The 57,671-nt window shown below is 43.5% G+C and carries 54 protein-coding genes (2 of these 54 cut by a window edge); 24 read left to right on the top strand and 30 right to left on the bottom strand.

Annotated elements, in window-relative coordinates; all coding sequences use genetic code 11:
• A protein-coding gene (locus tag H6F42_RS00650) for a TVP38/TMEM64 family protein (protein ID WP_190397417.1) crosses the window boundary here: on the bottom strand, positions 1-428 show its 5' portion. 313 nt of this gene lie to the left of the window's left edge; only the first 428 of its 741 coding nucleotides appear in the window; the start codon lies at positions 426-428; its stop codon lies off the left edge, out of view.
• 233 nt (positions 429-661) lie between these two features.
• Here H6F42_RS00650 and H6F42_RS00655 point away from each other — a divergent pair, with 233 nt between their 5' ends.
• The 5 genes from H6F42_RS00655 (at position 662) to H6F42_RS00675 (ending at position 6,612) form a co-directional block, all read left to right on the top strand.
• Positions 662-1,090: an Npun_F0494 family protein gene (locus H6F42_RS00655; RefSeq protein WP_190397418.1), complete on the top strand. Its 429-nt coding sequence runs from the start codon at positions 662-664 to the stop codon at positions 1,088-1,090.
• 195 nt (positions 1,091-1,285) lie between these two features.
• Positions 1,286-2,968: a hypothetical protein gene (locus H6F42_RS00660; RefSeq protein ID WP_190397419.1), complete on the top strand. Its 1,683-nt coding sequence runs from the start codon at positions 1,286-1,288 to the stop codon at positions 2,966-2,968.
• Positions 2,969-3,404: 436 nt separating this feature from the next.
• Positions 3,405-4,751 (top strand): PhoH family protein, encoded by a 1,347-nt coding sequence (locus tag H6F42_RS00665; RefSeq protein ID WP_190397420.1) that lies wholly within the window; start codon positions 3,405-3,407, stop codon positions 4,749-4,751.
• A gap of 281 nt (positions 4,752-5,032) precedes the next feature.
• Positions 5,033-6,001 carry an arsenosugar biosynthesis arsenite methyltransferase ArsM gene (arsM, locus tag H6F42_RS00670; RefSeq protein ID WP_190397421.1) on the top strand — a complete coding sequence of 323 codons (969 nt, stop codon included), beginning with the start codon at positions 5,033-5,035 and terminating at the stop codon, positions 5,999-6,001.
• The gene (locus H6F42_RS00675; RefSeq protein ID WP_199288855.1) at positions 6,001-6,612 is read left to right on the top strand and encodes a TVP38/TMEM64 family protein; all 612 of its coding nucleotides are present in this window, start codon (positions 6,001-6,003) and stop codon (positions 6,610-6,612) included. Before arsM ends, H6F42_RS00675 begins: the two co-directional genes overlap by 1 nt.
• 246 nt (positions 6,613-6,858) lie before the next feature.
• On the opposite strand, the gene glnA is transcribed toward H6F42_RS00675, so the two are convergent.
• The 6 genes from glnA to H6F42_RS00705 all read right to left on the bottom strand — a co-directional run bounded on the left by glnA (position 6,859) and on the right by H6F42_RS00705 (position 12,782).
• Complete coding sequence (gene glnA, locus H6F42_RS00680) at positions 6,859-8,280, bottom strand: type I glutamate--ammonia ligase (protein ID WP_190397423.1); 1,422 nt, start codon at positions 8,278-8,280, stop codon at positions 6,859-6,861.
• 189 nt (positions 8,281-8,469) lie between these two features.
• The gene (locus H6F42_RS00685; RefSeq protein WP_190397424.1) at positions 8,470-9,129 is read right to left on the bottom strand and encodes a hypothetical protein; all 660 of its coding nucleotides are present in this window, start codon (positions 9,127-9,129) and stop codon (positions 8,470-8,472) included.
• Between the two features lie 82 nt (positions 9,130-9,211).
• The gene (locus tag H6F42_RS00690) at positions 9,212-9,847 is read right to left on the bottom strand and encodes a Uma2 family endonuclease (RefSeq protein ID WP_190397425.1); all 636 of its coding nucleotides are present in this window, start codon (positions 9,845-9,847) and stop codon (positions 9,212-9,214) included.
• 452 nt (positions 9,848-10,299) lie between these two features.
• On the bottom strand, positions 10,300-10,650 hold the full coding sequence (locus H6F42_RS00695; RefSeq protein WP_190397426.1) for a DUF1257 domain-containing protein: 351 nt from the start codon (positions 10,648-10,650) through the stop codon (positions 10,300-10,302).
• A 188-nt stretch (positions 10,651-10,838) separates the two neighbouring features.
• Positions 10,839-12,362, bottom strand: a complete 1,524-nt coding sequence (locus tag H6F42_RS00700) for an AAA family ATPase (RefSeq protein WP_190397427.1) — start codon at positions 12,360-12,362, stop codon at positions 10,839-10,841.
• Positions 12,363-12,464: 102 nt separating this feature from the next.
• The gene (locus tag H6F42_RS00705) at positions 12,465-12,782 is read right to left on the bottom strand and encodes a hypothetical protein (RefSeq protein ID WP_190397428.1); all 318 of its coding nucleotides are present in this window, start codon (positions 12,780-12,782) and stop codon (positions 12,465-12,467) included.
• Positions 12,783-13,156: 374 nt separating this feature from the next.
• On the opposite strand from H6F42_RS00705, the gene H6F42_RS00710 reads away from it, so the two are divergent.
• The 4 genes from H6F42_RS00710 (at position 13,157) to obgE (ending at position 17,282) form a co-directional block, all read left to right on the top strand.
• Positions 13,157-14,359, top strand: coding sequence for an ATP phosphoribosyltransferase regulatory subunit (locus tag H6F42_RS00710; RefSeq protein WP_190397429.1), 1,203 nt, complete (start codon positions 13,157-13,159; stop codon positions 14,357-14,359).
• A 292-nt stretch (positions 14,360-14,651) separates the two neighbouring features.
• Positions 14,652-15,095: an SH3 domain-containing protein gene (locus H6F42_RS00715; RefSeq protein WP_190397430.1), complete on the top strand. Its 444-nt coding sequence runs from the start codon at positions 14,652-14,654 to the stop codon at positions 15,093-15,095.
• A gap of 6 nt (positions 15,096-15,101) precedes the next feature.
• The gene (locus H6F42_RS00720; protein WP_190397431.1) at positions 15,102-16,061 is read left to right on the top strand and encodes a cation diffusion facilitator family transporter; all 960 of its coding nucleotides are present in this window, start codon (positions 15,102-15,104) and stop codon (positions 16,059-16,061) included.
• A 225-nt stretch (positions 16,062-16,286) separates the two neighbouring features.
• Positions 16,287-17,282: a GTPase ObgE gene (gene obgE / locus H6F42_RS00725; protein WP_190397710.1), complete on the top strand. Its 996-nt coding sequence runs from the start codon at positions 16,287-16,289 to the stop codon at positions 17,280-17,282.
• Between the two features lie 27 nt (positions 17,283-17,309).
• Here the strand turns inward: obgE and H6F42_RS00730 are convergent, their stop codons facing one another.
• Positions 17,310-17,639, bottom strand: a complete 330-nt coding sequence (locus H6F42_RS00730; protein ID WP_190397432.1) for a DUF4359 domain-containing protein — start codon at positions 17,637-17,639, stop codon at positions 17,310-17,312.
• Between the two features lie 59 nt (positions 17,640-17,698).
• A complete protein-coding gene (locus tag H6F42_RS00735) occupies positions 17,699-18,526 on the bottom strand; it encodes a 3'(2'),5'-bisphosphate nucleotidase CysQ (RefSeq protein ID WP_242018285.1) in 828 nt (275 codons plus the stop codon).
• Positions 18,527-18,670: 144 nt separating this feature from the next.
• Here H6F42_RS00735 and H6F42_RS00740 point away from each other — a divergent pair, with 144 nt between their 5' ends.
• From H6F42_RS00740 to H6F42_RS00750, 3 genes are all read left to right on the top strand, one after another.
• The gene (locus tag H6F42_RS00740) at positions 18,671-19,795 is read left to right on the top strand and encodes a type III polyketide synthase (protein ID WP_190397434.1); all 1,125 of its coding nucleotides are present in this window, start codon (positions 18,671-18,673) and stop codon (positions 19,793-19,795) included.
• Positions 19,796-19,874: 79 nt separating this feature from the next.
• Positions 19,875-20,615: a methyltransferase domain-containing protein gene (locus H6F42_RS00745; protein WP_190397435.1), complete on the top strand. Its 741-nt coding sequence runs from the start codon at positions 19,875-19,877 to the stop codon at positions 20,613-20,615.
• Positions 20,608-21,783: an NAD(P)/FAD-dependent oxidoreductase gene (locus H6F42_RS00750; protein ID WP_242018286.1), complete on the top strand. Its 1,176-nt coding sequence runs from the start codon at positions 20,608-20,610 to the stop codon at positions 21,781-21,783. The genes H6F42_RS00745 and H6F42_RS00750 overlap by 8 nt, the downstream gene beginning before the upstream one ends.
• A gap of 56 nt (positions 21,784-21,839) precedes the next feature.
• Here H6F42_RS00750 and H6F42_RS00755 read toward each other — a convergent pair whose 3' ends face one another.
• A complete protein-coding gene (locus H6F42_RS00755) occupies positions 21,840-24,872 on the bottom strand; it encodes a tetratricopeptide repeat protein (protein WP_190397436.1) in 3,033 nt (1,010 codons plus the stop codon).
• Positions 24,873-25,055: 183 nt separating this feature from the next.
• On the opposite strand from H6F42_RS00755, the gene psaM reads away from it, so the two are divergent.
• Together psaM and H6F42_RS00765 are read left to right on the top strand one after the other, a co-directional pair.
• Complete coding sequence (psaM, locus tag H6F42_RS00760) at positions 25,056-25,154, top strand: photosystem I reaction center subunit XII (protein ID WP_190397437.1); 99 nt, start codon at positions 25,056-25,058, stop codon at positions 25,152-25,154.
• Positions 25,155-25,192: 38 nt separating this feature from the next.
• Entirely contained in the window at positions 25,193-25,777 is a 585-nt protein-coding gene (locus tag H6F42_RS00765; protein ID WP_190397438.1) for a hypothetical protein, read from the top strand.
• A 46-nt stretch (positions 25,778-25,823) separates the two neighbouring features.
• Here the strand turns inward: H6F42_RS00765 and H6F42_RS00770 are convergent, their stop codons facing one another.
• The gene (locus H6F42_RS00770) at positions 25,824-28,718 is read right to left on the bottom strand and encodes an AAA family ATPase (protein WP_190397439.1); all 2,895 of its coding nucleotides are present in this window, start codon (positions 28,716-28,718) and stop codon (positions 25,824-25,826) included.
• Between the two features lie 424 nt (positions 28,719-29,142).
• Here H6F42_RS00770 and H6F42_RS00775 point away from each other — a divergent pair, with 424 nt between their 5' ends.
• Both H6F42_RS00775 and H6F42_RS00780 read left to right on the top strand, forming a co-directional pair.
• On the top strand, positions 29,143-30,498 hold the full coding sequence (locus H6F42_RS00775; protein ID WP_190397440.1) for a TldD/PmbA family protein: 1,356 nt from the start codon (positions 29,143-29,145) through the stop codon (positions 30,496-30,498).
• 67 nt (positions 30,499-30,565) lie between these two features.
• A complete protein-coding gene (locus tag H6F42_RS00780) occupies positions 30,566-31,681 on the top strand; it encodes an aminoglycoside phosphotransferase family protein (RefSeq protein WP_190397441.1) in 1,116 nt (371 codons plus the stop codon).
• Positions 31,682-31,693: 12 nt separating this feature from the next.
• On the opposite strand, the gene H6F42_RS00785 is transcribed toward H6F42_RS00780, so the two are convergent.
• The 5 genes from H6F42_RS00785 to H6F42_RS00805 all read right to left on the bottom strand — a co-directional run bounded on the left by H6F42_RS00785 (position 31,694) and on the right by H6F42_RS00805 (position 38,755).
• Positions 31,694-33,697, bottom strand: coding sequence for a flavin-dependent dehydrogenase (locus tag H6F42_RS00785; protein ID WP_190397442.1), 2,004 nt, complete (start codon positions 33,695-33,697; stop codon positions 31,694-31,696).
• Positions 33,698-33,796: 99 nt separating this feature from the next.
• Positions 33,797-34,399 carry an RloB family protein gene (locus tag H6F42_RS00790; RefSeq protein ID WP_190397443.1) on the bottom strand — a complete coding sequence of 201 codons (603 nt, stop codon included), beginning with the start codon at positions 34,397-34,399 and terminating at the stop codon, positions 33,797-33,799.
• Between the two features lie 8 nt (positions 34,400-34,407).
• Complete coding sequence (locus tag H6F42_RS00795) at positions 34,408-35,808, bottom strand: ATP/GTP-binding protein (RefSeq protein ID WP_190397444.1); 1,401 nt, start codon at positions 35,806-35,808, stop codon at positions 34,408-34,410.
• A 127-nt stretch (positions 35,809-35,935) separates the two neighbouring features.
• Positions 35,936-37,267, bottom strand: a complete 1,332-nt coding sequence (locus H6F42_RS00800) for a pitrilysin family protein (RefSeq protein WP_190397445.1) — start codon at positions 37,265-37,267, stop codon at positions 35,936-35,938.
• A 459-nt stretch (positions 37,268-37,726) separates the two neighbouring features.
• Complete coding sequence (locus H6F42_RS00805; protein WP_190397446.1) at positions 37,727-38,755, bottom strand: hypothetical protein; 1,029 nt, start codon at positions 38,753-38,755, stop codon at positions 37,727-37,729.
• Between the two features lie 222 nt (positions 38,756-38,977).
• On the opposite strand from H6F42_RS00805, the gene H6F42_RS00810 reads away from it, so the two are divergent.
• On the top strand, positions 38,978-39,616 hold the full coding sequence (locus tag H6F42_RS00810) for a Uma2 family endonuclease (RefSeq protein ID WP_190397447.1): 639 nt from the start codon (positions 38,978-38,980) through the stop codon (positions 39,614-39,616).
• 220 nt (positions 39,617-39,836) lie between these two features.
• Here the strand turns inward: H6F42_RS00810 and frr are convergent, their stop codons facing one another.
• The 4 genes from frr to H6F42_RS22235 form a co-directional block, all read right to left on the bottom strand.
• Positions 39,837-40,385, bottom strand: a complete 549-nt coding sequence (frr, locus tag H6F42_RS00815) for a ribosome recycling factor (RefSeq protein WP_190397448.1) — start codon at positions 40,383-40,385, stop codon at positions 39,837-39,839.
• The gene (pyrH, locus tag H6F42_RS00820; RefSeq protein WP_190397449.1) at positions 40,372-41,124 is read right to left on the bottom strand and encodes a UMP kinase; all 753 of its coding nucleotides are present in this window, start codon (positions 41,122-41,124) and stop codon (positions 40,372-40,374) included. The genes frr and pyrH overlap by 14 nt, the downstream gene beginning before the upstream one ends.
• A gap of 142 nt (positions 41,125-41,266) precedes the next feature.
• A complete protein-coding gene (locus H6F42_RS00825) occupies positions 41,267-42,163 on the bottom strand; it encodes a pentapeptide repeat-containing protein (protein WP_190397450.1) in 897 nt (298 codons plus the stop codon).
• Positions 42,164-42,237: 74 nt separating this feature from the next.
• Positions 42,238-43,440, bottom strand: a complete 1,203-nt coding sequence (locus H6F42_RS22235) for a pentapeptide repeat-containing protein (protein WP_190397451.1) — start codon at positions 43,438-43,440, stop codon at positions 42,238-42,240.
• Between the two features lie 578 nt (positions 43,441-44,018).
• Between H6F42_RS22235 and cobA the strand changes: the two genes are divergently transcribed.
• Positions 44,019-44,774, top strand: a complete 756-nt coding sequence (gene cobA / locus H6F42_RS00835; RefSeq protein WP_190397712.1) for a uroporphyrinogen-III C-methyltransferase — start codon at positions 44,019-44,021, stop codon at positions 44,772-44,774.
• A gap of 48 nt (positions 44,775-44,822) precedes the next feature.
• On the opposite strand, the gene H6F42_RS00840 is transcribed toward cobA, so the two are convergent.
• Together H6F42_RS00840 and H6F42_RS00845 are read right to left on the bottom strand one after the other, a co-directional pair.
• Positions 44,823-45,161 (bottom strand): XisI protein, encoded by a 339-nt coding sequence (locus H6F42_RS00840; RefSeq protein ID WP_190397452.1) that lies wholly within the window; start codon positions 45,159-45,161, stop codon positions 44,823-44,825.
• Positions 45,149-45,568 carry a XisH family protein gene (locus tag H6F42_RS00845; RefSeq protein WP_190397453.1) on the bottom strand — a complete coding sequence of 140 codons (420 nt, stop codon included), beginning with the start codon at positions 45,566-45,568 and terminating at the stop codon, positions 45,149-45,151. Before H6F42_RS00845 ends, H6F42_RS00840 begins: the two co-directional genes overlap by 13 nt.
• Positions 45,569-45,707: 139 nt before the next feature.
• On the opposite strand from H6F42_RS00845, the gene H6F42_RS00850 reads away from it, so the two are divergent.
• Positions 45,708-46,088, top strand: a complete 381-nt coding sequence (locus H6F42_RS00850; protein ID WP_190397454.1) for a HepT-like ribonuclease domain-containing protein — start codon at positions 45,708-45,710, stop codon at positions 46,086-46,088.
• Positions 46,089-46,122: 34 nt separating this feature from the next.
• Here H6F42_RS00850 and H6F42_RS00855 read toward each other — a convergent pair whose 3' ends face one another.
• Positions 46,123-46,929: a DUF429 domain-containing protein gene (locus H6F42_RS00855; protein ID WP_190397455.1), complete on the bottom strand. Its 807-nt coding sequence runs from the start codon at positions 46,927-46,929 to the stop codon at positions 46,123-46,125.
• A 128-nt stretch (positions 46,930-47,057) separates the two neighbouring features.
• Here H6F42_RS00855 and H6F42_RS00860 point away from each other — a divergent pair, with 128 nt between their 5' ends.
• Positions 47,058-47,513 carry a DUF29 domain-containing protein gene (locus tag H6F42_RS00860; protein WP_190397456.1) on the top strand — a complete coding sequence of 152 codons (456 nt, stop codon included), beginning with the start codon at positions 47,058-47,060 and terminating at the stop codon, positions 47,511-47,513.
• Between the two features lie 106 nt (positions 47,514-47,619).
• Here H6F42_RS00860 and H6F42_RS00865 read toward each other — a convergent pair whose 3' ends face one another.
• Positions 47,620-49,413 carry a serine/threonine-protein kinase gene (locus H6F42_RS00865; protein ID WP_190397457.1) on the bottom strand — a complete coding sequence of 598 codons (1,794 nt, stop codon included), beginning with the start codon at positions 49,411-49,413 and terminating at the stop codon, positions 47,620-47,622.
• 243 nt (positions 49,414-49,656) lie between these two features.
• Between H6F42_RS00865 and H6F42_RS00870 the strand changes: the two genes are divergently transcribed.
• A complete protein-coding gene (locus tag H6F42_RS00870) occupies positions 49,657-50,058 on the top strand; it encodes a DUF4346 domain-containing protein (RefSeq protein ID WP_190397458.1) in 402 nt (133 codons plus the stop codon).
• An 88-nt stretch (positions 50,059-50,146) separates the two neighbouring features.
• A complete protein-coding gene (gene prmA, locus H6F42_RS00875) occupies positions 50,147-51,070 on the top strand; it encodes a 50S ribosomal protein L11 methyltransferase (protein ID WP_190397459.1) in 924 nt (307 codons plus the stop codon).
• A gap of 34 nt (positions 51,071-51,104) precedes the next feature.
• Here the strand turns inward: prmA and H6F42_RS00880 are convergent, their stop codons facing one another.
• From H6F42_RS00880 to H6F42_RS00895, 4 genes are all read right to left on the bottom strand, one after another.
• Positions 51,105-51,587: a CGLD27 family protein gene (locus H6F42_RS00880; RefSeq protein WP_190397460.1), complete on the bottom strand. Its 483-nt coding sequence runs from the start codon at positions 51,585-51,587 to the stop codon at positions 51,105-51,107.
• Between the two features lie 192 nt (positions 51,588-51,779).
• Positions 51,780-53,516 (bottom strand): sulfate permease, encoded by a 1,737-nt coding sequence (gene sulP / locus H6F42_RS00885; RefSeq protein ID WP_190397461.1) that lies wholly within the window; start codon positions 53,514-53,516, stop codon positions 51,780-51,782.
• Between the two features lie 5 nt (positions 53,517-53,521).
• Positions 53,522-54,502, bottom strand: a complete 981-nt coding sequence (locus H6F42_RS00890) for an N-acetylmuramoyl-L-alanine amidase-like domain-containing protein (protein WP_190397462.1) — start codon at positions 54,500-54,502, stop codon at positions 53,522-53,524.
• Between the two features lie 82 nt (positions 54,503-54,584).
• Positions 54,585-54,833, bottom strand: coding sequence for a Ycf34 family protein (locus H6F42_RS00895; protein ID WP_190397463.1), 249 nt, complete (start codon positions 54,831-54,833; stop codon positions 54,585-54,587).
• Between the two features lie 147 nt (positions 54,834-54,980).
• Between H6F42_RS00895 and H6F42_RS00900 the strand changes: the two genes are divergently transcribed.
• Entirely contained in the window at positions 54,981-55,199 is a 219-nt protein-coding gene (locus H6F42_RS00900; protein WP_190397464.1) for an NAD(P)H-quinone oxidoreductase subunit O, read from the top strand.
• A gap of 211 nt (positions 55,200-55,410) precedes the next feature.
• Positions 55,411-55,761, top strand: a complete 351-nt coding sequence (locus tag H6F42_RS00905; protein WP_190397465.1) for a hypothetical protein — start codon at positions 55,411-55,413, stop codon at positions 55,759-55,761.
• A 69-nt stretch (positions 55,762-55,830) separates the two neighbouring features.
• On the opposite strand, the gene H6F42_RS00910 is transcribed toward H6F42_RS00905, so the two are convergent.
• Positions 55,831-56,433 (bottom strand): heme-binding protein, encoded by a 603-nt coding sequence (locus H6F42_RS00910; RefSeq protein ID WP_190397466.1) that lies wholly within the window; start codon positions 56,431-56,433, stop codon positions 55,831-55,833.
• A 53-nt stretch (positions 56,434-56,486) separates the two neighbouring features.
• A protein-coding gene (gene dnaA, locus H6F42_RS00915; protein WP_190397467.1) for a chromosomal replication initiator protein DnaA crosses the window boundary here: on the bottom strand, positions 56,487-57,671 show its 3' portion. Its footprint extends 282 nt past the window's final position; only the last 1,185 of its 1,467 coding nucleotides appear in the window; its start codon lies beyond the right edge, outside the window; the stop codon is at positions 56,487-56,489.

Below are 57,671 nucleotides of genomic sequence, written 5' to 3' on the forward strand. Positions count from 1 at the left end.
AATACAATCTTAAAACCATCGATCGCTACAGCCGCATCGATCGCCCGAAAGGTGAGGCTATTTTTGATCTTTTCGCTAAACCAACCTCGCGCAAAATAGCGACCAATGAGAAAGGCAAAGGTTGCGCCCAAGGTTGCCGCAATAAATACATAGATGGAACCCCAAAGCACGCCATATAAAGCGCCTCCTCCTAAAGTCAGGATCGAGCCGGGGATAAATAAAACTGTCGCTAAGTTGTAAATGAGGATAAAAGCGATCGCCCCCACTGCACCGAGTGTCTTAATCCAGAGCAAGGTATTTTGGGTGATGCTCCTCAGACTGATATTGATATTAAGCTGCTGAAAAACGGCTTCCAAAAGGACAATAGCGATTAATAAAAATATTGCTTTTAGCCAAAATTTGGGCTGATTCAGCCGCGATCGCATCATACTAATCGCTCCATTTGGTTAGGGCAGAACATTACAATCTTAGCTTTTTAGAATCTGAGCCTTTATTTCTTTGTCCTAACGTTAAAATATATGAAGTAGTAAGTATCTGGGCAAAATTAAAAAAACAAAACCAAAAACTGTGACGCACGCGCAGCGTGCGCCACAGTTTTTGGGGTTTTATATTTAATTTTGCCTAGCTACTTAGATAATTTTGATAACAACTTTAAAAGCCCATGTCTACAGAAATACTTAATCCTCAATTAAATACGCCAAAACCCGAATTTGCTGAATATGAAGCCCAAATATTGCAAAGAGCCGAAATAGCCTTGCGATGTGCGCCATTTACGGTGAAGCTATTCGCAGATATGGCAAAGCTAGGAGTCAATCTACGGGCGATCGCTGGCAATGAGGGCATAAAAAATCAATATCTAACAAGCTCCAGCAGTTTGATTATCACTGAAAATGCTTTGCTATGGCTGATTCAAGTTGGAGTCTTGCGCCGTGAAGTGGATGGTCAAGGCATCACAGATAGCTTTCGCCTTACGCCCATGGGACATCTTTTATTAGATAGGTGGCAAAACGATTTGAGATTTCCGATCGCCAGCTTTAGCGATCGCTTGCAAAATTTTTGGGCGCAAATTCAAATATCCAGATTTCTTTAAGTAGCTGGTCATCATAAAAAACAAAGCTAAAGCCATTGGCACACGCGCAGCGTGCACCAATGGCTTTAGGCTTTTGTGGCGCTTTATGTAACAAATTTTCTTAAAGAAATCTGGAACTTAAAGCTTTAAATACAGTCTGCTATTAAGAGTTTTGCCTCTAGCAAATCAATCAGTAAATTAAGCTAGGACTAAATCATGATGCCTATTTCTTCTAAAAAATCTTCTCAAAAACTTTCTAAAAAACTTAGCAATCTTCTGGGCAATACACTGGGCAATACCTTAGGGAATACTTTTTATAAAACTTCCATATCTCTCCTTGCAGCAACCCTAGCGACAGCACCATTCCTCTCAACCCTAGAAGCGCTCGCTGCCCCATCTGCCCCACAGGTAATTGCTCAGCTACCTCAAGATTGGCAGTCAGGGGTGAAGCTTTTACGTTTACTCGACAATTCTGGCAATCTTTCTAGTATTGGTATTTTATTTGACTTAGCTAACAAGCCTGCCACTTCCTACGCTAACGTTGTCTATCAACTTTATGTAAAGCGCTCTGGGGAATGGCGCGAAGTCTATACCACCTCTGGCGCACGTCTCCTATCTAAGAACGCAGGTCGATATTTTGTACCCGTTGAAGTAATTCCCCTCAACCAGCTCAGCGAAAAAATTTCTCTTGATGATATTTACAACGGTGACCTTAAGGCTATTACTAGCGTCCGCTATGACATTCCCAATGGGGCAAAGGATGCCAGATTTGTCCTTGAGGAAGTTAAATCTTTTAGCTCGATTGTTGCCGTAAGTGCTTCTGAAGTAATTGCTGGACGTATTTCTTCAATATCTTCTAACAACACTACAGTCAACACTTCCACAAATACGGTCAGCAATACCTATAACAATAATTCCCGCAATAATTCCAATAATGGCGACTTTTCTGATCGCGACTTAGGGATTTCGTCGGGTTCGCAAACCGTATCTCAAAACAACAATACCAACACGACCCAAACAACCGTTGTCCGAACCACCCAAGAAGTTAAGCCTCTGAAACCCATCATCGTCACTAAAAAAGACTATGACGATGAAGATGACGATTACGAAGATAGCCGTCGTTCCGAAGACAGAGATCGTAAAGATCGCAAGGATCGGGAAGGTGTGGAGCTATCTAAAAAAAATCCCCATCGCGGACATTTTAGCTTAGCAGTTTTGCAGTCTCAGCCTCGCTTGTCTCAAGTCATCGCTCGCGTCTCCATCAAATCTAAGCGTCCCAAAGGATTTATCAAAGAGCGCTTTGTGGGTGACTATCGATTTAATATTAACCAACGGGCTACTTTTATTCGTGGTTTGAATCCTGGCGATCGCCTGATCGTGCGTTTGTTTGACTTAAATAATCGTCCCTTAGGCTACAGCGAAGTTCAGTTGCTTAAGGATTTTGCGACCGTTAACTTGATCCTGCCTAGCGATCCATCCGCCTACGGCACATTGAGAACTGTTTCGGGCATTGATTCACAGCGCATTGGACAAATTGATCGCAATGTCAGACTCTATGACTATTACACTCAGATCCAAACTACTAATGTTGTCAGCCAAACAGTGGCTCGCTTCTTGACTACTTCCCAAGGTATTCCCGTGAATTTATTTAATGTTGCAGGTTTACCCCAATCTCCCAGCCAAAGTAGCTACACCAATGCTTTTGCCAAGGGTGAGCAATCATTAATTAATCGCGCAATTGATGTATTTACAAGAGACATGCCCCCTGTAATGCAAGTCCTTCCCGGGAAGTTATCACCGATTTTACCGATCAATGACTCCAATTCGACCATTGATGTGGTTCGGAAGATCATTGATTTCAAAGACTTGAAACCCAGTAACATCTCCACCTTTTTCTAATACGCATATCCTAAAACGCAGTGCCGTTCGTGTAACGAACGGCACTGCAAATAAAAGTGGCGTACGGCTATATAGCTGTTGCCATTCTTGTTACAGCGCTTTGCGCTTACTTGAAACCCAGAAATATTTTTGAAAGCGCCGCGAAGCGGCGCTTTCAAAAATATTTCTGTACTACTCAGAGCCTCAATAGGCTGTAACCAGAATAGGGTTTGATTTGTCCTCATGCAAGTGACCATAGCTATCCAAAAAGCATCAAATGAGTGCAATGCGTTCCTTTGATGCTTTTTGTGCAGATTTCTTAAGCATTGTAGCGATCGCTACAAATAGAGTCAGGAAGGTGTCAAGATTGGAATACTTAAGGATATTTCTAGAAAATTCAATATCCAGCAAGTTTTTTACAAAAAATATGAATTCATAATCATGAATTCTGAATGCTATGAAAAAAATTTTTGTAATTGATACTAACGTCCTACTCTACGACCCAACTTCGATCATGCACTTTGCGGATAATGAAGTTGTCCTGCCCATGACCATCATCGAAGAACTCGATCGCTTCAAAAAGCAGCCCGAAATGATCGGACGGAATGCGCGGCAAGTTTCGCGCACCCTCGATAATTTACGAACTCAAGGCAATATTATCAAGGGGATTTCGTTGGAAAATGAGGGACTATTACGAGTAGCTCTATGCGATCGCGACACCCTCAAAACTCTCCCAATCGAACTTGAAGGCGATCGCAATGACAATGCAATTTTGGCAGTAGCCCTTGAGCTAAAAAATAATTGTCATTGCCGCGTGATCATGGTCAGCAAAGACACCAACTTACGCATCAAGGCTGATGCCCTTGGACTAGAGGCTCAAGATTATGAAACCGATAAAGTCGATGTTTCCGATCTGTATACGGGTATTGCCGAGCTAAGCGTCGATGGCGATCGGATTAACCAACTTTTCAAAAATGAGGCGATTCAAGTCGAGGCAAACTTGTCTCCCAATCAAGCGGTGATGCTTGTGGATCAAGCAAATCCATCGCACACAGCTTTAGCGATCACCAATGGTATCCGCAACGGTCAATCTAGCAAATTGATTGCCATCAATAAAATTGTCAATTCTGGCATCTTAGGCATCAACGCCCGCAATCGCGAACAAAAATTTGCCCTCGATCTCTTGCTAAATGACGAAATTCCATTAGTTACACTGGTGGGCAAAGCTGGTACAGGCAAGACTTTATTAGCGATCGCGGTTGGACTCCACAAAGTAAGCGATGAGCGCACTTACACGCGCCTCCTAATTTCCCGCCCCGTCATTCCGATGGGCAAAGACATCGGCTTCTTACCAGGAGACATCAAAGAAAAGCTCACTCCTTGGATGCAGCCCATTTACGATAATTTCGACCTAATTTTTGGAACGCAAGCTCCCAAAGAAAAACGCAGTATTCACGCTCACACCCGCCGAGGTCACGAAGATTTACTAGAGCGCGGACTTCTCCAAATTGAACCCTTGACTTACATAAGGGGTCGCACAATTCCCCAGCAATTCCTCATCGTTGACGAAGCCCAAAATCTTACCCCCCACGAAGTCAAGACTATTTTGACCCGCGCAGGCGAAGGTACAAAGATCGTCCTCACTGGCGATCCTGAACAAATTGATAATCCCTTCATTGATGCCGCCAGCAACGGACTCACCTATGTAGTGGAGCGTTTCAAAAACGATCCTCTCGCAGGACATATTACGCTTAGCAAAGGCGAGCGTTCCAAATTAGCCGAACGTTCCACAGAATTGTTATAGCTGTAGCTGTAGTCTCTTGCATTAGGACAAACTAAAACCCAAGAAGTGAGTTGCGGCGCTTCGCGCCGCAACTCACTTCTTGGGTTTTGTGTCCTAACAAAATTGGCTATAGCTATAAAAGTGCAAACCAAGAGATTTAAAAAGGTTGCAAAGAAACCTTTTTAAATCTCTTGGTTTGCACAGTAAGGGCGGCGCGAAACGCCGCCCTTACGCTCTTTTACATTGCTATAATGTCCTTTCCATGAGAAAAAGACAAATCTCCATCGCTTACCCCTAACTCCATGAGCTACCTCCAAACCACTGCCGAATTTTATACAGAAGCCGCCAAATCTCCACAAGTTGGCTTGTGCTGCATCAGCACACCACCGATGCAATTTCCCGATCTCAAAATCCCTGAAATCATGCAGCAGATGAACTACGGCTGCGGCACAACCATTCAGCCAACAGAATTGCGTGGTAATCCTACGGTTTTATACATCGGTGTGGGAGGAGGACTAGAAGCTCTGCAATTTGCCTATTTCACCCGTCGCCAAGGGAGTGTCATCGCCATTGATCCCGTAGTAGCCATGAGAGAAGTCGCTCAGCAAAACTTAGAACTAGCCACACAAGAAAATCCTTGGTTCGATCGCGAATTTGTAAAAATACTCGCAGGTGACGCTTTTGCTTTACCCGTTGCCGATGCCTCCGTCGATATCGTCGCCCAAAATTGCCTATTCAACATCTTTGAATCACAGGATTTACAAATAGCCCTAAAAGAAGTCTATCGAGTCCTAAAACCGAGAGGCAGATTACTAATGAGCGATCCCATAGCCGCTCGCCCGATTTCAGCCCATCTCCAAGCCGATGAACGTTTACGCGCCATGTGTCTCTCGGGCGCGATGACCTACGATGAATATATTCAACATCTCATTGATACGGGCTTTGGACAAGTAGAAGTTCGCGCCCGTCGCCCCTATCGTCTTTTAGATACCCATAGCTTTGCTTTAGATACCCCGTTAATGCTAGAAAGCCTCGACACAGTTGCTTTTAAAGTTCCAATTCCTAATGATGGCGCTTGTGTCTTTACAGGTAAGACCGCCATTTACAACGGCTCAGAATCCCAATTAGACGATCGCGCAGGACATATTTTGCAACGAGGCAATCCGACCTCCGTTTGCGACAAAACCGCCGCTAAACTTGCCACTAAGTTCCCTCACGAAGTAGTAATTACTGATTCCACTTGGCACTATAACGGAGGCGGATGCTGCTGATGTTAGAGATCCTATTAGAAGCCTTAAAATGGATTGAAAGTCTCGGATATATCGGCGGACTTGCCTTTGTGGGGATTTATATTGTTTCCACAGTGGCTTTCATTCCCGGATCTGTCCTTACCCTTGGATCTGGTGTCGTTTTTGGCGTAGTTTGGGGTTCATTTTATGTATTTATTGGAGCTACGCTAGGAGCGATCGCCGCCTTTCTAGTTGGGCGCTATCTAGCTCGCGATTGGATTGGCAAAAAAATCGAAGGTAATCAGAAATTTGTAGCGATCGATCGCGCTGTAGCCCATGAGGGTTTCAAGATCGTCTTACTAACGCGCCTATCGCCAATTTTTCCATTCAATCTTCTCAATTATGCGTTTGGCATCACAGGCGTGAGCCTCAAAGATTATGCACTAGCCTCCGTAGGCATGTTTCCGGGAACTGTAATGTATGTATATATCGGTTCCCTTGCTGGAGATATAGCCCGAATTGGCAATAATAATCAACCTTCTGATCCTCTAATTCAATGGACAATTCGGATTATCGGATTTATAGCAACTTTAGCTGTAACCATCTATGTAACCCGCATTGCCCGAAAAGCCTTAGCAGAAATAGAACAATAAAAAGAGCGCAATGCGCTCTTTTTATTGTTCTATTTGCAATATCAAAATAAAGGAAGAATATGACGGCGTAAAGCGCCGCCATATTCTAAAAAACTTGCAATATCAAAACCAAGGGAAAATATGACGGCGTAAAGCGCCGCCATATTCTAAAAAGTTTGCAATATCGAAACCAAGGAAGAGTAGGGCGGCGCAAAGCACCGCCCTACTCTAAAAAAATGGCATAGCCATTTTTTTAATTTGTTAAGTTTAGCAATCGTAATAGAGACTGAACTCGTAGGGATGAGGACGAATTTCAGTAGGGAGAACTTCATTATTCAACTTGTAGGTAATCCAAGTATTGATGAAGTCTTCCGTAAATACACCACCCTCCGTCAAGAAGGCATGGTCAGCTTTCAGGTTAGCCAAAGCTTCACGCAAAGAAGCGGGAGTGGAAGGAATCTTAGAAAGCTCTTCAGGAGAAAGTTCATAGATATCCACATCCCAAGATTCCCCTGGATGAATTTGATTCTTAATACCATCAAGCCCAGCCATCAGCATCGCCGCAAAAGCGAGATATGGGTTACAGGTCGCATCGGGACAACGGAACTCTAGGCGCTTAGCTTTTGGATTAGTACCCGAAAGGGGAATCCGAATCGAAGCAGAACGATTTCCTTGAGAATAAGCCAAGTTTACAGGTGCTTCAAATCCGGGAACAAGCCGCTTATAAGAGTTGGTGGATGGATTGGTTAAAGCCAGTAATGCAGGGGCGTGCTTCAGCAAACCACCAATGTAGTAAAGCGCCATGTCGCTCAAGCCTGCATACTTATCGCCAGCAAATAGCGGCTGACCTTCCTTCCAGATCGATTGGTGAGTATGCATACCCGACCCATTGTCCCCAAACAAAGGCTTAGGCATGAAGGTAACAGTCTTACCATAGCGATTGGCGACATTTCTAATCACATATTTATATGTCATCAAATAGTCAGCCGCACGAATTAAAGTATCAAATCGAAAACCTAGCTCAGCCTGTCCTCCAGTAGCAACTTCGTGGTGATGTTTTTCGATAGGCACACCACAATCTGCCATAGTCAACAACATTTCTGTACGGATATCTTGGAATGAATCCGAAGGTGAAACAGGAAAATATCCCTGCTTACCGCGAATCTTATAGCCAAGGTTGCCGCCATACTCTTCCCGCCCCGTATTCCAATGACCTTCGCTAGAGTCCACCTTATAATAGCCAGTGTTAATTTCCTGACCATAGGTAACACTATCAAACATAAAAAACTCAGCTTCGGGACCAAAGAAAGCGGTGTCACCGATACCCGTTGATTGCAGATAATCGACAGCTTTTTGCGCGATCGCACGGGGACATCGGCTATAGAGATTACCAGTGCGAGGATCTTTGATCGTACAGATCATGCTGAGGGTTGGCACTTCCATAAAAGGATCAATCCATGCAGTAGCAGGATCAGGAACCATTGCCATGTCTGATTCGTTGATTGCCTTCCAACCACGAATACTGGAGCCATCGAAAGGAACGCCATCGACAAAGGAACTTTCATCGATTTGGTTGTAATAAAAAGAGCAGTGTTGCCAAATTCCGGGAGTATCGATGAACTTCAGGTCGATCATTTTAATGCTCTGCTCTTGGATCATTTGCAGAACGTCTTGTGGGGACTGAGTCATGTTTTATCCTTGAAATACTTTAAAAATCCAATGATGATCTGATTTATACCAAATTAATCAATGGCTGAACCATTTATTAATTTAAAAATCCTTACTAGATTTAGTTTTTAATCGATGAAAGTGTTGTCACACTTTCTAAGTGAATAGATAGGTGCAGCGCAAAGCCCCGCACCTATCTATTCACTTAGTTTAGTTCATCACTTCTGCTTGATCTTTTTCTACTTCAAATTCAGGTACTGGCAAAACCAAGCGATCGCCACACATTGAGCGTAGCTTATCCACAAATATTGATGTCTCGGCGAATAAGGTCATACTTTCATAAGCAGAAAGATAAGCTTCTGAAAATTGAGTCTTAATTGGCTCTGGATAAGTTTGAGCAGGTTCGGTGGTTCCCGATATAGAAGTTGTGCGACTGGGATATTTATGGGCTTTTGGGGGAGATTCTTGATTAATCTTCATCCCTGCAATAGTTGATCGTTTTGGGAAGGGGATAGGTGAGCTTACTTTTTCTGGAGGCACAAAAGGAGCTATTTCCGTAATACCTGCTTCTCTAACAGAGGTACGGGGTGGTGTGTAGAAAATTCGATCTTCATAAATTACCGCTACATCACCGCATACTAAACGCTCAAATTCACGGTTATAACGATAATTAGCTTCTCCCTTACGTTCCCAAAGATATAAAATCTGGCTGACCGATACGGCTTTATATCTTCCTTGAAAGAGCGACTCGATTACGGCTTGTCTTACCCATTCAGGTTTAAATCGACCCCAAGCCCGTGTTAAATCATTAATGGTATAACCACCAAGATCAAAACTGTAGTGCTGCAAGAGGGCGATCGCTATTTCCATTAGGGCGACAAATTCTTAAATTATGTATCACTATCTTACATTTAAAATCGATAAATGTGAAGAATTTCATTACCTAAAAATATCAGATCTGCTGAGAAAACCAAATTGCGGCTTCCGTATTAGTTTTTGTATTCAGTAATTCCATCGTTTGCTCTAATAAAGCGATCGCTAAATTAGGCAAAACTTGAGAAACTTCACATTGTTGATAAACTCCCGCTTCTTCTAATCGAAACGCGAATAATCGGGAAGCCTTAACATCGATTACCCAATATTCAGCGATACCCAATTCCGCATACATTCTTTTCTTTTCATCTAAATCGATCGCCAAAGTCGTATCGGAAATCTCACCCACGAGATCAGGCGATCGGCACTGCTCCAAATCAATAAATCGCGATTGCCCAGCTTTCCAAGTTGGCACGTCATCGCCAACATAAACCACAATATCGGGAGCCACAGCCCGCTTGCCATTTTTTTCCATCTGGCAACCACCAAATGTACTCAATTTGATATCAGGAAACTTGGTTGCACATACAAGCAAAATCATTGCAACCAAATCGCCAAATTTAGAGTGATTAATCCCTTCTGCGCCCATTTCCACCCACAATTTTTGGTTGTCAAAAAATAATTTGTAGCGATCGCGATCGTCCTCTCGCAATGTCACATAATCATCCCAAGTGGCTAGCTGCCATTTCTGCTCAGGTTTTATTGCCACAATCATGATTTAAATCCTCCATGTTAAGGTTTTGCGATTTCTATCAGCACGGCTTTGCCGTGCTGATAGATCGGTTTCTTATTCTAAGACGAAGTCCTTATATCAATGCATAAAAGTGTTGGCACACTTTTACGATGAATTAAAATCCAAATCCAGTACAGGTTTTAAAAACACAAACTGGCAATGCCATTTGGTGTTTTGGTATTACAGAAATATTTTTGAAAGCGGCGCTTTCAAAAATATTTCTGTTGCCATTCTTGTAAAGACACAAACCCAGAAAACGAGTTACGGGGCTTTGCCTCGCAACCCGCTTCTTGGGTTTTGATTTCTCCTAATGCAAGTCACAGCCATATTTGTGGGTTTTAAGAAAGCGCTAAGCGCAGTATTAAAATGAAAAAACAGGCTAGTCAAAGATATGACTAGCCTGTTAATTGCATAGTTAAACAAGATCGAATACCCTACTGCACAACAAGCTTAACGTTGGCATTGGCTAGCCCAGGACGCTTAACTTCAGTCAGAGCCTTGTTAACAGCATACTTTTGGTTGATCGAGTTGATTAGCTCGGTCTGGTTATGCTTTTTGGCAACACCCCAGAGATCGGCAATCAGATCAAAAGAACCATCAGAGTTACGAGACCAGCCTAGATCATAGTCACCTTCAAGACTCGCTACAATGTCGGCACGGATGCGTTGGCTGTTGTAGCCACGAACATCAGCTTCAGTATTAACGGTAATACCCAGATCGCGCAAAGACGACTTGAGGACTTCGGCATCAGTAATTTTTGTGCGAAGAGTGCTGAAATGAGACATAATAGTGTAGCTCCTGTAAATAATTGTTAATTCAGGTGTGAACTCAACTGTTAACTCAAACGGGAGACATAAGAGATCTGGTAGTTCTTACCTCTTATGTTAGCTGCTAGCCTAAAGATCTTTTGATAAGAGATTCTTTAGAATCTAGCCTTAACTCTGCTGCCTGCAAAACAGCAGAAATAAGCTTTTTAAAACTCCATACGCTGATATTCAGCGACTGAAGTAGCGGCGGGTCTAGCCCGCATCCTTGCCCAGTCACGCAGAGCAGCAACCTGCTCAGTCATCGTGCGCGAGAGGGGAGTTGTAGACTTCACAGCCGAAATGATATCTAGCTGTGTAAACTCCCGATCTTGGGCAAAAGCTTCATACATAGCGGCAATTACCGCCTGTTCGATTTCCGCCCCCGAAAAACCATCGCTTACTTTCGATAGTTGTTCAAAATCGAATCTGTCTAATTTTTCGACATCTGGACGACGCTTGCACAGATGGATTTTAAAAATATCTCTGCGTTCTTCACCATTAGGCAAATCTACAAAGAATAGTTCATCAAAACGCCCCTTGCGTAAAAACTCCCCTGGTAACTTTTCGATACGGTTTGCGGTAGCCATTACGAATACAGGTGATTTTTTCTCCTGCATCCATGTGAGAAATGTGCCAAAAATCCGTGAAGATGTACCACCATCAGAATCAGCCGAACCTGCTCCCCCAGCAAAAGCCTTATCAAGCTCATCGATGAACAAGATCATCGGTGAAATTGACTCAGCAACCTTGAGGGCATTGCGAAGATTTGCTTCGGATTTGCCTACGGTAGAACCATCGTAGACTCGTCCCATATCCAGACGGATCAGTGGTAATGACCAAAGGCGAGCCGTAGTTTTGGCAATTAAGGATTTTCCACAGCCTGGAACACCCAGAATGAGCATCCCTTTGGGTTGAGGCAATCCATAATTTCTGGCTCTTTGACTAAAGGCATTTGATCGCTGTTGTAACCAATGCTTTAGTTCTTCGAGACCACCTACTGCATCTAAGTCTTCTTCTTCTTCGATGTATTCGAGGATGCCGTTGCGACGGATAAGTTGCTGCTTTTCGGAGAGGACAATATCGACCTCTTCTTCGGTGAGCTTGCCATTTGTAACTTGGGCTTTGCGATAGACTTTTTCCGCTTCATCTTGGGTTAGCCCCAAGGTGGCTCGAACAAGCTTTTCGCGAGTTTCCGATGATATTTTCTTGGTGCGAACTTGTCCGAGTTGTTGGTCAAGGACTTCCTCGATCGCCTTCATATCAGGCAGAGGAAAATCAAGAACTACGATTTCTTTTTCAAGTTCAACAGGAATAACTTGGATCGGCGACATCAAAATGATTGTTTTTTGAGTGCCTTTAAAGTTAGCAACCGCATCCCGCAAACAACGAACGATTACTGGGTGATCAAAGAATGGGTGAGCATCTTTAAATATGTAAATAGCAGGATCTTTTTGATCAGCGCGAGTAATCCATTTCAGAGCAGCCTCTGCGGACTCAGTGTTGTGCTGTGCTGAACCTGTCGTTTGACCATATTCAACAATTCCTTGCGTCACTGTCCATGTGAACAGGCGACGGACTGGCTTAAGTTGAGAGATGGTAGCGATCGCCCTTTCTGCTCTTTCTTCCTCGGGGGTGTTGAGGTAGACCAAGGGATATTGGGCTTGAATTAAAATGCTAAGTTGCTCTTGCATATAGTAATACAGAGGTTTAATCCTCTATCCTCACCTTGTCTACAGAAAGTCTACGGGAAAATATCTTGAGAATTATCTTGAAGCTTAGCTGGGCTTAACTCCCTAGTTAATGGAAACTAGCTCTTCATCTGGGCTGTCAGCTTTGCCAACAGTGACAGGTAAAGTGAGATTGCGGTTGCCCCCGATTGCTAGTAGTTCACCATTACGGATCACAACTGTTTGAGAACAGCTCGGACAGTTATAGGTTTGGTGGGTATGTCCGATACCAGAGGACTCGACGATATCAGCGTGAGCTAGATAAAAGCTAATCGCCTTTTCTGCTAAGTCTGACATGGAGTCGCCATCAATAGCTGAACGAATCTTAAGCTGTTGATGTAGTCGTTCGGGGAGATAGAAAGTTACCTTTTGCTTGTCTTGCATAGTGGTTAAAAACTGTGAATACCCGGGTATGCAACTAACGTTACAGGCATATTTTTGTGCTGTCAAGCCACTATGCCTACATGACAGCAATAACTTAATATTTTGTTACATTAGGCTATTGCAAAGCAAGAGTTAGCCAGTACAAATCAAAACCCCAAAAGCGAGTGGCGGCGCGAAGCGCCGCCACTCGCTTTTGGGGTTTTATGTCCTAAGCAAAACCTATATTTCTATATTGCAAAAAAGATATTTATCTAAATCATTCTGATGTAAAAATCTCTAAGTAGCTACTCCCTTGCCACCCAAGGATTAGCTACTTATAAATTGTTTCGGCAAGCATTCGCGATAGGATAAAAGACGAAGACTGAGAGAACTGTATGGTGCATCAACTGCCGACTGGCGCAAAAGACTTACTTCCCCTAGACGTTGCTCAAAAGCGTTGGATCGAGAGCCGCATTCAACAAGTTTTTCAGTCATGGGGCTATCAACGCATCATTACCCCAACTGTTGAACATTTGCGATCGCTGACCGCAGGCGGAGCCGTCGATCCTGAATCCGTGATCCAACTTCATAGCAACAGCATCGATATTTTAGGATTACGTCCCGAATTTACCGCCTCGATCGCCCGTGCCTATGCTGCCCGTTTGGGTAGCCATGTGGCAACCTGTCCGCAGCGACTTTATTACAATGCCAATGTATTTCGCCGCAGAGCTAATAACACCTCAGAGGAATCCTTTCAAGCGGGCGTAGAATTGCTGGGCGCATCAGGACTATTAGCCGATGGCGAAATTTTATTACTCTTAGCCGAGAGCCTTGATCGCGTAGAACTACCAGATTGGCAAATCATCCTCGGTGATGCTCGACTGACTGGCGCATTGCTAGATCTATTACCAGAACAATATCGCGCCAAGGTACGCCAAAGCCTCGCTAAGCTCGATCGCATTGCCCTTACGGAAATGGACTTACCTGAAGATGTCAAAGGCTATGCTCTTGAATTGGTGGATCTGCGCGGTAAGCCCAAGGATGTATTGAGTCGTCTTTCGACCAGCAAATGGACATCGGGACTGACAGGCGAAATTAGTTACCTCAAGTCCTTGATTGATCTCTGGGAAAGTACTAATCAAAGTGCCAGCGATCGCCTAATTCTCGATCTTAGCTTTATGCAAACCTTCGACTACTACACAGGGATCGTCTTTGAGGTTGCCTCCAATAACTATGTCGTGGCTCAGGGTGGACGCTATGATCACCTGCTTGGGGTTTATCATCCTCAAAATGTCAGCTATCCCAGTATCGGCTTTTGCATTAATCTCGAAGACTTGCAACAGGCCCTGCAAAAGCAGTTACCCCAAACTCTCACCACGTCAAGCTGGTTAGTTGTCGCTAAAACTCCTGATGCGATGCAAGCCGCCTTTGCCCATGCCGCGAAGTTGCGTCAAGATCCGCAAACAGAGGCGATCGAGCTAGAGCTTGAGTTTCGTGATGCTGATGTTGTGCGTGACCATGCGCGATCGCGTGGTATTCCGCAGATTGCATGGGTAAGTAGCGATGGGGCGATCGCTTCCGAAACAATTGCTACTTAAATAAATAAAAAAGAGAGGTGCTGCTAAGCAGCACCTCTCTTTTTTATTTCAGAAAGGAGGTGGCGGCGCTTTGCGCCGCCACCTCCTTTCTGGTTTTGTGTCCTAACAAGACTGGTGACAGCTATATTTAAAAAATACTGGTCAAATTTGGAGAACTTAAGGTAATCTATTCAACCAATCATCGAATTTGCGTAGTTAGAGATTTCCTAAATAAATATCACTGGGTGATATTTATTTAGGAAATCTCTAACCCATTTTGCTAGTGATTTTTGATAGAGATAGGTGTGACTGAATGAGATTTCCAGAAACTGCAAAATCGAGTACAAGTTTAGCTTTTAGCCTAGGACTAATTGCGGCGATCGTCGTGACAGGCTGGTACTACATCATTTTGCCCTTTCAGAAACATCCCCAAAGACCCATATTCTCTAATGATCTAAAGTCAGTTCCTGCACCAGCACCACCGATCGCCGCTATTAAAGTCGCACCTATGCCCCAGCCCACGGTCAAGGCAAAGCCCAAAACTAACGATGCTAAATATCAAGGTAAAGTTAACGCCAGTATTGGTTTAGTGTTTCGTGCCGATCCAAGCCAAGCTTCTAAGAGTGTTGGTGGTGCTGACTTCAACAACAAAGTTTCTGTGCTTAGAGAAGCTCCTGATCGCGAATGGGTATATGTTCGCAATGAAAACACAAAGGAAGAAGGTTGGGTCAGGACTGGCAATATTACTAAGGAATAAGCCTCAATGCCGCATCAGCATTCCCACAAACACCATGATCATTCGGGGCATAACCACTCCCATCACGGACATAATCATTCCGCCCCTTCTAACTATAGCCAAGCCTTCATCATTGGCTTTGTTCTGAATGCTGGGTTTGTCATGGTGGAGTTTGGCTTTGGGTTTTTCTCTAATTCTGTATCCCTAATTGCCGATGCCGCTCATAATCTCAGTGATGTATTGGGGCTAGTCATTTCATGGGTAGCGATTTTGGTATCTCGGCGGCAACCCTCTAGTCGCTATACCTATGGCTGGCGCAAGTCATCAATTTTGGCTACTTTCCTCAATGCCATTTTTCTATTAGTCACCACAGGAGGGATTGTGTGGGAAGCGATTCAGCGATTGTTGCAACCCTCAAGCAAGGTTGAAGGCGGCGTGATTATGGCGGTGGCAGCGATCGGGATTGTGATTAATGCGGCTACGGCTCTATTGTTTGTCTCTGGAAGTAAAGGCGACATGAATATCAGGGCTGTATTTCTGCATATGGCTGCCGATGCCTTAGTTTCGCTTGGAGTCGTCTTAGCGGGGATCGCCATTATATTTACAAAATGGTTTTGGCTTGATCCCGTTTTTAGTTTAGTTATTAGCGCTCTGATTATTTTTAGTACTTGGGAGCTTTTAAAGGATTCCTTTAATTTAGCGATCGATGGTGTGCCTAATGAAATTGATGAACGATTGGTGCGGACTTATCTATCGGAACTGGAGGGGGTAACAGGAGTCCATGATTTGCACATTTGGAATATGAGTACTGTGGAAACGGCTCTAACTGCACATTTGGTGATGCCCACAGGAAATAGCGATGAATTTCTCGCGCAAATCAGTCGGGAGTTACATCAGCATTTTGCGATCGACCATAGCACTTTACAAATTGAGACAGGCGATCGCGATCATCCTTGTTCGCTAGAAACTAAATGCCAAGCTCCATAAAACAACAAATATTAGGTGACGTGAAGCGTCGCCTAATATTGTTATGAATACCTTTAGCATTGCATAATAGATATAAAACTAAATAAAGATAACGCTGCAAGTAAATTGCGTTATCTCCTGTAGCGCTTGGCGCTTACTTAAAAAAACAAGATAGTTTTGAAAGGCTTGCAAAGCAAGCCTTTCAAAACTATCTTGAACTCCTCAGAGCAATTAATCGGATTAGCAATGCATTTTATCGATCGCGTTACGATACAAGTAAAGTCTGGAAATGGTGGAGATGGGCTAGTTGCCTTTCGCCGTGAGAAATATGTGCCTGCGGGTGGTCCTGCGGGTGGGAATGGTGGTCATGGCGGCTCGGTGATTTTACAGGCTACCACCGATCTGCAAACCCTTCTAGACTTTCGCTTCGAGAATATTTTTAAGGCTGAAGATGGCGAACGTGGCGGTCCTAGCAATATGACAGGCAAAAAGGGCAGCGATCGCATTATCAAAGTGCCACTGGGTACGGTGGTCATGAATGAGACAACAGGTGAGGTTTTAGGAGATCTTACGGAAGTTGACCAAACTTTGATCGTGGCAAGAGGCGGTAAAGGCGGCTTAGGTAATAAATACTTTTTAAGCAATCAAAATCGCGCCCCTGACTACGCCTTACCCGGATTACCGGGGGAAGAACTGACGCTTTATTTAGAGTTAAAACTCATTGCGGAAGTGGGGATCATTGGAATGCCCAATGCTGGTAAATCGACTTTGATTTCAGTAGTGTCGGCGGCGCGTCCTAAAATTGCTGATTATCCCTTTACTACCCTTGTGCCAAATCTAGGGGTCGTATCCAAGCCATCGGGTGATGGCATTGTCTTTGCGGATATTCCTGGACTTATCGAAGGTGCATCCGATGGGATCGGTTTAGGGCATGACTTTTTACGCCATGTGGAACGGACTAAGCTCTTAATTCATCTCATCGATGTAACTCAAGATGATCCCCTCACCGCCTATCACACAATTCAAGAAGAGTTAGCCGCCTATGGTCATGGTTTAGCTGATAAGCCCCAGATTTTGGCGTTAAATAAAATTGATGCGATGTTGCCTGAAGATGTGGAAGAAATCGCAGCCCAATTTGATATGCCGATCCTCTCAATTTCGGCTGCCTCGAAAAAAGGACTAGATAAGCTTTTGCAGTTGGTCTGGAAGCAATTAGAGCAATTCGATCTCGAAAACCCATAAGTAAAGCGGTGCATCGCACCGCTTTACTTATTTGAGCATAAAGAAATTACCAAAGGCAGCGATCGTAGTTATTTTTTGATTGGGTAGATCGGTTTCGTAAAGACTGAACAATACAAAATTTTGCTGTTTTGTGGAATTTTCCACAATTGACTTGATTACGCCTTTGCCTTGAGAAATCACAAATTTACAGGATTGCTGAGCCGCGATCGGAATATTATCACCAGCACAAATAGATGTTTTACCTGTTTCCGCAAACTGCTCCGTGGCGTAGGTGACATAGCGTTCTTTGCTGGGATTGGTGATCGCCATGACCCCAACAACCACAGCCGCACCAATTAAAATTGCTTGTAATTTCATACGCCCTTTTTAACGAAATAATTAGTGGTGCGCGGCTTAGCCGCACACCACTAATTATTTCACTTTTTGATTGGCGCGATCGCATCTTGGCTAATTTGACAGATCTGATCATGACAATGCCCATTGCTTGCCACGATGGTTCCCCATTGACGCAATTCGAGATTGTTGTAAGACAATGGCGAGAGGTCGGCGTGCGTAAGTTGTCCCCCTGCTTCGGTCAAGATGATTTCAGGAGCGCAATAGTCCCAATCCTTAGGCGCAGATTTGCCTGAGACGGAGATATAGACATCAGCAGTACCTGAGGCGATCGCCGCAAATTTGCCGCCAATACTACCTACAGCGATTTCCGCCGCCTTGGGCAATTGTTGGAGAATACTTTCTAATTGGTAGTTGCGATGGCTCCGACTGGCGACCACCACCATTTTGGCGAGGTCAACTTTGTTAGAAACATGGATGCTTTGCTGTGCGCCATCTCGCGTTTCCACAAATGCGCCATTGCCCAGAGAACCTTGAAACAATCGATCTTGAGCAGGGGTTGCCACTAGTCCGAGGACAGGACGCTGGCGATAGCTCAAACCAATATGTACTGCAAACTCGTTAGTCCGACGGATAAAGTCACTTGTGCCATCCATCGGATCGATGATCCACACCCATTCATGATCGAGGCGATCGGTACTGTCTTCGGTTTCTTCGCTGAGGTAAGCAAAATTTTCTGTGCCGAAGGTTTGCTTTAACTGTCCCAAAATAAAATCATTGGCGGCTAAATCGGCGGAGGTGACATTACCATCTTCCACACCCTTAAACGTAATCTTTAAATCCTGTGGCGCTTGATAATACTTCATCAGAATGTCCCCTGCGCCCCAAGCGATCGGGCGAGCCAGTGACATAATTTCGTTTAAATTCAGCATCTTGAATTTTGGTGAAGCTAATGATCTGTACTATAGCGTAAACCCAATGCTAAAAGCTGAAGATTAACTAAATCCTAGGAGAGAGATTAAAATAGAAATCCTATCCAAGGCAGTTTAATTTAGATGTATACAGTTTTAGAAGCGATCGCAACTGCCAATCCCCCCTATAAACTAACTCAGAGTGAAGCTTCCAACTTCATGTTACAAACGGAGAGCTTATCGGAGGCAATAAAAAAAAGAATTCCTTCAATTTATGCTAATTCAGGAATAGATTATCGCTACAGTTGTATTCCTGATTATGCTGGATATCTACCAGAGTTTGAACTTTATCCGCCTAATTGGGAACTGATTCCTACGCCAACGACTAGCGATCGCAATCAGAAATATCAAACCTATGCGACGAAATTAGCACTCCAAGCAGCACAGCAAGTTATCACGGATGCGGGACTGCGCCCAAAGGAAATTACCCATTTAATTGTGGTTAGCTGCACGGGCTTTTCGGCTCCAGGCATTGATATTCAGTTAATTAGGCAATTAGGACTTCCCTTAACGATCGCGCGAACGATGATTGGCTTTATGGGCTGTCATGCGGCTTTTAATGGACTTAGTACGGCTCATGCTATTTGCCAAAGCGATCGCCAAGCTAAGGTTCTCTTAGTCTGTGTCGAGCTATGTTCGCTCCATTTCCAAGTAGCGGATACCTTAGAAAATACGATTATTAATGCTATTTTCGCAGATGGGGCGGCAGCAGCGATTCTTACTGCTTCGCAGCTACCTACCCAAGGTCAACTTATTTATCGAGATGGATCTAGCCTACTGCTCGAAGAGACCACCGATCTGATGAATTGGACGATTGGCGATACGGGCTTCTTAATGCATCTATCTCCCAAAGTTCCTGAAGTAGTGGCGGGTTATTTACCAGCCTATTTACAGGATTTTTTGGCTAGGCATCAGCTTACGCAGCAGGATTTAGACTTTTGGGCTATTCACCCAGGAGGCAGGAAAATTATTGATAAAATTCAATCCATTTTTACCCTTAGCGATCGCATGGTAGCGGATTCCTATGAGGTATTGCGGAATTATGGAAATATGAGTTCACCAACAATTCTATTTATTCTCAAGCGAATTTTAGAAAATAAAAAAAGTGGATCAAAGGAACTAAGCAATGCACCATTCTCCCATAACGGAATTGCCTTAGCCTTTGGACCGGGACTATCCATAGAGGGCTGTCTATTGTCTTTTCAGTGAAGAATTGCGCGGCTTCGCCGCGCAATTCTTCACTGAAAAGACAGTCTTTAAAGAATTGTTTTTTATTACAGGAATATCTATGCCTTCTTTTAAAATTCGCACCGATCAAGATGAATTGATGGATGATTTCTCAATTCAGGATGAACGCCTCACCGAGGCTTTAGAGCAACTGCGTCCGATTAATCAATTACTCGGTGGCTATGCGACGACCATGGCTGTAATTGCGCCATTTCTGCGATCGCGTCCCCATCAAAAAACTAGAATCCTTGATTTAGGAACAGGTATTGGTGATTTTCCTGAATATATTGTGCGGTGGGCGGCGGCGCAATCGCCTGTACTAGATGTAGAAATTGTGGCGATCGATGCTAATCCTGTGACGGTGGACTATGCGCGTTCGACTTTACAAAAGCGCTTGCCTGTGGAATTGCAATCAAAAATCACCGTGGAAGTAGCCGATGCTCTTGCTCTACCCTATGCTGACGATGAGTTCGATCTGGCGATCGCGGCGATGTTTTTGCATCACTTTGCCCATGAAAATGCCGTGCAGATTGTGCGATCAATGCAACGAGTCTCGAAGCAAGGAATTTTAGTCAATGATTTGCATCGCCATCCCCTAGCCTATTACGGGATCTATTCCCTGACAAGGTTGCTTTCTGCTGCGCCGATGGTGCGCCATGATGGACCGCTTTCGGTGTTGCGCGGTTTTAAATTTTTGGAACTAGAACGAATCGCCCAAGCCGCAGAACTCCAAAATTTCTCGCTTAACTGGCGCTATGCCTTCCGTTGGGTTTTAAGTACGATTGAGGTTAATCATGACTAAAAATATGAATTATGATGCGATCGCGATCGGTGCTGGGCTAGCGGGTTCTAGCGCCGCGATTCAGTTGGCTCAACGGGGCTATCGGGTGTTATTACTAGAGCAGAGCCATTATCCGATGCATCGACTCTGTGGTGAATTTCTCTCCATCGAAGTTACCGATGCTTTTGAGAAGTTAGGGCTTTTAGAACAGGTTCGCAAAATCGGAGCGCATCCCATTCATCGCGCCTATCTGACTACCGCTAGCGGTGCATCCTTTCGCGGCAAACTTCCGAGTGCAGCGCTAGGATTGAGTCGTTATCAACTCGACCTGATGCTGTTTCAACGGGCGCAGGCGGTAAAGGTGGATTGCTTAGATAGCACTAAAGTTTTGGATGTAGTTGGTGATTTTTCATCAGGATTTACGGTAAGTACTAGCAAAGGTGATTTCAAAAGTCGGTTAGTATTGGGAGCCTTTGGGAAGCGATCGCCTTTAGATCGCACGCTCAATCGTAAATTTATTCGCCAGCGATCGCCTTGGGTTGCTTATAAGGGACATTACACAGGTGTGGATCTAGGCGATGTGATTGAGTTACATAGTTTTCCCAATGGTTATTGTGGCTTATCCCAAATTGAAACTGGCGAGATTAATGTCTGCTGGATCGCCCATGAGAGAGTAACGAAAGAAGATTTAGATCCTGAACTAGCGATTCCCCATTCCTTAGCCCAAAATCCTGTCTTAGCCGATCGCTTCCGTAATATGCAAAGAACTTCGCCTTCACTGCAAGGTTTGAGTCAGATTTCCTTTGCCCTGAAAGGTAATTTTCATGGCGATATTTGCATGATTGGCGATACCGCAGGGATGATTACGCCGCTATGTGGAGACGGCATGGCGATGGCTTTGCGTTCGTCCGAAATGGCGGTTCCCTTGGTGAGTCAATTTTTAGACGGAGAGATTTCGGCGATCGCCTTTAAACAAAAATATGCGATCTCATGGCAAAGGGAGTTTCAAACGCGCTTGCAATTGGGGCGAATTATGCATAATTGCTTGATTCAGCCACCCTTGGCGGATTTTGGGATTAAGCTCTGTGAGACTTTTCCTGCCTTGGGCAATTGGGTGATCGGGGCAACTCGCGGCAAAATCTCCGCAGATAAGGGGCTTAAGCCCCTTGTCTATAAAGACGCACATTAAATCCAAAAGAGAAGGGGCTTAAGCCCCTTCTCTTTTGGATTTTAAAGCAAAATGACCTATAAACCATTGCCTATGATGATAAAGGGTGACCAGAAGTAGGGATGGGAAAAGTCCTGAGTATTACTCTGGCGTTGAATCATGGCTCTTTGAGCTTTGGCTAACACTTCGGCTTTAGTCAATTGCGAATCCTTCAGAACTCCATAAAAAGCTTCCATCAAAGCCTGTGTACCGCCGTCGGACACTTGCCAAAGCGAAGCGATCGCGGCTTTTGCGCCCGCATATTCCATTTGATAGCCAAAGCCCATAATCTCTGTGCCATTGCCCAGTTTGCCCCCTAGCCCCGTCTCACAGGCACTCAAAATCACTAAATCGACATTTTTTAGTGACCACGTAGAGACATCGCGCAGAGAAGCACGACTACCATCGCCAAACATCACAAAGGAATCCTCAGGCTTGCCAATCACAAAGGCGGCATGGGTAGCCAGATGGATAATATTGAACTGCTGGAATTTAGCAACGGTGGAATTAACATTAAAATCGCGATCAATAAACTTTGCGGAGTTAGGCAACTTTGATACTAAATTTTCTACTTCCTTCTCGGCAAAGGGCAATCCCGCAAAGCTAAAAGTTTGTCCATTCACCTCAAAAGTGTAGCGCCCAGACGTAAAGGCTCCCGCCAGAACGCGAGGCTGTTTATTGCTAGGGCGATCGCTTAAATTCGTTAAGCTCGCCGCCGTAATCGTATTAATCGCATAGCGCTCTACTAGCCATTGCTTGCCATCATGGAGGGCTGCGATCGGTACATAGCGCAACTGTCCATCGGGAGCATAGATAATCGTTTGGATTCCGGCCTGTTGCAAATCCGAAGCGATCGGTTGAATCAGCCATGAGTGCAGCTTTTGAGCAGAATCAAGGATATCAAGGGAGCTAGGATCGCGGACTTCAGAACGAAAATCCACGATCGCCTGATTAAATTCTATTTGCTTAACAGGCACAGTGCGGCGAATGGGCTTACCATTGGCGGTTACAAGAATTAGCTCTAAGCGATCTTCTAATATCAGAGGATAGAAAATCGCCGCTTTTTGGGACAACTGCTGAAGATTCTTTTGAAGAGATGCAAATTGTTGAAGAGTAGCTTCGCTATTAGAGCTTTCCGATTGACTAATTTGTTTGAGAATTGTAGTTACGGCTGGACTTTGAACATAGGTGTTTAATTGCTGGGAGGTTTGCTCTTGAATATCTTGTAGTTCCATTAATCTCTGGATTTGTTGCGGTGAACGGTTGATAGGAGTAATTTTTAAAATATCCAGCAGCTTTTCACCAGCTTGAATGGAGCGATTTTGAATTGCACTATAGTCAGTTAAAAATCGCTGCTCAGGAGCCAACAACTCAATACCTTTAGCTGTTTCGCTATTCCCACGTACATTTTTGAGATAGTCATCCAGTTCTTGGATTTTTAACAGATCGAGAACTTGCTGCGCTTCAAGAAGTCTATTTTGCTTAAGTAAGAGATTTGCTAAATCACGATAGGTCTTTTCTACAGTGCCTGTATAGACTTTTTGGGCCTCGACCGATAGCGATCGCAAATCCTTCCGAATTGACTCCCGCACATTCACCGACTGTTTAAAAAATAAAATTGCCAACTCAGGCTTGTTCCAATCTAAAAATAAATAGCCTAAATTACTAAGATCGATACTTTCGCCGCGTCGTTCTCCCAATTGTCGATGGATTGCCACAGCCTGTTGATTGACGGTCAGAGATTCCGAATAACGTTTCGTTTCCGTATAAATTGATCCCATATTCGCCAGAGCTACTGCTTCTGCCGAGCGATCGCCAAGTTCACGTAAAATTTTGAGTGCTTGTTGATAATTACTTAAAGAATTGTCATATTGCTTTAGGGTGCGATAGGCTTCACCAATATTATTGAGGGTGACCCCCTGAGCCGCAATGTCATTGATTTCTTGATGAATTGCAAGGGCTTGCTGGTAATAATTTAAGGCTTGCTGCGTCTTCCCTTGATCATCGTAAATAGAACCAATATTGCTTAAAAGCACGCTTTCAAATTGGCGATTCTTGAGCTTTTTATTTTTTTGTAAGGCTTGTTCAAAATATTTCAGGGCATTTGCCGATTGTCCCAATTCCTTATAAACTGTGCCAATATTGCTGAGAGTACTCGCTTCTTGACTGAAGAGAGATAGCTTTTGGGCTAAGTCGAGAGAAGCTTGATATTGCTCAAGGGATTTTAAATATTTACCTTGACTGCGATAGATTCCTGCAATGTTATTGAGAATACTCGTTTCCACTTTGCGATCGCCTGTCTTTTTCGCTACGCCAAGAGACTGTTGATAAAAATCTAAAGCCTTATCAAACTGTCCTAATCGTCGATAGGTAAACCCAATATTTAATAAAACTCCTGCTAAATTTTTCTTGAGAGCGGGATCGGGACTATTCTGGCGGATGGCTAGAGCTTTTTGGAGGCGCTCTAAACCTTGACTAATTTTGCCTAGCCGTACATAAATCTGTCCAAGATTATTTAGAATAGTCGCCTCCCTTTCTTGATCCTTAATCGTTTGCGCTCCCACTAAGGCTTGCTCGTAAATAGAAACCGCTTCCTCTTGTTTGCTCGCTTGATTGAGCGTATAACCAAGATTTAGCAAGATCAGGACTTCATCGTTGCGTACTTTCAAAGCATCCTTGGGATTGCTCGGCTTGATCTGATTAACAATCCCCAAAGCTACTTGATAGGTGGCGATCGCCTTCTCAAATTGAGTTAAATCTAAATAGACATTCCCAATAAAATTCAAAGTCCGCGCCTCGGAATAGCGATCGCCTTGTTTTTGAAAAATCGCAATCGCCTGCTGAAATAAGGTCAAGGCTTCCTGTGTATTCCCTTGCTGAAGCTGTTCCCTAGCCTTAATCACTAATTGAAATCCCCGTTCGCCGTCACTGGTGAGCGGATTAGATGGCGGTTGTTCAGGACTATTTTGAGCAATCAACTTGGGCGAATCTAGCTCCTGAGCGAAAATCTCAGTAGAAGCTATGGGGGCGATCGCAATGAACAGAGTTGCAAAAACTGAGGGATAGATCATGGCTTTAGGAATTAGCTATTTGCTTAAAGAATTTTTACTTTTCTAATTCTTAGGGCATCACTAGACTTTTTAGTTGAGCCGAACCACTGAATTTTGTCATAATTTAAGTTAATGACTAGTCAATTTTTGATAGGACAGTGTATTGTTATATCAAAATAAACACTTATATATAGGAGATATTGTATGAATCTTTCAGATTATCAAGTTTTCACCGCTCTTGTAGTTGCTCTGTTCCCCGCAGTTTTGGCAGCTTTGTTGGGTTCGGCTCTCTCTAATTCCTAGTCCTCATTACCCTATTTTTTACGACCTAGAGGTTAAGAATGGTTGCCAAACGAGACTTGTCTCCCCGTTTTTCTGCTGATGTACCCCAAAAAGCCATGCGTCGTTCGCAAGGTCAGTACGAACGGCACGATGTCGTGGGCATTAACTCCCGTAGCAGCCGTTCTGCCTCAAATCATAACTTGACTTCGATGTCGGCTAATCCCGCCGTTAACCCACCCAGCAGTTACGGTGATACGGTAGCCCAAAGCGTCCAGCACAAGCGAGACAAATATCTTCGAGCGAAGGCAACTGAATCCATAATTGTAATTGCGGTGAATGTGGCTTTGTCGCTGGCAGCGATCGCGGCGATTACGAAATTACTTCCCTATCAGTCATCGCAAAAAGATCGACTTGATGAGATTACTACTGAAGTAACCTCTGTAGAGCAAAGGGTGAATGGGTTGCGTGATAAATTGCCCCAAACCCTCAACTCAGGAAAGTCCCAAGAGATGCTATTGAGAAAGCAAGGCTGGATCAAAAATAATCAAATGACCATCAAGTTACTTGATCCTTCAGAAATTGCTTCGCCTAATAATGACGGTGTGATGCCCACCACGACCACGGCTCAAAAAACTGGACGTTAAACAAAAGGGCTGTGCAAAGCACAGCCCTTTTGTTTAACGTCTGATTTTAGGTGAAAACAAGGCTATCGTTTTCCACAGTAATGTGAATCGTGTGACCTTCAGCAAAGCTTCCTTCTAAGATTTTTGTAGCGATCGGATTTTCGATTTCCCTTTGAATCGCTCGCTTCAGAGGACGCGCCCCATAGGACGGATCATAACCAACTGCTGCAATATAATCCTTAGCTTCTTCACTGAGATTGAGGGAAATTTTACGATCGCTGAGGCGATTTTCAATCCGTTTAATCTGCAAGGTAGCGATCGAGCGAATCTCGTTACGGCGCAGGGCATGGAAGATCACCGTCTCATCAATGCGATTGAGAAATTCAGGGCGGAAATGAGTACGCAGAACATCGAGGACGCGATCGCGCATTTCGTCATAAAGAGATTCTTCTTCAGAATTATCCGCTTGGTTTGTGGATAATTCTGAAGTTTCGAGAGGGAGAGGAAGATTAATGTCAATATCTTTTTTACTAAGTTCCTTAATAATATAATCAGCAAAATCAACACTATCAGGCGCATCAGCAACCTGATATTTGAGCCCACTAATAATCTTAATCATCTGCTCTCGGGTTTGATCAAATTTAGATTTAGGCTTAGTTTTGAATTTTGCGGAGATCTTTTTAGGCGCTTCTTTTGACACTTCGAGAATGCGATCGCTACCGATATTACTGGTCATAATAATGACTGTATTTTTGCAATCAACTAAGCGACCTTGACTGTCAGTAATCCGCCCATCGTCAAGGACTTGCAAGAGAATATTAAATACATCGGGATGAGCCTTCTCGACTTCATCGAATAGAACTACAGAGTAAGGATGGCGGCGCACGGCTTCGGAGAATTGTCCACCTTCCTCATAGCCCACATACCCCGGGGGCGCACCGATTAGGCGCGATACGGAATGTTTTTCCATATATTCCGACATATCAATGCGAACCATTGAGGCATCGGAATCAAAGAGAAATTCGGCAAGGGCGCGAGCGAGTTCGGTTTTACCAACACCCGTTGGTCCCAAAAACAGGAATGAACCCAGAGGACGATTGGGATCATTCATACCTGCACGGGCGCGACGAATCGCTGAGGCTACGGAGCTTACGGCTTCCTCTTGACCAATCACGCGATCGTGCAGATGGGTTTCTAGGGTCAGCAGTTTCTGGCGTTCTGATAGCAATAATTTCTTGAGAGGAATCCCTGTCCAACGCGCCACAATTTCGGCAATGTCATCTTCCGTAACCTGTTCACGGAATAAAATTGAACCATCAGCCCTAGCGCGATTCAATTCTAACTCGGCTTCATCGAGATTTTTCTCTAGTTCCGTTAGCTTGCCATACTTGAGTTCGGCAGCTCGATTGAGATTAAACTCTCGCTCAGCTTGTTCAATTTGCAACTTCGTTTGATCAATTTGTTCTTTCAAATTCCGCAAATTATCAATCGTATCTTTTTCCTTTTGCCAACGATCATCTAGAGCTACTTGCCGATCGCGCAGTTCATTCATTTCTTTGTCAAGGCGTTCAAGACGATCTTGGACTGCCTTCCCGCTTTTGGTTTTATAGACAACTTTCCCTTCTGTTTCCGTGCGTTCGATGGGCGTAGAATCACCTTCGCGTTGTAAAGATAGTCTTTCCATTTCTAATTGCATCAGGCGGCGATCAATTTCATCAAGTTCCAATGGACGCGAATCTACTTCCATTTTTAATTTAGCTGCCGACTCATCGACGAGATCGATCGCCTTATCGGGCAGAAAGCGATCGGTGATATAGCGATTGGAAAGGGTGGCGGCAGCTACTAATGCCGAATCCGAAATACTTACACCATGATGCACTTCATAGCGTTCCTTCAGTCCGCGCAAAATCGAGATCGTGTCTTCCACCGTGGGCTGATCAACGACCACCTGTTGAAAGCGACGCTCTAAAGCCGCATCCTTTTCAATGTATTGGCGATATTCATCCAAAGTTGTCGCGCCAATACATCGCAACTCACCCCGCGCTAACATCGGCTTGAGCAAGTTCCCTGCATCCATTGCGCCTTGCTGCGTTGCACCCGCACCGACCACCGTATGCAACTCATCAATGAATAATACAATTTTGCCATCGGAGTTGAGAACTTCCTTTAGTACCGCTTTCAGGCGATCTTCAAATTCACCACGATATTTTGCGCCAGCAATCAGCGAACCCATATCAAGGCTAATAATCGTGCGGTCTTTGAGGGATTCAGGAACATCACCACGAATAATTCGTTGGGCTAATCCTTCAGCGATCGCGGTTTTACCCACTCCCGGTTCACCAATCAGCACAGGATTATTTTTGGTACGTCTCGATAGCACCTGCATCACCCGCCGAATTTCATCATCACGACCGATCACAGGGTCAAGCTTGCCCTCCTTAGCTTGCTCCGTCAGATCGCGCCCATACTTCTCCAAAGCCGCATACTTCGCTTCAGGATTTTGATCGGTAATGGTCTGGCTACCCCTGACCGCTTTAATGGTTTCCTCTAATTTTTTGCGATCAATGCTCAAATCGCGATAGAGCCGCTTACCAAGGCGATCGTCATCCGCTAAGCCGATCAGCATATGCTCGATCGCCATAAACTCATCCCCAAAGCTCTTACGACTCTCCTCAGCGCGATCGAGCCATACCTCTAGGTTACGCCCTAAGTACAACTGCTCGGGACTCGCCACGCGGGGCTGTCGTCGCAAAAATTCCTCCACCTGTCGCCTTGCTCTAGCCATCGGCACTGCCATCGCCGTGAAGATGTTCGTAGTTAAGCCTTCTTCCTGCTCCAAGAGCGCCATGACTAAATGCTCAACTTCGAGTTGCTGATGTTGCGATCGCCTTGCGACTTCTTGCGATTTGACAATCGCTTCCCATGCTTTTTCAGTGAATTTTTTTGGATCGGTTGGTTGCATTGGCTTTGGTTACGGCAGGATCGGGTGTATTGACTAATGTTAGTTAAGATAAGTTTACATTATCGTCAAAGCCTATAAAACTCAGTTGGCTAGTGTTGCGTTACAGCTAAGTCTCATAGAAAGTTGCGGCACTCTGCGTCACAACTTACGAATAAATAGGAGGTGTGCGGCTTCGCCGCACACCTCCTATTTAGCTACGGGGAAAGGAGTAGAAAGATTTATTACCCATAAATGGAGAAGGATTGCTATATTGACACTAAGTCGATTAGCAAAAGAAACCTCTAAAAAGCAACGATCCCCGACTTTTTGGGTGAATTTACAAATTGTCTTTACTTGCCTAGAAAAAGTTGAGGATCTTAACCTATTTTTTTAAGTTTTCTTATGCCTAGATACTCAGTAAAATCTTAAAGAACTTAAATTTCTAATGATTAGACATCTTGAAGAGCAAGAACTAGAGCATTCATTCTATCAATTAGTTGATCGCCTCAATAATAGCCTCCATGTGGGTGAACATTTGACGATTAATCTTGACAGTGAGCGCAGTCAATTTACAAGGTTTAATCATGCTAAAGTTCGACAATCAGGGATAGTCGCTGATGGGACAGTCACAGTGACATTAATTTATAATCATCGTGAAGCCTATGCAGAATTTCCCTTTACGGGCGATCTCAGCATTGATGATCCCGTGGCAATGGAGAGCTTGCAATATCTGCGGAAAGAGGTTTCGCAAATACCTGAAAATCCTTACTTAGTTCTACCCGAAAATCAAGGCTCCAGTCGTGAGTTATATCAAGGGAAGTTATTGTCTTCTGAGGAAGCGATCGCCACGATTTTAGAGCCTGTGGCAAAAGTAGATTTTACAGGCTTTTATGCTTCAGGTTCCATCGTGCGAGCTAATGCTAATTCCGCAGGGCAACGCCATTGGTTTGCGACGGATTCTTTTTTTGTAGACTATTCGATGTTTGTGCAGACCGATTCGGGCGAAAAGGCGGTGAAAGGAATCTATGCAGGCAAAGACTGGAATAAGCAAGCCTATCATTCCCAAATTCAGCGATCGCAACAACAACTTATCGCTTTACAACGCCCAAGTAAAAAGATTGAAAGGGGGCAGTATCACACCTATTTTGCACCTGCGGCGGCTTCCGAATTATTTGGTTTTTTGGCTTGGAGTGTGGGCGAAGGCTCCATGCAGCAGGGTAGTAGTGCGCTCTTAAAGCTCCGCAATCAAGAAAAATCTCTATCACCGCTACTCAGTCTCAAGGAAAATTTTAGTTATGGAAATGTGCCACGCTTTAATAGTTTGGGGGAAGTTGCTCCTGATCAACTAGTAGTAATCGATCAGGGTAAATTAACTAATACTTTGGTGAGTTCGCGCAGTGCCAAAGAATATGACAAAGAAACAAATGGAGCCGACGAAGGCGAATCCATGCGATCGCCTGAAATTGCCGCAGGGAGTCTAGCCGAGTCGGATATTTTATCCAGACTAGATACGGGGCTGTATTTATCGAATTTGCACTATCTCAATTGGAGCGATCGCACTGGCGGCAGAATTACAGGCATGACTCGCTATGCTTGCTTTTGGGTAGAAGATGGTAAATTTATTGCTCCCATTGAGAATCTCCGTTTTGATGATAGTATCTATAAATTTTTAGGTGATAATTTAGAGGATTTGACCAGCTTTCGCGATTTTATTCCCAGTACTGGAACCTATGGCAAGCGATCGCTCGGCGCAATTCTCGTTCCTGGAATGTTAGTCAAAGACTTTACCTTTACTCTATAGTTATAGCGTGATTGATTTTTGCCTACGGCAAAAATCAATCACGCTATAACTACGCAAAACCCTTGCTATGAGTCAAAATCAAGAACTGCAAAAACTTATTCATATCGGTTCGCAATTTTCTCAACAGGAAACTATTACACAAATTCAAGCCTTTGGTAGTGGCAATATTAATGCAACTTTTTTGGCTTCAGGTCAGGGATTAAACCCATCTCCCTTTATTTTGCAGCGCATCAATACCAATGTATTCCGTAATCCGAAGCAGGTAATGCAGAATATGCGTATTTATGCCGATCATGTAAGCGATCGCTTACAAAAGAATCCCTTGCAACGTCGCTGGGAAGTGCCACAAGTTCGGCAAACTGGGGATGGACAAGACTATATCGAAACAGCGAATGGTGAATTTTGGCGATCGCTAAGCTTTATTGAGAATTCCCATTCCTTTGATGCGTTGCTCAATGTCGATCATGCGAGGGAAGTGGGCTATGCTTTGGGAACTTTCCATCATTTAACGAGTGATCTCGACTCCGCAAAACTAGCAGATACTCTGGTGGGCTTCCATATCACACCGCTTTATCTGGAGCAGTACACCGCCGCCTTGGCAACCAGCGAACACCTGATTTTGCGATCGCCAGAGGTTAATTATTGTCTGAACTTTGTAGAGTCACACAAATATTTAGCGCATATCTTAGAAGCCGCGAAAGCCTCTGGCAAACTACTTTTGAGAACCATGCATGGTGATCCTAAAGTAAATAATATTTTATTTGATAAGCATACTCACTTAGCCGTAAGTGTGGTTGATTTGGATACGATTAAGGCTGGTTTAATTCATTACGATATCGGCGACTGTTTGAGATCGGGCTGCAATCCCTCTGGGGAAGAGTGCGAGCAATGGGAAGATGTGGAATTTAGTAGCGAACTCTGTTTTGCGATTTTGCAAGGCTATTTATCGCAAGCAAGTTCCTTTTTAACGGAATCTGACTATGCCTATATTTACGATTCTATCCGTGTGATTACCTTTGAGTTAGGTCTGCGCTTCTTTACCGATTATCTATTAGGAAATGTCTACTTCGCAGTGAAATATCCTGAACATAATTTATTGCGATCGCTAGTCCAATTCCGTTTATTAGAAAGCATCGAAGCTCAAAAACCTGCTATTAATCACATTATTGAAAAAACAAAATAAAAAGCTTCTTTTCTATTTGTTTTTGCCAACGGAATAATTAATAGCGTAGCTCCAACTGAGTAAACGTAGCCACAGGCGGGGATTATTAGGTTCTAGCCATGGTTGACAATTGCGTAAAATTGGTGGCAACCATCCGCCCAAAAGCGCATTAGTTAAAGAACTGCGGGTAAAGGCTCCATAACTAGATAGCCATTTCAGCAAATCCTTTAGCCCCGCCATTTGGAAAATCCAGAGAATTAACTGAGGATTTTTAAAAGCAGCAATGAGAGCAAGGCGGTTAAACATCAGCCATCCCAGCCGATCTTTGATAAAGCGATCGCTGACAGGTTGCGGCTCATCGGCAAGCAAGCCAAAAAATGTATTCAGCATCGAATTCACTCGCTCTGGCGGCAAATACATCCCCGTGGGAACCATCATTCCTTTTGAAAATAGCCAAGTAACCGCAATATTACTCTGATAGGCATTAATCTGGCTGAGATCATCGGCTCTGAGCAAATCATGTTTCAAGGCTGTATCCAGCAATGTCGCTAAACGTGGCAAGTTGCGAACGAGGGAACCAAACCCTGTAAACACAAGGGGTGATTGCAACGAGGCAGCATCACCGATCGCGAGTATCCGATCAAAGGCACATTTTTTGGAGTCTTCATTCAAGCTGTAATGTCCCGTGATGTAGCCAAAGGTTGCCTTCTTCCAAGTCAGTTTCTCCATATCACAACGGCGATATTCTGGCAAAATCGTGAAGAAGTCCTCATACATCTCCAATAATGATCCTGCATTTTCTGGATGGACTTGGTGATAATGGAATAGATAAATCGTTAGTTCATCTTTTTCCGCAGGAAAGAGTTCCCAAATTAATTGTCGTCCTCGCGAAATATCGCCATGACTAAACAGCACATCACCATACTGGGAATCCCAAACCTGTTTATCAAAACCTTCGAGAACTGCGCCCACAGTGGGACAAACGCTATCAAAGGCTTGCCCTGCATTCAGTTGTTGCGCGATCGCTGAAGCCGATCCCATCGCATCGATCACCAATCGCGAATTTAGAATTACCTCCGCATCTGTTTCCAAATTTTTAGCAAAAATGGTCGCGCCGTTATCATTAATTACTACTTTCTGAAATTCAGTGCGATCGCAAATTACTGCGCCATACTGATGTAATTTCTTGCTACAAATCTCTAATAAACGATTAGTATCGATCGCAATATTTAAAACCGTAGGCGTATGCAGCACCTTAGCCTTGAGATGGGGTGGATTATTGCTATCAAAAAACTTATTAAAGCCATCAACATATTCCGCCGTAATCATCACTTCAAATTCTTCTTTAGTGAATAGCCCAAAGTCGATGAGATTCTGGAATTCCGCACGGGAAATATTCCATTCTCGATTCATCCGTCCAAAGGGAATTCGCTCTACTAAGCACACACGATAACCTAACTTAGCCATCATCGCCGCATGGATCGCGCCTAATGCTCCTCCCAAATACACAATGTCATAGATTACATCTGACTTCACAGAATTAGCTTGTGAATCTTCAAAAATCACTTGTTTAGGAGTTTCAGGATTTTTGACACTTTCCCGCCAGCGCTTTTCCCACCAATAGACGCGATTAAGGTCATATTCACCATTGGGAATGCGTTGAAAGAATTTGACCGTAAGCGGATATTCTTCAACTAGGGCTGCAAAAATTGATTGATTCGGGGCGATCGCTGGTGGTTGTTTAAACTCATAGGGAAAAGCTTGACGCGCCGCCTTTGTCAAATGGTCAAGAAATTCCTTTTCCCCATCCATGACCTCATCCGACCATCGAAACACTTTGAGATAAGCCGTGCGCTGTAATGTCCAGATAAATACTGATAATTGCGCGATCGCTCCTGAGCGATTTTGGCGATCGAGGATAAAGCCATGCTTAGCAACGGATTTTTTCCCAAAGGGAGGTTGGTACTCAGTCTGGAGCCATGTTTTCACGGCTGCAACCTGCGTTGTAGGAATCTCGATGTAAAGTAACTGCTGCATGGCTAAATCAATATCTTCAATGTTCTAATTTTGGCATATAGGCGATCGCATTACTAAATAAGCGACAGCTACATTGTAAAGGCTCTAACCATTCTGGAACTAATCATTGAGGCTTTGCAAAATACTCTCAACCAATTTATAAACACGAGTACCTAATTCTGAAGTCCAAGATCCCTTTAGGTTTAAATCAAGATTTCGCGATCGCTTAATCGCGCTTTCTACATTGGGTTGGTATGCAAAAATATCTAAATTGCTCTTATTGTAGCCCCCTAAATCTGCTTTAAGTCTGGCTTCAAAATGCTTACAAGTTTTATCTGTGGGGTGTAAATCCCTAAAGTGTAAACATAGCCAAATTTCAAAACAAGGATTACTAATGGCTAGTTGATAGCCTTTTTGATTAGCTTGACGGCAGACTGTAATTAATTGTTTTCTCCAGCGATCCACATCAATTACTAACCAAAACTCGTCTTCTTCATTAAAATCATATAAATCCTTAAATTTATCTAGACGTTCCAACACATATTCGGGTGCAGACTTGTTATCATCTCCAGTAGCTAATATTTCTACTTTGACTTTACGGCTTCCAAACATTTCAAAATATTGCTTTTCTGTGTCTTTACCTTCGGTTGCGATCACAAATAATTTTGCACTTCGGCGATCATGTTTACGGTCTAAAAGCTTAGTGCGGTTTATCTTTCTCATTTCTCTTATCAATTTGCCTTTTCAGATAGAGAATCTTCACATTCAAACCACCCCAAATCTTTTGGGTTTCCAAAAAAAGGAATAGCTCCAAAACGAGCATTCAAGTAACCTTTTTCAATCTTAAGATCGGGTCTGATCTTAAATTCAGCTAACGAGTAGCAATCAGATATACCATTTTTATTTTTTTCAACAAACCATATCTCATCACGCCTCAATAAATCTAGATCTAGCAAATTAGTATCATGGGTTGTAAAAATAAGTTGATTACTTGTTGCCCTACAATTTATAGCAGTCTCAACAAAATATCGAGAAAGTAAAGGATGTAATCGCCGATCTAGTTCATCTAAAAAAATAATCTTTTCTGGTTCTTGCTGCAACAAAAAAAGAGCAGGGATCAGATGAATTAATCGCTGTGTTCCTTCTGATTCTTCTTCTATAGAAAAATTGATAAAGTCTCCATTCTCCGCAAGATGTATTGTTTTCAATCTGGTCAGGGTTACGTTCCCCATATCATCTTTAGAAAATATTTCTCTCCCTCCTTGGGACTTTTCAACAGTTACTTCAGGTCTATTATCCAATTCTTGCAAAAGTTTTTCTCTTGTCGATTTATGCATAGTTGCAAGATGCTGATCGAAATCAACTTCTATTTTTTCGTCAACAACTGAATTTATGCCTGTTCCAGTAACTTGAAGAAATCCATCAAGAAAATTTCTAAAATTTTTATTTCTCTGTACACTAACTTCTAAGCCTGTACAATCTACATCTGCTGGGATAACAGTTAATGCATTACTAAACCAGTTGTAGACTGGCATTAGGGCATTAAGATTGCGATCAATTGATTCTGTTAGAAAAAGTTGATTAGGGCGAGTGCCTAACGCAATAAAGTTTAAATTTTGTTCGTCTTTGCGAGTTTTACCTTTAATAATAGAGCCAAATTTTATAGTTGTTTTTGTTGGATTTGAGTCTTGAATAGAAGTAAATCTCTCAAAGTACATTATCTCTTTCTTCTTACCTTGAGGAATTCCATATAGCCATTCTTCTAAAATTTGTTCTCTATTTAGAGTAAATCCGTAAGAATATTGAGAACCTTTGTAGGTAAAAATAAACTCGAACTTACTAGGATTTTTGCTGCAATCTCCTAACTTAAATGGATGTATAGCAATAGATTGATTGCTTCTAGTTCCTTCCAGCACTAGATTTTGAGCAAAAGCTATAGCTTTAATAAGATTTGATTTACCTGAGGCATTAGCTCCATAGATAGCAGCAATTGGTAATACAGAACGACCTTCTCCTGCTTCATGCTGAGCAAGATGCTCGCTATGCTGACTATCACTATTAACCGCCACCATACTAAATGTCACTTCATCTCTGAAGGACAAAAAGTTTTCTATGGTGAATTGAATTAGCATTTTTTAATCAAACATATTGAGAATTTTGTTTGATTATAGTTTATATGGTTCATCCAAATGACAATTCAGGAGAAAAAATCTCCTAAATTGTCATTTGGATGAGTATTTTTTATGAAGTTAGTACCATTTAAGGTTTGACAATCAAAATACCGTAGGCATCAGGATTGAGATATTTGCGAACGGCGGCTTGGATGTCCTCTTTGGTGATGGATTTGATTAAATCGGGATAGTTTAAGGCTGGTTCTAGAGAACCAACAATGCGATCGTAATAGCCGTAGATGCCCGCGCGTTCCTTGGGTGACTCATTACCGAAGATAAAGCGATTGCTGACTTGAGTGCGAATTTTGGCTAGTTCCTCATCGGTGACAGGCACTTCATGCAGTTGGCGAATATGCTCGCGAATCGCTTCTTCGACGATCGCCACATCCTCCACATTTAACTTCGCGAACACTTGGAAAGCTCCTTGCCAACGCATCGCTGAATTACTAACGGAAATGCGATCGACGATGCGGCGATTTTCGCGCAAATCCTGCACCATCCGCGAAGTGCGTCCGCTACCGAGAATATTGGCAAGAATACTTAAGGGATAGGTTTCCGATAGTTCAGTCAAACCAGCAACGCGCCATGTCATGCTCAATCTGGCTTGCTTCAGGCTGGTATCGGTCACTTCGCGCCGCACAATTTCGGTAAAAGGCTTTTCGGGGGTAAAAGTCTTAGGCTCTGGTTTATCCGCGATCGCCTGATCGTCATTGCGAGTTTCAAAGTAATCGGCAATTACGCTAATCATTTCGCTTACGGGCAGATTGCCAACTACGGCGATCGTCATATTTTGCGGCGCATACCATTTGCGGTGAAAGGCTTGCATCTGCTCCGAGGTGACATTTTCAATCACTTCGACAGGGCCCAGCACCGCACGGCGATAGGGTAAAGTTTCATAGACTAATTCCGAAATATGGCGATAAATGCGGCGATCGGGATTGTCTTCACTGCGGCGGATTTCCTCTAACACCACATGACGTTCGCGCTGAAACTCTTCATCGGGAATGCTTGCCTTTAACACTATATCCAGTTGTAAAGGCGCAAGCGTGGCGAAATCCTTGGGCGCGACATTGATATAAAAATGCGTGTAGTCCTGACTGGTTGCCGCATTGGTATTACCACCGTGGGACTCGATCGCCTGTTCAAATTCTCCCAAAGCAAGGCGATCGCTACCCTTGAAAACCATATGTTCCAAGAAATGTGCCATGCCGTTAATGTCATCGGTTTCCGCCGCAGAGCCAACATTAACCCAAATGCTAAGGTTAACTGCGTCCACAGGAACCTGTTCGGCAATAATCTTAATTCCGTTTGGCAAAATATGTTGAGTGGGCGCAGATACTTGCGCTCTAGTAGCTAGATCATGGAGAGCATGATCAGTCTCAGCTACATCTAACCGACGCGGAATGACGATCGCTGGCATGGCAATATAAACTTTTGCTAAAGGGTTTGCTAAAAAATGAGAAAGAAAAATAGAAGGAAGAAAATATAAATAAAATTTTTTGTTTTTATTATATAAATTCAAAGGCTCAAAATACGAACAAAGGGATCTTTTTTATCTGCTCCACCTGACTAATTAACACTTGGTCAAATTGCGGTTGCCATAAAGCAAAAAGGAGCTTTAGTTCTAGATATTTCAGTCTTGAATATAACTTAACCTTTATTTTAGGTAAATTGGGGGAAATATTTAAATTTCTTGCAATTTTAGCTTTCTCCTACTGCATTAACCCAATCAAAGAAAATAGCGCTGCCATTTTCTGTCTCGCACAACCTCAGATGAGGGGCGGCGCAAAGCGCCGCCCCTCATCTAAGGTTGTGCTACGTGGAAACTTGTAAAGCCCTCTCCCGTAAGCGAGGGGAACAAGAAAATAAAACTTGAAACCTACATTTGATCCAATGCTCGCAATTTGTAATAAGCTTCGCGCAGGGCAAGGCTACTAGCTCCTTCCTCTAAATTAGCCGCAAAGTCATAGGACTCTTGATAAGCGACGCGGGCTTTAGGAAGATTGCCAAAGGACAGGTATAAATCTCCCAAATATCGCTGCACGATCGCCGCCGTTTCTTGATCGCCCATCACCAGAGCTAAGCTAGAGCGATTTTGCAATAAGTCTTCAATGCGATAAAAGTTAGGAACTTCGAGATAGGCGGCAATCAGGCGATCGCTAGCCACCGACATCAACGGATAATTGCGATATTGACGCGCGATCGTCAGAGCCATTCCATAGTCTTTGATAGCTGACTTGTAATTATCCAAAGCCATTAAACTATCGCCACTATTAACGTAGGTATACCCCTCACCAATGGCTTCCCGAAGCGGATGTATCTTGATCGATGCGTAATATTGCTTGAGAGCCTCTACATGATTACCATAGCGTCCTGCGATTAAGCCTTTGCTATTTAGAGCGATCGCCGTATTTAGTCGCTGTTCTTTGGCGATCGCTAGATCTAGAGTCTCTTTGTTGAGTTTTGCCGCAGATTCTAATTTATTTTCAGCAATTTTGAAGCTGACCAAATTATTAGAGCTTTCTAGCTTTGCGCCACTGTCTTTCAAAGTATTAGCGTAGCCAATGCGTTGAATCGTGGAATCTTGAGCCGCATTACTTGCGCCTAAAACTTCATAGGCATCACTCACTCGCGCCAGAGTGTAGGAAATTGCGGCTTGATCGTTGACGCGGCGGTAATAGCCAATCGCGTAGAGCCAAGTTTTAATCGCCTCGCGGGGTTTGCCTTCCTTGAACTGATTGTAGCCAAGATCTAATAAGCGATCGGCTTCATCCCGCACAGCCCGATTTTCAAGCTTGATCGTAGTTTGCGACTGGGTTGGCATTGGAACAACGATCGCCCCCACAAAGGCAGCTAAAATCGTCGCTCCAATATTAGCTACGGACATTTTTTGACGCTTTTTATACATTTCCCTACATCCTCACCAAAAAGGTGGACATATTGTAGCGACATAAAAGCAATTTTTTCTAGAAGTTTTCTGACTTTTTCTGACATAACCTAAATACTCCCTTCCCAGTCTAAAAAATAGACATTAAAACCCAAGAATTAGGTAGGTAGCGCAAAGCGACGCATAGCTAATCTTGGGTGGGAAGGGAGTATATAATTTAGGCTAAGCATTTTGAGGAAATCTATGATTACACTCACACCGCCAAGATCAGATTCAGAGATATTTCAAGAGACGAATCTAGAGCTAAATTTTGACCAGTTTTTGGCGCAATGTCCTGAAGATGGTCGCTATGAACTAGTGGATGGCAAAATGGTAAAAATCTTAGCAACCCGAATTCATTACGATGTTGCTTGGCTAATTTTAAAAAGCTTTGATCGAGAGGTTGAGCGCTTAAATTTAAACTACGTGGTTAATGACGTAGCGGCAGTTTTAACCATAAATAAGAAAGGTAAAGAACAAGGCAGACATCCAGATGTCAGCGTAATTAATCGCGATCTGTGGCGTAGCGATCGCCTAAATCATCGGGGTATTCGCCAACCAATTCAGCTTGCGGTGGAGGTAGTGTCCACCAATTGGGAAGATGATTATATTGACAAACTTGATGAATACGAGCGCTTAGGTATCCCTGAATATTGGATTGTGGATTATTTAGCGATCGGGTCGCGTAATTATTTAGGAGATCCCAAACTTCCTTCGGTACTGATATTTACTTTAGATACGGAAGGCAAATATCAAATAACAAGATTTCAAAATAGCGATCGCCTTATTTCTCAGACTTTCCCCGAATTAAATCTCACCGTCGAGCAGATTATGGCAGCCTAGTTACTTAATCACTTCCTACCCAAGGATTAGCTGTGCGCCGCACAGCTAATCCTTGGGTTTTAATGTCTATTTTTAACCCCAAGAAGTGAGTTGCGGCGCTTCGCGCCGCAACTCACTTCTTGGGGTTGTGTCCTAACAAGAGTGGCTATAGCCATACCAATGGAATACAAAAAAGAAAAGCGCCGCTAGCGGCGCTTTTCTTTTTTGTATTCTCAGAGCTTTAAATTGTTGAAATTTCTTTTTCTTTTTCAGCAGTAACTTTATCGATATTCTTAACGAACTTTTCCGTTAACTTATCTACCTGTTCTTGTTGGCTTTTAGATTCATCTTCAGAAATTTCTTTAGCCTTTTCTAGCTTGCGAAGTGAATCAATCGCATCACGTCTTACATTACGAACTGCGACCTTGCCTTCTTCAGCTAATTTAGAAACCATCTTCACCAACTCTTTACGGCGATCGGTGGTCAAAGGCGGAATATTCAGGCGAATGCTAGTTCCATCATTATTGGGGGTTAAACCAATATCAGACTCAGAAATCGCTTTTTCGATTGACCTCATCGTCGAGCGATCAAACGGCTGAATCATCAAGGTAGATGCATCAGGCGAAGAAATATTTGCCAAAGCCTTCAGCGAAGTCTCTGCCCCATAATATTCCACCGTAATCCGATCCAACAACGACGCATTTGCACGCCCCGTTCGCACAGTATTAAAATTGTGCTGGGTCGCTTCTACAGCTTTCTGCATTCGCGCCTCAACATCAGTTAACTTCACAGGAACCTCCAACATAAGTACCCATCGATTCTCCCATGACGACGCGACGAATGTTACCTGTGACACCCAGATCAAACACAATAATTGGGATGCCATTTTCTTTGCACAGGGCAAAAGCCGTAGCATCCATCACTCGCAAGTCGTGGATCAAGGCATAGTCAAAGGTGACATTTTGAAAACGCTTTGCTCCAGCATTTTTCTTCGGATCGCTATCATAGATCCCATCAACGCGAGTTGCCTTGAGGATCACCTCCGCATTAATCTCCGCCCCACGCAAAGCCGCAGTCGTATCCGTTGTGAAATAGGGATTTCCTGAACCAGCGCCAAAAATAACCACCCGATTATTTTCAAGGTGGCGAATGGCTCTACGGCGGATATAGGGTTCGGCGATCTCTTGCATGGCGATCGCCGACATTACTCTTGTGGGAATGGGATCATCCAAATGCTCGAGTGCATCTTGTAAAGTTAAGGCATTCATCACCGTCGCAATCATGCCAATATAATCCGCCGTAGCGCGATCCATCCCCTTTGCAGCACCATTAATCCCGCGAAAAATATTGCCACCACCTACGACGATCGCCACTTCGATACCATCGCGGACAATTTCGGCAATCTGCAAAGCAATATCTTGGACGATTTCAGGATCAATCCCGAAACTGCGATCGCCCATGAGCGACTCGCCACTAAGTTTTAATAAAATGCGTTTGTATTTTGGTTGTTCAAGCTTTGCTGTAGTCATAGTCGCGTCCATGTTTCATTCCTACTGAATTAATTTCCAATGCATTCCTGAGCGATCGCTTTTATAGTTATCTCTCTCTAAATAAGACGTATAAAGAGGCTCTTGCGGTTTCTACGGCAAATAGCTTAACTTGCTAGCTCTTTTAATCCCTTGCATACTGGGTATTGCGATCGATCTCATAATCGACTGGTTGCAGAGAAGCATTCGAGAAATTCGTACAATTTAAATTTGCTCCATTGAGATTTGTTCTTAGTAAAAGTGCACCATTAAAATCAGCTTTATAGCAATTGGTTTTACTAAGATTTGCTCCATCTAGACAGGCTCGACCTAGCTGAGCATCCACCAGAAAAGCCCCATTAAGATCCGCTTCCTTTAGATCAGCATCATTGAGATTAGCATTACTTAAATTTGCCCCACTCAGATCGGCTTTGGACAACAAAGCATCACTAAGATTCGCTCCATACAAATTCGCATGAGAAAGATCAGAAGCACTGAGATTAGCATGACTCAAATTAGCATCACTGAAGCTAGCCCCACTTAAATTAGCACCTTCCAGAATTGCACCATTTAATTTTGCGCCATCTAAGTTTGCTCCTTTTAAAAATGCTTCTGTAAGATTTGCTCCTTCTAGGTTAGCTCCCACAAGGGAGACACAACTTAAGTTTGCTCCAGTCAAGTCGGAATTGGCGAGACTCACAGCGTTGAGGTTAGCACCTGTTAAATCAGCATCCTTTAGTTTTGCTCTCTCCAACCTAGCTCCATGCAAATCAGCCTTAATCAGACTAGCACCATTTAGATCCGCCTCACAGAGATTTGCATCACTAAGACTCGCCCTATATAAGACAGCAGTATTAAGGTTGGCATTATATAAATTGGCTTCATTTAATGTGGTGCAAGAGAGATTTGTTTCACTTAGATTGGCATTAGCCAAATCGATCGCCGTCAAGCCTGCACCACTGAGATTTTCTCGACTAATATCTATGTCACTAAAATCTCGAAACCCTTTGTTATAACGTTCGAGGAGTTCTCCAGCTTTCATCACTCTTAAACACCATATTTTTTGTTATTTCGACATTTTTTAGAAACGTGACAGCACAGACCTAAAAATTATAATTACTTGTCCGTAGGTAAAATTGCGCCTGTCATATTTGCGCCATCTAAATTTGTCCACAACATAAAAGCGCCTTTTAAGTTTGTCCACAACATAAAAGCACCTTTTAAATTCGCGCCCGTCAAGCTGGCTCTGGTTAAATTGGCACGATTGAGGTTAGCGCGATTGAGGCTAGCGCCATTAAGAACCGCTTCATCGAGATTAGCTCCCGTTAAATTAGCCTCATTTAAAATGGCATTGTGTAAATTAGTACGAATCAAATAAGCACCTCGCAAATCAACATTACTCAAATCGGCTCCGCTTAAGTTAGCACCCATCAAGTTTGCGCCACTTAAATTCGCGCCACTGAGATTGGCATTAGAAAGATTAACGCCATTAAGATTTGCGCCACTGAGGTTGGATTTCATCAAAAAAGCCCCCGTCAGATTAGTCCAACTCAAATCCGCCTCTACGAGATTGGCTTCATTGAGATTTGCCCAACTTAGATCAGAGCCAACCAAGTTAGCTTTTTCGAGATTTGTGCCTAGCAAGTTTGCCCAGCCCAAGTTGGCGCGGCTCAAGGAACCACCACTTAAATTGGCATGGACAAGATCGACCGCATTGAGATTGGCTTCATTGAGAATCGCGCCACTTAGCTCCACCCCATGCAACTCTGCACCCGTGAGGTTAGCTTCGGTCAAATCCACATTCATCAAGCAGGCTTGGCTCAAATTTGCACCACTGAGATTAGCTTTAATCATCAGTGCGCCTGTAAAGTCTGTTCCGCTTAGATCGGCTCCTATCAAATTTGCTTCAATAAAAAATGTCCCGTTTAGCTTAGCGTTGCTAAGATTTGCGCCATTGAGGCAGGCTCCCGTCAAAGTAGCAAGGCTAAGATCAGCGTTGATCAAAGTCGCGCTGGTTAGATTTGCTGTATTTAAGTTTGCTGCAACTAGATAGGCTTCGTTGAGGCAAGCTCGTTGGAGATCCGCTTTGATCAGATAAGCGGAGGTAAGATTTGCTTCCGATAAATTTGCTTCGATCAGATTAGCTCGATTTAAATCAGCACCATGAAGAAAAGCCCCTGTGAGATTTGCTTTGGAGAGGATAGAATCAGCAAGTTTCGCGTTACTAAGATTAACGCGCTTGAGATCTGCCCCCTTAAGGTTAATTCTTTCTAGGCTGGATTTGGTAAGATTTGCTTTATTAAAGTCTGTAAGATTCACGCCTGCCTCATTTTGATTCGTTGTACTCGTTACATCTAAAGAAGCTTTTTAAACATATAAATGTTCCTTAGTTTTCCTTGATTTGGCTTGACAAAATGGCTGCGTCTCAATATTGAGAAAGTATTACGCAAAGCGTTTTTCTTTCTAGCTTCTACAAATTTTGAGTATTAATTTTGCCTAGGGCAAGATTAATACTCAAAACCCTTACTGAAAAAGCTTTTTTGCTTTTAAATGAGTACACACTCATTGGAAAACAGCTATAAAGTTATATAAAGTTAAGATGCACAGCATCTTGCTTTATCAGAACTATGGCAGTTCACATTATGACTAAAGCAAAAGATAAACCTTCAAGTTTTTACGGAGTTTGATTTTTTAGTTTGTAAATTTGCTTATGCTCGTTCACAAACAGCTATATCAATACAATACATGAGGAAAATGATGATGCGATCGCCTTGCAATATTTGGCTTAGATACTAAAGTTGTAAATCCATAAACGAATGTCCAATATAAATCCAGATAAAAATCCCGATCTCAGTCCAAATCCAAGTACAGATCCAAGTACAGATCCAATTCCTGAAATGGCGATCGCGTCTCCACGGAGCAAATTAGGTAAGGTGTACCTAGTTGGGGCGGGGCCCGGAGATGCAGGTTTGATGACGCTAAAGGGTAAGGCTTTGCTCGAAACCTGTGATGTGGTGCTTTATGACGCCTTGGTGAGTGATGAAATCCTTGCCATGATTAATCCGATCGCTGAGAAAATCCATGCAGGCAAAAGACGCGGCAACCATTCGCTTCTGCAAGAGGAAACAACCCAGCTATTGATCGAGAAGGCGAAAGAACAGGCGATCGTGGTACGTCTGAAGGGGGGCGATCCATTTATCTTTGGGCGTGGTGGCGAAGAATTAGCGGATCTGCGAGCCGCAGGGATTGAGGTGGAAGTTGTCCCCGGAATTACTTCAGGGATTGCGGCTCCTGCCTATGCGGGAATTCCCTTGACCCATCGCGATTTTAGTTCGTCAGTAATTTTTGTGACGGGGCATGAGTCGGCGGGGAAATATCGCCCTCAAGTGGAGTGGAAAGCGATCGCGCAAGGGGCGGAGACAATTGTGGTTTATATGGGTTTACATAATTTAGGTGAAATTGTGACTAAACTTCAGTTAGCAGGTTTAGCGGCAGAGACCCCTGTGGCGTTAATCCGTCAGGGAACTCGCGCCGATCAGTCGGAGTTAATTGGATGCTTGAGTAATATTGTCGATTTAGTACAAACAAATCAGTTTGCCCCCCCTGCGATCGCCGTTATAGGCAATATCGTCAATTTTCGCAAACAGGGTTAAATGAAAAAGATTGATGCTGTGACGAGGCTGCAATATCAATCTTCTTCATTAGGCAATAGCAAATTCAGTGTGTTGTCGAATCTCTGGCGACTTGAATGCTAAGACAATATGACTTTTGGGTATTCCTGCCGCTACTAATTCATCGGCAATACCATCTTCTGTCCCATCGTGTTGAATCCAGAGTTTATGATCAACTAGATCAATATGTAGCAGTGTTCCATAAATACGATAACCGTTTTGCCATCCTGTTTCTACTAGCAGATAGCGATCGCGTTTTTCATCTAATACTAGTTCAACTTGAACGTAGCGATCGGTGTCGAGAAATTTGGCATATTCTTGGAGAATTTTTTCGATAACTTGACGATATTGATGCGTTAAGGAATCCATCGCACAATTACCTCCTGATTGGGATCAAAACTAAACAAGCGAATAATGCCGTCCTCAATTAAGGTTTGCCCTGCTTCTTCTTCAAAAACTGTTTTACAAACATTTTCTGTGACAGCAAGAAATAATTTATATTCAGGATAATAACGCACTAATAAGTGAGCGTACAAAACAAATTGCCCCACCGCTTCTTCTAAATTTTTCATGTCAGAAGGACTGGTAAAGCTTTTTATCTCAACCGCTATTTTCTCAGTTCCACGTTCTGCGGCTAATAATCTTTCGGCTCCTAAGTCAACGAATAAATTTTTGCCTCGCGCTAAACGAATTCGTAAAGGATCGTGGGTGATTTTCCAGTTATCCTTGATGAGTGAATTTTTTACATTGTCGTGATACAAATCTTTTGCTGGCATATCTATGAGATCCTATTTTAATGAAGTATGAATATTATCAATTTTCGCAATAAATTATAAAACCTAAAAGAGAGTGACGGCGCGAAGCGCCGCCACTCCACGAATGGGTTAAACTAGTCTTTTGTAGGGAAAAAAGCTAATGGAAACTAATGAAGTGAGTATTCCTGCGGATATTGAAAATAATAACCATCGTCTTGAGGTTCAGATTCAAGACATTTTAGAGGCGATCGCGGCTACGGAGTCATTTATTGCAGGAATAGATTTTATGGAATTTAGTCGCGATCAAAAAACTATTTTTGCAGTGGAACGAGCCATCGGAATTATTGGAGCAACGGCTAAGCGTTTGCCTATTAGCTTTATGGATCGCTATCCCCAGATTAATTGGCGACGTTTAAGCGGCATTGGCGATATCTTGATGTTTGGCTATTTAGAAATTGATCTTAAAACTCTCTGGGAATTGACCCAAAATGATATTCCTTTTATTAAGGATTTAATGAGTAAAGTAATTGCGACTTTGTAGTAATGGATTGGCGGCTACGCTGCCAATCCATTACTTACCCACAAATCCAGCCCTCTAGGCGATCGCAGGTTTCAGGAATGCCGTAGTGGGGTTGACGAAAGGCAATTGCGGCTTGGATGGCGGCGAGTATGGCATCGAGAGTATCGCCCGACGCATCTTGGAGCGCTAAAAGGATAAGGTTTTCACTAATTTCTAACCTCAGTCCATATTTTGTGAGAAATACAGGCGATCGCATTTGGATGATTATTTCTTGGCGCAAAAGCTGCATTTCCTGAGTTTGTTTACTTTTCGTGTCGGACTTGTAACTATGTTTACCAATTAGAGCTTTAGCGATTAAGGCTGGATAAATTTCTAGAACAGTTCGAGAATCGGCAGTGGGATGACAGGGCTGAATGCTAAATCCTGCCTTGAGCATTCTAGGTGCGCCTTCAAAAAACATTTTCCCCACTGGTACCCCATAGACTTTCATTGGGCTAATTGCGCCTGTGAGCCGATCTGTTTGTCGTAAATGTTCGCGATCGCCTGCCGCCCGATCTTGACGGTATTGATTGAGGACAGTCACAAATTCCTGTTTAGACATTTGCCCTACAAGTTCGACATATTCTGCCCAAGTGCTACCCCATCCAAGGTTTTCCACGAGCTTACGTGGTTGTCCAAGGGGAAAGTCCACCCCTGCAAGCCAATTTGGCGATCGCCGCAAAAAGGTCATAAATCCATCGAAGTCGATGAAGTAATGGAACTTCTCAATCTGCAAAATATCTTTATCTAGCAAAGCTTCGGCACAGGTGATCGGCTTAGTTTTTGACGGTGCGCTTGTAAAATCAATTCCATATATTTTCATGGCTACTTCCCAGTGAATAAGGGATGCGCGGCAAAGTCACGCATCCCTTATTCACTTTATAATGCCTATTCTGGGAGTGGGAAAGAAATAGGCTAAAATTTTGATAAAGCTAGGACAAGGACATTTTCATGACCCAAGCGATCGCTCGTAAATCTCTATATGAGTCTGACTTCTTGCTATGGACTCAAGACACTGTAGCTAAGCTCAAAGCTAGGGATTTTGATCATGTGGATTTAGAGAACTTAATAGAGGAGATCGACAGTTTGGGTAGATCAGACAAAAAGGAGATAAAAAGTCGCCTCACAACGTTGCTCGCGCATTTACTCAAGCGTATATATATCGATATGCCTGACTGTTTTAATGGTTGGGAAAATACAATTGTCGAGCAACGAACTGAGATCGAGTTTGCCTTTGCTGATTCACCTAGTTTAAAAACTTTGTGGAATGATACTTTTGACATTGCATTTCGCACTGCATTACGAAATGTTAAAAAAGAGTATGCAAAAAAAGGCTATCAAATTCCTGATACATGGCAATTCGGACGCGATATCGACACCATGCTTAATGTTGATTTTTGGGAATAGATTTTTTCAAAGTGTTGCGAAGCAACACTTTGAAAAAATTTCTTGCTGTAATTCAAATTTCTTAAAAAGGATAGGTGGCGCGAAGTGCTACCTATCCTTTTTAAGGCTATCTATTTCTAACCTTGATTTCGATTTGGGGGACGGGAGTTGTAGGTGTGGGCGTAGCGGCTGGAGTAGGTGCTACTGGTGGCGGCGTTGTGGCATTGGGGACTGGATTGGGATTTACGGATGGATTTACGGATGGATTAACAGGTGGATTATTGGGTAAGGGAGAATTAAAGGGAAGAGGTGTAGCAATAGGGTTGGGAGAGGCGATCGCATTTTTATCTTTAAGAGCAAGCCTTAATTGATAGGGAAGTTCATTAGCATTTGTGATTCCGCGTAACTGCACTGTATAGATACCATCCGCAGCGATCGCCACATCACCATTAACGATATTCGCGCCATTAGGTAAGGCAATTCCCTGAGAATCCAAAACATTCATCACCATGCCAGTACCAGTCAGCCCGACATTGAGTATCTGTCCAGATCTCGCTTGCAAGGTATAGGAATGGGTTCCATTCCCTCCCATTTTGCTAGGAATAACTAGGGATTCTCGATTGGCTTCTAGACTAAGATTTTGATTGACAGGCTCATTGGAAAGAGGCGCATTGGGTGCAGCCGTGGGATTCACCTCAGGATTAATAGCTGAAGTAATTGGTGGATTGTTAACAACTATAGGTTGCGATTTATTCCGCATCATTGATGGCAAGGCAAAAGCGGCTACTACTGCCACTACTGCCAATAGACCACCAAATAAAAAGAGAACTCCTGCATTAGAACTTGCTGAAGCATTAGAAGAAGATGATACTCGACGGGTAGATGTAGAAAGACTAGATCGAGAACCAGAATTAGATCTCATACTGGTTGATTGTTCTGATTCAGTTAGAGTCGTTGACCGCATGATTTTACTCGTCGTAGCCTGACGCTCTACTTCCGTCATCGTGGCAAAGGTGGTGATCCCTTGCTTGACTTCACGTACTGACTGATAACGCTGAGTATAGTGATAACGCACCATCCGAGTTAGTACCATTGCCAATCCATTACTCACCTTTGCTTTATCGCGCCAAACCACCTCACCCGTAGCAGGATCATTAGGTAAGTCCGTAGGTGCATAGCCCGTAAGCGCCTTAATCGCCACCATTCCCAGCGCGTAGATATCACTGCTGTAATTCGGTCTACCTGCACATTGTTCACTTGGCATATACCCCGGTGTGCCAATCGTGACTGTAAATCGTGATTCTCCCTTCTCGTCGGCAGTTAACTGCGTATTGGCATCTTGCATGGCTCGCACTGCACCAAAATCAATGAGAACAATCTTTTGATCTTTTTTGCGGCGAATTAAGTTGTCGGGTTTAATATCGCGATGAATTACGCCTTCGGAATGCACAAAATCTAGAACATCAAGGACATCTGCCAAAATTTTAAGTACTTCGATTTCGCTTAGTTGTTTGTCTCTTATAGGAGCTTCCAGATTGCTAAGCTGCTCCAAAATCCGATCTTGAGGCTCATTATCTAAATCTGAAACTTCAGGCAATCGCGCTTTCATTTCATCATGGAGCGATCGCCCTTCAATAAATTCTTGCACTAAAAAAAACTGCTTATCTTCTTCAAAATAGGCGAGTAATTGAGGAATCTGATCATGCCTGCCTAGCTTTTCGAGGGTTTCCGCCTCGGTATTAAATAAACGCCTTGCCTCACGGATAAAAGTCGGATCGTCACTGGCGGGCTTGAGTTGCTTAACTACACAGGGAGGCGAACCCGGACGACGCATATCCCTAGCAATGAATGTATGCCCAAATCCACCTGCGCCGATTTTTTTGATCAGTTTATAGCGTCCATCAAGTACTTTGGCTGGCATGGCGATCGCCTCTCTAGAATTATGAGCTAAGAATATGCTGACATCTGATAATTATAGGTTTGATTGATATGTTTGAGCATCTGATATACAACGCAAAATCCAAGATAAAGGTGACGGCACAAAGCACCGCTACCTTTATCTAGATCGGTTTCAAAAGAGAGTTGCGTGGCAACTCTCTTTTGAAACCGATCTAGAAAGTCGTATCATGGAATTCTAAGTAAATATTTTGAAGACTCAAATTGAATGAATTTGACTGTGGAAACGGACGGACTTACTAAACAACTCCATGATATTGACGATGAGTTATCTAAGCGATCGCTAGCCCTCGATCCCAGTGGTTACTTTATTATTTATGTTGACCGTCAATTAAATCTAATTTGTGCGAAACACTATAGCAATATCATCAATGAACAAGGCTTAGCGGTTGATCCCGAAACGGGAAAAGTCATTCCCGCGAAAGGCAAGGTTAATCGTCAAGCGGTACAACTATTTACAGGTAGAACTGCTAAAGAACTCTGCGTAGAAATCTTTGAAAAAACACAACCCTGTCCTGTTACACTATTTGACCATGCTGCTTATCTAGGACGTGAAGCCCAACGCGCAGAGTTAGCATTATTGCAGCAACAAGAATATATCCAAGACTAAAGAATTACGATAATTACGTTGAAAGGCGGTTTTCGCTTTTCAATGTAAGCCCTGAATATAATTATCAATACCCCTAATCAAAAGCCAGATGTCACCTTCGATCCTTTCCTCAGTCAATAATTGGTGGGAAATCCAAGTTCTCGCCGAACAATCTTTGGAAGAACAGATTTTTTGGCGATTACAAAATTTTGGCTGCCAAGGTATGGCAACTCAAAAAAAAGATGGACGGATTCGCGTAAGTAGCTATCTACCCGTGGAAAAGGCAAAGGTCTTGGATTTGGCGGCTCTGGCTCTGTGGCTAAAACAGGATGCGATCGCTAGTGGTTACGAAGCTCCTGCTACACAATGGGCAGTCATCAATGATGAGGACTGGTCATCTAGCTGGAAACAACATTGGAATCCACAGGAAATTGGCGATATGTTGGTGATTTATCCTGCGTGGATCGACCCACCCACCGACGGCGATCGCAAAATTCTGCGTCTCGACCCCGGTAGCGCCTTTGGGACTGGCGCTCATGCCACAACACAGCTTTGTCTAGAAGCCTTAGAGATGCGCCTCTGGGGAGCAAAGCCTGAAGATAATATTGTGGTGGCGGATGTGGGCTGTGGCTCAGGCATTCTTAGTATTGGCGCTTTGTTAATCGGTGCAAGCCAAACCTATGCGATCGACAATGACATTTTGGCTATTAAGGCAACTAATCACAATCGCCAACTCAATGACATTCCCGAGGAAAAAATTTGGGTGCAGGAAGGCAGTATTCAGGACTTAATTGCGAATATGCCTGCTCCTGCCAATGGGTTTACCTGTAATATTCTCGCGGACATTATTGTAGACATGGTTCCCCATTTCGATAAGTTGGTAGGCGATCATGGCTGGGGAATTTTAAGTGGTATTTTAATTGAGCAAGTACCCAAGGTTGCCGATGCCCTAGATTTGCATAAATGGGTCGTTGCGACTTTCTGGAAGCGTCAGGAATGGGCTTGTCTAACAATTAGGCGATCAGAGTATTAAAAAAAGGTGCGGCACAGAGTGCCGCACCTTTTTTTTAAGTAATTTGTAAAGCGCCAAAAATTATGGCTAGAAAAACGACAATTCCTAAAAGCGTTTTGTATAGCCTATTGAGGACGGGTTTAATTTCATAGGTTACTAACAAACGATCCTTGGCTAAATCAGCCTCTGGCTTTTCCCAAGTCTGCCCGTCATACCAGCCCGACTCTTCATAAAAAATCTTGGCACTATCAAGGCGTTGTCTAACATGACTCCACCCCGATAGCATCAACAGCATAGGCAAAACCAAACCTAAGGCTCCACCGATACTCGCAACCCCTATAAATTCCCATAAATGCCGACTCGGTGACTCAATGCTCATGGCAACAGGGGAAAATACCACCGTAAAGCCTAGCCACATTAATAATACAGCTCGCAAATATTGCGATCGCTCTAGCTTTGCCCATCGATAGAAAAAAGCTTCCTTTAGCTCGACATACTCATTAAGTGGTTGTTGGTCTTTAGGAACTGGGCAAGTCATAGATAAACGCTATAGGGTCAGATATCTTGCCAGTTTAGCAATAAAAACCAGTCAAAATGTTGAAATTGTCGCAAACCAACAATTTCAACATTTTGGCTCCAAACCAAGAAGTGAGTGGCGGCGCAAAGCGCCGCCACTCACTTCTTGGTTTACATATGTTGTATCGCTTAGCAAGCGATACAACAATTTTGGTTATTTGCTTAGTTCGCGCATGGCAAGGTCAGTGGAGAGAAAGAAGCGATCGCGTCCCACTAAATCCACAAAACCAATAGGCTCCAACTTGTCCATAACAGAACTTTTTACTTCAGAGAAATAGAAGTTAATATTTAAGGATTTGAAGGTAGCAATGAGACTTTCCAGCATCTCTAGGGCGCTCGTATCAATAAAATTAATCGCGCTACACACTAGCAAAATAGAAGTCACCTCTGGCTGATCATCTGGGCGATCGCTGATCGCTTGATTGATAAAGTTCTGCACATACTGGGCATTAGCAAAGTAGAGATTTGCATCGATGCGTATTGCCAAAATTTGAGGATTAGTCTTGACCTCATGGCGCAAAATATCGCGAAAATCAGCAGAATCTCCCATGCGTCCAACGATCGCGATATGGGGCTGACTAGTGCGATAGAGATGCAAGGCGATCGCGATCATTGCACCCAAGATAATTCCAGCTTGTACATCCCATAGCAGAACTGCGACAAAGGTCGCTATCCAAGCGATCGCGTCGGCTTTGTCATAGTTCCACATCCGCTTTAAGGTGGCGAAATCAATCAATTTATAGACAGCCATGATGATGATGGCGGCGAGGCAAGTCTGGGGCAAAAAGTAAAACCATGAGGTAAAAAACAGCAGCGTAATGATGGCAAATACACCCGTAATCATCGAAGCTAGCCCCGTATTTGCTCCTGCGGAAAAGCTAACCATAGATCGGCTCACGGCTCCCGTGACAGGATATCCACCTGAGAACGCAGCGCTAATATTGGCGATACCAAAGGCAATCAACTCTTGATTAGGATCGATCTTTTCCATCCTCTTAGTGGCGATCGCTTGTCCTCCCGCAAATCCTTCCATATAACCCACGATCGCGATCGCTAAAGCCGCCGAAAGCAGCGATAACCAAGTTTCTTGGTCAAATATTGGCATGGTTAAACCTGACAAGCCCGCAGGAATAGCGCCCACAATCTCAACTGCTTGAGTTTGGTCAAGCTGCAAACTGAAGGTGATTAAGGTTCCCAAAATCACTACTAACAAGGGTGCGCCCTTGGAAATCGGCAAAATCTGCGCTTCGCTCCAGTCTAGTTGCTTTAATTGGTTAACTAGCGGCTGATTGAAATAGAGCAGAATGGCAACGCTCCCAAGTCCCAGAATGGCAGTGGTGCGATTAATATGCGTTATCAAACTTAGGGTCTTGATCAGAGTTTCGATAAAGGATGTGGTTGTAGGGACTCCCAAGCCGAGCAGATGATCAAGTTGGCTGACAATCACAATGATCAAAGCGCCACTGATAAAGCCCGAAATCACCGCACGACTGAGGAAGTTCACCAAAAATCCCATTCGCAAGATTCCCATCACCACCGCGATCGCCCCGACTAGAAAGGCGATCGTCAAGGCTAAAGTCAAATATGCCTCAGTTCCTTGGGGAGCTAACTTCGCGATCGCCGCCGCCACCATCAGCGAACTCACCGCCACAGGGCCCACCGCAAGGACTTTGCTAGTTCCAAATAAGGGATAGGCGATCGCAGGGACAATACTGGCATAGAGTCCCACCTGTGGCGGTAATCCTGCTAGCAAAGCATACGCCATACTTTGGGGAATCAGCAGACTCGTAACCACAATTCCTGCGGTAATGTCGCCCAGTAAATATTGAGATTGATACTTCTGCATCCATTCCCAAGCGGGAAGAGAGGGCATGGGAGGCAAATTGGGCATAGGTTCTAGGGCAATTGTGGTCGTGCTACCATAATACCGATCGCGCGATCAACTCCTTCCACATAACGCTGGAGGTCGGACGAAACTTTGACCATCCCCGATGGAGACGCATGAATTAAGCCAGTCCCCTTGCTAGTTAAATAAACTAAGCCCGTATGCGTGGTATCCAAACCTTGAATATCCGTAACCACGCCAATAATATCGCCAGATTTGAGGGATGGATAAATAGAACTAATTTTGCGGGAAGGAATGTAATAAATCTGCGATCGCGTATCCTGCTCTAGTTTTCGCTCCATCGCCAAAATACATTGATAATTAGCTTCACTATTCCTAAGGCGTGGATATTTTTGCCAATTACTACTCATAAAGTTTAACTTCTTCTTAAGCTGAATCCCCCCTAGTTCCGATGTTAAGTCTTGAACGAGATTTCGCTTTTGATTATCAACTATCCATTCTGAAAAATAATGCAAGCGACTGCAATATCCATCAAGTTTGCCATCTTGATAACGCACTGTCTCGACATTTTGTCCAAAATTCTCATAGGAAGGATTCGTGCTTAATAAATTGCGAGAGAAAGCCAGAACCGTTTCTACAAATAGCACACAATCAAATTCTGTCAGAGAAATAAATAACTGTTCTGATTTGCTCTTTTCCAATAATCCTTCGCGATATTTAGCACCTAAGAATTTAGAAGATACCGTTTGTAAAATCTGATCCGTTGTTAATTTAGATAATGGGTTAGATAACTGGCGATCGCTTAACGACTGCATTAAGCGTTGATACTCAAGTTTAGTTGCCGAGCTATCTATGCTGGATACTTTCTGCAAAGGATCTTGTTCAACATCCTGAGTTATGGGCAGTTTATCTTTCGCGGTTACCAAAACTCGATCTTGTTGTTCAATACTTTTTACATTGGGAATAAAATAATCGCTAATGGATATTCCCATCAAAGCGCCTAGTAAAAATGGCTTGAAAATTTTTCCCATGAAAATCTTATATAGCGGCAGCAGTTAGTATAGCAATCACCACGTAAAGAATAAAGGCGACGCTTTGTGTCGCCTTTATTCTTTACGTGGGAACCAATTCCCCCGGACGCAATCTTACCCATTTACCCATATCTTGTTTAAAACTTTCACAACCCACCACATCCCATTCCATTTCAATATCATCAGACTCAGTACGGATATTGACATTAACTGTTGGTGAGATAGCCTCAAAGTCTGGATGATCGGTTAAATGGGGTTGCAAATGCAAAGATTCAACGGAGTGATAAGTTAGACAGCGATCGACATAGGTGCAATTGATGCAAATACACATGGCATTTATACCTAATTCATGGGGCTATCCTAACAAAAAAGCAAGAGATAATTGTGCTGCAATTATCTCTTGCTTTTTCCCAAACAAAAAGCTTTGCTATACAATACCTAAGTAGCTAAGCATAATCAAAAAACCGATTCAAAACCTATGGCACTAAAGAAAGGCACACTTGTTCGCGCAATTCGCGAGAAGCTAGAAAACAGCCCTGAAGCTACGGCAAATGATACACGCTGGTCTTCTTACATTTTTGAGACATGGGGCGAAGTATTAGAATTTCGTGGCGATTATGTCCAAGTCAAGTTTGGTAAAGTACCAACTCCTGTAATTTGGCTCCATAAGGATCAGTTACAAGAACAAGCTGCTTAAGTAAGAATCTCACCTTTAGAGCGTGTTTGAGAAGTCTCCTATCTAGCATAAATTTCTGCTTTTACCCCCCTTAATCCCCCCTTTGAAAGGGGGGAAACTTGAATCCTCCCCCTTTCAAGGGGGAGTTAGAGGGGGTAAAGAACTTCTCAAACACGCTCTTAGGGTGAGATTTTTATTCTCTTGCCAGTCGAGAATTATTAGGAGCCAAATCATGAAAATGAAATTAGCTTTGATTGCTGTGATTTCAGCGATCGCCCCCTTATCTATTCCTTTGTCGGCACAGGCGGACAGCCGCAAAGCCTATTGTGAATATTTTGAAAATGGTGCTAGGCAAGCGAAGGTTTCGATGGCTTGTATATTTTCGATGCGTCAAGGGGCGGTTACGATTACTTGGCAAGATGGAGTGAGCGATTATTTTCGACCTATTCCCGATCGCGCTTTTGTTTATACCGATGAGCGAGGTGGACTTGTTTACCAACAACGAGGCGATGAAGATGCAAATGGTGAGAGGTCGAGAATCTTCAAGATGGAAAATGGTTCTATTTATGTTTGGGGCAGTTAGGGCTTCACTCTAAAATAATAGTCAGAGTTTTGATGATGCGGCTTCGCCGCATCATCAAAACTCTGACTATTATTGGATTTTGCGAATAGGAATTTGCACTTCACGACGCTTTAATGGGTTGGGCGTATAGGGAGAATCATAGAGAAATTCTCTGGGTTCGCCAGCGATTTCATATTCGGGATGCTCGGCTAGCCATTGCTTGAGCTTAGCAATATGCCCTAGATAGCTTTGATAACCATAGGCTCCCTGCACACCTAAGCTGACAACCAGCATCGGGGGATGATCTTCCACTTGGATATCTCGTGCTACCTGTTGCGGATTAATGCCGCTATTGTTGTAGAGAAATGAGACTTTTGCCTTACCTTTTTGAAGAGGCTGATTGATGGTTTCGCTGGGATAACGCGCCTCTACGGGAGTAGTCATCGCAATGTTATTGTTGCTGATGTGCTGAAAGAGAGGATTAAAGGAAGAGCTAGTCGCGTCGCTGAGATTCCCTTCATAGGTATAGGTTCCTGAGCGATAGGCGGGATATTGCTTGATTTCGATTTGGTCGTGGGACGTGGGGGTGGGAAAGCCGACGGGTAGAGGGGCGGACATAGCTTTTTTTACAGCAATAAAGGCAAAGGGAAGGGCGATCGCCCCGATAATAACGAGAATATGGGAAAGTTTCATAAAGCCTCATGAGCCTAAAGGATATGTGCGGAGCAGATATCCTTTGGGTTGTACTAATTTTTGGTTTGAGCTACGAGATAGATGCGATCGCTTAATTGTCTGAGCAATTGAGCGATATCGCCATCGGTAGATTGTAACTGGGCTACTTTTTCGCAGCTATACATGACTGTTGTATGGTCTTTACCGCCCACCGCTTCACCAATTTTGGGCAGGCTTAGATTAGTATGTTGGCGCATTAGGTACATCACGATTTGGCGAGCTTGGCTGATTTCGCGGCGGCGCGAATTACCTAATAAATCCGAAAGCTCGATATTGAGCATTTCGGTAACTACACTCAATACCATTTCCGCAGAGACTTCTACAGGCTCCTTGGGGGGATTCAGCACAGGCGCGACATTTTCCACGGTCATCGGCAAACCTGAAATCGAGATATAGGCTACGGTTCGCACTAATGCGCCTTCAAGTTCGCGAATGTTTGAGGTATAGCTGGCGGCGATGTAGTGCAGAACATCGGTAGGAATTTTGAGGTTGTCATATTCGGCTTTCTTTTGCAAAATTGCCATGCGAGTTTCGAGATCAGGGACTTGAATATCGGCAATTAATCCCATGGAGAAGCGTGAGCAAAGGCGTTCTTGTAAACGAGGAATCTGAGCAGGTGGGCGATCGCTTGCTAAGACAATCTGTTTGCCAGTCTCGTACAGGGTATTAAAGGTATGGAAAAATTCTTCTTGGGTGTATTCCTTGCCCTCAATGAACTGAATATCATCAATGATCAGCATATCGATTTCGCGATATAGCTCCCGAAATCTCTGCATACTATCTTTGCGAATTGCCGAGATTAGATCATTGGTGAACTGCTCCGTGGAGACATAGGCAATTCTTGCCTTCGGCTCAATTTCGAGGCGGTAATGGGCGATCGCCTGCATTAAGTGCGTCTTGCCTAAGCCCACACCACCGCATAAAAATAAAGGATTAAATTCGCGCCCCGGAAGCTCGGACACCGCAAGCGCCGCCGCATGAGCCATGCGATTGGTAGAGCCGACCACAAACCGATTGAAATTATATTTGGGGTTGAGATTACTGGGACGGGGCGCAGAGCCGTTAGTTTCAGATTGGGGATTGGCTTGATTATTGGCGCTAGGGATTGCCGATGCCATTGCTTGCACGGCTTCGGCAGCGATCGCAGTTTCTAGCATCCCATCTTGATTAATTTCCGCTTCATCTTCATTAAGTTCTTC

The sequence above is a fragment of the Pseudanabaena sp. FACHB-1998 genome (assembly GCF_014696355.1).
In the GTDB taxonomy this organism is placed as follows: domain Bacteria; phylum Cyanobacteriota; class Cyanobacteriia; order Pseudanabaenales; family Pseudanabaenaceae; genus Pseudanabaena.

Bases quoted from the DNA above. Each gene is read 5' to 3' on its own strand.
- H6F42_RS00655 (WP_190397418.1), top strand. From the start codon at position 662: ATGTCTACAGAAATACTTAATCCTCAATTAAATACGCCAAAACCCGAA.
- H6F42_RS00660 (WP_190397419.1), top strand. From the start codon at position 1,286: ATGATGCCTATTTCTTCTAAAAAATCTTCTCAAAAACTTTCTAAAAAA.
- H6F42_RS00665 (WP_190397420.1), top strand. From the start codon at position 3,405: ATGAAAAAAATTTTTGTAATTGATACTAACGTCCTACTCTACGACCCA.
- arsM (WP_190397421.1), top strand. From the start codon at position 5,033: ATGAGCTACCTCCAAACCACTGCCGAATTTTATACAGAAGCCGCCAAA.
- H6F42_RS00675 (WP_199288855.1), top strand. From the start codon at position 6,001: ATGTTAGAGATCCTATTAGAAGCCTTAAAATGGATTGAAAGTCTCGGA.
- glnA (WP_190397423.1), bottom strand. From the start codon at position 8,280: ATGACTCAGTCCCCACAAGACGTTCTGCAAATGATCCAAGAGCAGAGC.
- H6F42_RS00685 (WP_190397424.1), bottom strand. From the start codon at position 9,129: ATGGAAATAGCGATCGCCCTCTTGCAGCACTACAGTTTTGATCTTGGT.
- H6F42_RS00690 (WP_190397425.1), bottom strand. From the start codon at position 9,847: ATGATTGTGGCAATAAAACCTGAGCAGAAATGGCAGCTAGCCACTTGG.
- H6F42_RS00695 (WP_190397426.1), bottom strand. From the start codon at position 10,650: ATGTCTCATTTCAGCACTCTTCGCACAAAAATTACTGATGCCGAAGTC.
- H6F42_RS00700 (WP_190397427.1), bottom strand. From the start codon at position 12,362: ATGCAAGAGCAACTTAGCATTTTAATTCAAGCCCAATATCCCTTGGTC.
- H6F42_RS00705 (WP_190397428.1), bottom strand. From the start codon at position 12,782: ATGCAAGACAAGCAAAAGGTAACTTTCTATCTCCCCGAACGACTACAT.
- H6F42_RS00710 (WP_190397429.1), top strand. From the start codon at position 13,157: ATGGTGCATCAACTGCCGACTGGCGCAAAAGACTTACTTCCCCTAGAC.
- H6F42_RS00715 (WP_190397430.1), top strand. From the start codon at position 14,652: ATGAGATTTCCAGAAACTGCAAAATCGAGTACAAGTTTAGCTTTTAGC.
- H6F42_RS00720 (WP_190397431.1), top strand. From the start codon at position 15,102: ATGCCGCATCAGCATTCCCACAAACACCATGATCATTCGGGGCATAAC.
- obgE (WP_190397710.1), top strand. From the start codon at position 16,287: ATGCATTTTATCGATCGCGTTACGATACAAGTAAAGTCTGGAAATGGT.
- H6F42_RS00730 (WP_190397432.1), bottom strand. From the start codon at position 17,639: ATGAAATTACAAGCAATTTTAATTGGTGCGGCTGTGGTTGTTGGGGTC.
- H6F42_RS00735 (WP_242018285.1), bottom strand. From the start codon at position 18,526: ATGTCACTGGCTCGCCCGATCGCTTGGGGCGCAGGGGACATTCTGATG.
- H6F42_RS00740 (WP_190397434.1), top strand. From the start codon at position 18,671: ATGTATACAGTTTTAGAAGCGATCGCAACTGCCAATCCCCCCTATAAA.
- H6F42_RS00745 (WP_190397435.1), top strand. From the start codon at position 19,875: ATGCCTTCTTTTAAAATTCGCACCGATCAAGATGAATTGATGGATGAT.
- H6F42_RS00750 (WP_242018286.1), top strand. From the start codon at position 20,608: ATGACTAAAAATATGAATTATGATGCGATCGCGATCGGTGCTGGGCTA.
- H6F42_RS00755 (WP_190397436.1), bottom strand. From the start codon at position 24,872: ATGATCTATCCCTCAGTTTTTGCAACTCTGTTCATTGCGATCGCCCCC.
- psaM (WP_190397437.1), top strand. From the start codon at position 25,056: ATGAATCTTTCAGATTATCAAGTTTTCACCGCTCTTGTAGTTGCTCTG.
- H6F42_RS00765 (WP_190397438.1), top strand. From the start codon at position 25,193: ATGGTTGCCAAACGAGACTTGTCTCCCCGTTTTTCTGCTGATGTACCC.
- H6F42_RS00770 (WP_190397439.1), bottom strand. From the start codon at position 28,718: ATGCAACCAACCGATCCAAAAAAATTCACTGAAAAAGCATGGGAAGCG.
- H6F42_RS00775 (WP_190397440.1), top strand. From the start codon at position 29,143: ATGATTAGACATCTTGAAGAGCAAGAACTAGAGCATTCATTCTATCAA.
- H6F42_RS00780 (WP_190397441.1), top strand. From the start codon at position 30,566: ATGAGTCAAAATCAAGAACTGCAAAAACTTATTCATATCGGTTCGCAA.
- H6F42_RS00785 (WP_190397442.1), bottom strand. From the start codon at position 33,697: ATGCAGCAGTTACTTTACATCGAGATTCCTACAACGCAGGTTGCAGCC.
- H6F42_RS00790 (WP_190397443.1), bottom strand. From the start codon at position 34,399: ATGAGAAAGATAAACCGCACTAAGCTTTTAGACCGTAAACATGATCGC.
- H6F42_RS00795 (WP_190397444.1), bottom strand. From the start codon at position 35,808: ATGCTAATTCAATTCACCATAGAAAACTTTTTGTCCTTCAGAGATGAA.
- H6F42_RS00800 (WP_190397445.1), bottom strand. From the start codon at position 37,267: ATGCCAGCGATCGTCATTCCGCGTCGGTTAGATGTAGCTGAGACTGAT.
- H6F42_RS00805 (WP_190397446.1), bottom strand. From the start codon at position 38,755: ATGTATAAAAAGCGTCAAAAAATGTCCGTAGCTAATATTGGAGCGACG.
- H6F42_RS00810 (WP_190397447.1), top strand. From the start codon at position 38,978: ATGATTACACTCACACCGCCAAGATCAGATTCAGAGATATTTCAAGAG.
- pyrH (WP_190397449.1), bottom strand. From the start codon at position 41,124: ATGACTACAGCAAAGCTTGAACAACCAAAATACAAACGCATTTTATTA.
- H6F42_RS00825 (WP_190397450.1), bottom strand. From the start codon at position 42,163: ATGAAAGCTGGAGAACTCCTCGAACGTTATAACAAAGGGTTTCGAGAT.
- cobA (WP_190397712.1), top strand. From the start codon at position 44,019: ATGGCGATCGCGTCTCCACGGAGCAAATTAGGTAAGGTGTACCTAGTT.
- H6F42_RS00840 (WP_190397452.1), bottom strand. From the start codon at position 45,161: ATGGATTCCTTAACGCATCAATATCGTCAAGTTATCGAAAAAATTCTC.
- H6F42_RS00845 (WP_190397453.1), bottom strand. From the start codon at position 45,568: ATGCCAGCAAAAGATTTGTATCACGACAATGTAAAAAATTCACTCATC.
- H6F42_RS00850 (WP_190397454.1), top strand. From the start codon at position 45,708: ATGGAAACTAATGAAGTGAGTATTCCTGCGGATATTGAAAATAATAAC.
- H6F42_RS00855 (WP_190397455.1), bottom strand. From the start codon at position 46,929: ATGAAAATATATGGAATTGATTTTACAAGCGCACCGTCAAAAACTAAG.
- H6F42_RS00860 (WP_190397456.1), top strand. From the start codon at position 47,058: ATGACCCAAGCGATCGCTCGTAAATCTCTATATGAGTCTGACTTCTTG.
- H6F42_RS00865 (WP_190397457.1), bottom strand. From the start codon at position 49,413: ATGCCAGCCAAAGTACTTGATGGACGCTATAAACTGATCAAAAAAATC.
- H6F42_RS00870 (WP_190397458.1), top strand. From the start codon at position 49,657: ATGAATTTGACTGTGGAAACGGACGGACTTACTAAACAACTCCATGAT.
- prmA (WP_190397459.1), top strand. From the start codon at position 50,147: ATGTCACCTTCGATCCTTTCCTCAGTCAATAATTGGTGGGAAATCCAA.
- H6F42_RS00880 (WP_190397460.1), bottom strand. From the start codon at position 51,587: ATGACTTGCCCAGTTCCTAAAGACCAACAACCACTTAATGAGTATGTC.
- sulP (WP_190397461.1), bottom strand. From the start codon at position 53,516: ATGCCCAATTTGCCTCCCATGCCCTCTCTTCCCGCTTGGGAATGGATG.
- H6F42_RS00890 (WP_190397462.1), bottom strand. From the start codon at position 54,502: ATGGGAAAAATTTTCAAGCCATTTTTACTAGGCGCTTTGATGGGAATA.
- H6F42_RS00895 (WP_190397463.1), bottom strand. From the start codon at position 54,833: ATGTGTATTTGCATCAATTGCACCTATGTCGATCGCTGTCTAACTTAT.
- H6F42_RS00900 (WP_190397464.1), top strand. From the start codon at position 54,981: ATGGCACTAAAGAAAGGCACACTTGTTCGCGCAATTCGCGAGAAGCTA.
- H6F42_RS00905 (WP_190397465.1), top strand. From the start codon at position 55,411: ATGAAAATGAAATTAGCTTTGATTGCTGTGATTTCAGCGATCGCCCCC.
- H6F42_RS00910 (WP_190397466.1), bottom strand. From the start codon at position 56,433: ATGAAACTTTCCCATATTCTCGTTATTATCGGGGCGATCGCCCTTCCC.